The organism is Catenulispora sp. GAS73 (genome assembly GCF_041262085.1).
GTDB lineage: Bacteria > Actinomycetota > Actinomycetes > Streptomycetales > Catenulisporaceae > Catenulispora.
Window position 1 is genome coordinate 172,468 of record NZ_JBGCCM010000001.1, and the last position, 56,355, is coordinate 228,822.

Below are 56,355 nucleotides of genomic sequence, written 5' to 3' on the forward strand. Positions count from 1 at the left end.
GGTACCGCATCGGCACGGAGCCGGCGGTCTACGCGCTCGAAGGCTCCATCGCGGTCACCGGCTCCCTGGTGCAGTGGTTCCGCGACAGCCTCGGGCTGATCACGACCGCCCCGGAGATCGAGACGCTGGCCCGCACGGTCGAGGACAACGGCGGCTGCTACATCGTCCCGGCGTTCTCGGGGCTGTTCGCCCCGCACTGGAGGAGCGAGGCGCGCGGCGTCATCGTCGGCCTGACGTCGTACATCACGAAGGGCCATCTGGCGCGCGCCGTCCTGGAGGCGACCGGCTGGCAGACCCGCGAGGTCGTGGACGCGATGAACGCCGACTCCGGCCTGGCCCTGACCACGCTGAAGGTCGACGGCGGCATGACCGCGGACAACCTGCTGATGCAGTTCGTCGCCGACGTCCTGGACGCCCCGGTGGTCCGCCCGATGGTCGCCGAGACCGTGTCCCTCGGCGCCGCGTACGCAGCCGGACTCGCCGTCGGCTACTGGCCGGACCTGGAGGGCCTGCGCCGCAACTGGCACCGCGCCGCACTGTGGAACCCGTCGATGGACGCCGGCCGGCGCGAGAGCGAGTACGCGAACTGGCGGCGGGCCGTGGAGCGGACGTTCGACTGGATACAGCCGGGGGCGGAAAAGGAGAAGTAGGGGGCCGGGGACCGCCCCGTCACCCCGCCCCGAGGATCCCGCACACCTCGTCGGTATCCGTCAGAAACGCGTCGCCGGTGAACTCCAGTCCTGCGAACGCGCGCTCGGCGGCCTCCTTGTGGCCGGCGCCGCAGGCGTCGCGGACGATGATGGGGATGTAGCCGAGGTCGGTGGAGTGGCGGGCGGTGGGCTCGATGCCGACTTCGGTGGCGGCACCGACGATGAGGTAGCTGCGGATACCGCAGTCTCGCAGGACGATGTCCAGCGGAGTGCCTTCGAAGGCGGACATCGTGATCTTGTCGATGACCGGCTCGTCGGGGGTCGGGTCCAGGCCCTCGACCAGGTGGAAGCCGGGCGAACCGTGCGGGATCAGCGGCCGGGTGTCGGCGGCGGCGCTCTTGTGCTGCCAGGTCTTGGCCTGCCGCAGCTGGAAGACGCCGGCGAGCGCCGCGGGCATGAAGTAGTGCCGCAGGAAGATCGTGCGGATCCCGCGTTCGCGGGCGGCGGCGAGAACGCGCTTGACGTTCGCCAGCAGCTGGTCGCCGTCAGCGATCTGGCGCAGCACGCCGACCTGCATGTCGTAGACGATCAGGGCGGTCGTCGCGGGGTCGAGCGCTTCCGCGAGGGTTTCGGGGATTTCCAAGCCGTTGAAACGATCCACGGGCACGACGCTACAGGCAGGCCCGCGCCAACGAGGCGGCCGGGCGCCTACTGGCCGACCGGCGTGTCACGACACTGTCATCCAGATTGTCATCCAGCCGGTCTCGGCGAGCTCAGGTGGACGGCGGCAAGCGCCGCGAACTCGCTGATCAGCCGACTGCGCCGAGTCGCGTCCCAAGCCAGGGCGACGCGCGTGGGCCCCAGGTCGGCGATCGACACCGCGACCACGTCAGGACGCTGATAGAATCCGGCCGTCGAGGCCGGCAGCACGACGATGCCGCTCCCCGAGGCGACGTGTTCGAGCTTCTCCTCGACAGCCAGCGGCGCCGGACCGCCCTCGTCGCGCGGCGCGGTATCGCCGGTCAGCGCCTGCCACTCCGGAACAGCCTTGTGCGGCTGCAGCAGCGTCTCGCCGGCGAGGTCACTGAGATGAACCTCCTCCTTGCTCGCCAAACGATGCCCGCTCGGCAGCACCACGACCCGCGGCTCCTCGAACAACGTCGTCACTTTCAAGCCGCGCTGGTCGACCGGAAGCCGCACGAAGCTCACGTCGGCCCGGCCGTCCAGCAACACCTCGACCTGGTCGGCCCAGCTGGTACGCAGCACCTCGACCCGCAGCCGCGGATGCGCCGCGGTCAGTGCCCTGACCGCGCCGGTCACGATCAGCCCGGGCATGAAGCCGACGGTGAACACGTCCGTCCCGCGGCTGGCACGTCCGACCCGACGCCGCAGCGCCTCCGCCCCGGCCAACACCGGTCCGGCATCGGCGTACAGCGCCTCACCGGCCGGGGTCAGTTCGGTACGCCGCCGATCGCGTACGAACAGCTGCACGCCGAGCTCCGACTCCAGCGCCCGAATCTGGCGCGACAACACCGGCTGCGCGATGTGCAGCTCCTGCGCCGCACGTCCGAAGTTCAGCTCGTCGGCGACCGCCATGAAGTAGCGGATTTTGCGAAGGTCCAGGTCCATGCGGGCCTCCCGGCCATCTGTGATGCCTTGAAGGTATCACAGCGGACCGGACAGGTCTTGGACGCACGACCGCCCCGAGGCGGATCGTGGAGTCCGGAAGACAGACGGCACCAGCAATGGCGACGGCACCAACGAGAAGAGGAACTGCCATGGACATCACCGGACAGCGCGTCGTGTTGATCGGAGGCACGTCCGGGATCGGACTGGCCACGGCGCAGGCGGCGGCCGAGCGCGGAGCGCAGGTCGTGGTCGTCTCGGGGCGGCAGCAGAGCGTGCAGAACGCGCTGAGCGAACTGCCCTCGGGCACCACCGGCCACGCGGTCGACGTCCGCGACCCGGCCGCCCTCGACGCGCTCTTCCACCGGATCGGCGCGTTCGACCACCTGGCGTACACCTCGGGCGAACCGCTGACCCTCTCCCCCATCGCCGAACTCGACGTCGACACCGCGCGCCGCTTCTTCGAGATCAGGTACTTCGGCGTCCTGGCCGCCGTCCGCGCCGCCGCACCGCACCTGGCGCCGACCGGCTCCATCACCCTCACCGGCGGCTCGGCCGCCCCGCGCCCGGCCCCCGGCTGGGCCGTGGCGGCCAGCATCTGCGGCGCGATGGAGGCCCTGACCCGCGAACTCGCGCTCGAACTCGCCCCGGTCCGGGTCAACCTCGTCCGCCCCGGCGTCGTGGAGAGCCCCCTGTGGTCCGCGCTCCCCGAGGACCAGCGCGACGCGCTCTTCGAGGCCACGGCCAAGACGACACCGGTCGGGCACACCGGCCGCGTCGAGGAGATCGCGCGCGCCTTCGTCTACTGCATGGAGCAGACGTACGCCTCGGGCGCGATCGTCCCAGTCGACGGCGGCTCCGTGCTGGTCTGAGCCTCAGCGCGGCCATCAGGACAGCGAACACGACGATCGTGCGCAGGGCCTCCTCAACGCGCGGAAAAGAACTCCGGACCCGCATCGTCGAGGCCCAGACCGAGGTCAGCCGGTTACCCTGATCGGCATGGACGAGAATCGAGCGCGCCGCGTCGTCGACGCCCTCCGCGAACGTGGCGTGGACGCGCACGTCGCCAAGGTCAGCGTCTACCAGTTCGGCGTGCGAGTCATGCTCTCGGGCGGACGCCAGGCCGAGTGGGACACCGACGACACGGCGGGCCTGGAGGCCCAGGTGATGAAGGACGGGATGCTGGTCGGGTACGTCCCGACGATCGAGGGCTCCGAGGACTTCGACGAGCAGCAGACCATCGACGCGCTCCTGCGCACCGACTACGACCAGCCGATCGCCACGCGCCGGGCCGAGGCGCCGCCGCCCCGGCCGCCGCTGCCCCGGGAGGGCGGCGTGTTCCGCCGGTTCCTCGGCGGGTTCCGGGAGCGCTGAGACCCATCGCATGAGCACCCTCGAAGGCCTGACATACGCCGAGATCCAGGGTTTTCGGCCGCTCCTGCTGGACCTGCACCTCCCGGCGCACGCCGACGCGCAGTCGCCGGTGCCGGTCGTGGTCTGGATGCACGGCGGGGCCTTCTGGTCCGGCGATCGGCGCTACCTGCCGCCGAACCTCGCGCCGAACGCGGTGTTCGACACGCTCGTCGCGGCCGGGATGGCAGCCGCGACGATCGACTACCGGTTCTCCGGTGAGGCCAAGTTCCCGGCGCAGTTGCACGACGTGGGGGCCGCGATCAGGTACCTGCGGTCCAACGCTTCGACGTGGGGACTGGACCCGGCGCGCGTCGGGGTCTGGGGCGAGTCGTCGGGCGGGACGCTCGGCGCGCTTGCGGCGCTCTCCCCCGACGATGAAGCGGACCTCCCGATCGCCGCGGCCGCCACCTGGTGCCCCCCCACGGACCTGGTCGCGTTGCGCCACTTCAGCGCCATCGCGGGCCTGCTCGGCGACGACGGCGACGCGGACCGGCTGAAGGCCGCGGCCGCGCTGGCCAGCCCGGTCACCCACGTCCGCGCCGACGCCCCGCCGTTCCTCATCATGCACGGCGACGCCGACCGCAAAGTTCCCGTCGACCAGGCCGAACTCCTGCACAAGGCCCTGGTCGCGGCCGGGGCGCGCTCGGAGTTCGTCCCGGTCGAAGGCGCCGACCACGTCTTCGAAGGACACCCGGACGCTCAGCAGCTCGTCGAGGAGGTCGTGGCCTTCTTCGTCCGCGAACTCGCTCCGGCCGCGCCGTAGCGCCTACCCCAGCAAGCGCCGCCGCCGCAGGTCGATCCGCGACCGCGTCAGCACCGCCGCGCCGGCGGCGGCCAGCAACGGCAGCGCGACGATCACCAGGGCCAGAAACAACCACGGCACCGACAGATAGACCTGATGGCTGGACCCCATCCTCGGGGCGCCGTACGCACCACGCGCCCCGACCTCGATGATCCCGATCGCCGGCAGCAGGCCGAACGCCGCGCCGAGCAGCGCGCCGAGCCCGGCGGTGACCGCGGCCTGCGACGCCGCCAGCTTGCGCCGCACCCGGGCCCGCGCGCCGATCGCGGCCAGCGTCTCCAGGTCGGCCTGGGCGTCGGTGATGGCCAGGCCGGTCGCGACGGCCGACGCGCCGAGCATCACCACCCCGGCCACGCCGGCGAGCGCGAGCAGCCCGAGGTAGGTGTGGTCCTGGTAGCCGCGCTCGACGTAGAACGGGTAGCTGATGCCGTCCCCGGCGGCCAGATCGGAGGCTTTCTGCTCCTGTGCGGCGGTGGGCATGCGCGCGTCGTCGAACAGCAACGCCGAAGGACGGTAGTAGACACCGAGTTCGTCCAGCGGCGCCGGGGCGATGACGGCGTTTGTCCGCTGTCGCGGCGCGGAGACGTAGGCCGCGGGAAGCGTGAGCTGATTCGGCGGCTGCGTGCAGTTCATCGGGCCGTTGATGGCTGGGATGCCGCCGACGGTGTCGACTCGCGAAGCGACGCACACCTGGTCCAATCCGACGACGACCGTCGGATTCGGCCCGGAGTGCGCGGCGTCGGGACGGCCGAACACCACGACGCCGCCCCGGCTCAGGACGTTCTCCGCGACGGGGTCCTCGTACCCGAGCATGGTGCGCAGCAGCTCCGGGCCGCCGACGGTGCAACAGCCGGCGTCGCCTCGTTCGTAGTGCCTGTCCGGCACCGGCTCCCCCAGACGCGCGCCCGGAATCAGGCCGTCGCTGACCAGGGCCGGGGCCAGGATGTAGCCGTTGTCGACGCCGGGACGGTCCGTCACGCCCTGCACCACGGCGTACCGCCGGGTCGGCAACAGCCCGGCGATCTGTGCGCCCAGCCGCGCCGGATCCACGCCGGCCTGCGGGTTCAGGCTCAGCGCCGCTTCGCCGGAACGCAGCTCACTGCTGTACTCCGCGCGCGCCTTGGCACTGTCCGAGCTGATCACCATCGCGACCGTCGAAGCGCCGGCCACCGCGGCCAGAACCGCCGCGACCGCCGGGGCGGTGCGTCCGCGGTTGCGCGCGCCGTCGCGCAGGGCGAGGCGTCCGCTCAGCGGGAGCAGCCGTCCGAATCTGCCGGACCAGGTAACGAGAATCGGAGTGCAGGCCACGACTCCGAGCTCGGCGACGACCAGGCCCACGGTGACCGGGTAGCTGCTGTGGCCTTCGGCGAACGCGCCCCACAGAATCAGAGCACTGCCGATCGCCGTGCCCGCCAGACCGAGGATCGGCAGCTTCCAGTGCGGCGCGGACTGCCCGCGGCGGCCGGTGAGCGCGACGACCACGTCCTGCCGTGCGGTGCTGACGGCGGGTGCCACCGCGGCGATGACGCCGGTGACCACGCCGACCGCGAACGCCGCGAGAAGTTCGAGCGGCGCCAGCCGGAATCCGCCGGGCGCCTGGTGCGTCGCGCGATCCAGGTAGGGGAAGCCGATCGCGGCGCCGGCCAGGCCAAGCGCCAGCCCGACGAAGCCCCCGACCAGGCCGAGCACCACGCCGTCGGCCAGCACGACGCGGCGTAGTTGCCGGCCGTCCGCGCCGGCCGTGGCGAGCAGCCCGAAGTCACGCCGCCGACGCCGGGCGCCGACCGCGAACGCCGGACCGGCGAGCAGCACGACCTCCAGCAGGACGATCGTCACGCCGGTCACGGCCATCGCGAACAGGTCCGCGGCGTTGCTGCCGGAGGGGCCGGCCATCGGCAGTCCGAGCGAGTAGAACAGGACCTGCGACGGGGGCGGTGGATCGGCCAGGACCTTCTTGGACTCGGCGGTGAATCCGTGCTCGTTCAGCTGCCGGACCAGGTCCCAGGAGACCCCGCCGGGGACGCGGACGAAGTAGGAGGGGCTGCTGGACTGGTTCGCGGTGCTCGGCGTGGTCGTGGGGCTTGTCGTGGTCGTGAGGCTTGTCGTGGTCGCGGTGATCGCCGCACTCACTGAGCTGAAGACGGCGTGCGGCGCGAAGATGGTGGAATCGTAGGGCGCCGCGACGCTGTCGTAGACGCCGGTGACGTGGACGGTCATCGGCGCCGACGGCGGTGCGCTGCCGTCACCGGATTGGACGCGCACCTCGATGCTGTCACCGGCGCCCTTACCGAGATGGCGCGCCAGCGCGGAACTGATCGCGACCTGATCATCGCCGCTCGGCGCGCTGCCACTGTGCCGGGTCAGGATCCCCGCCTGCAGCGGATCGCCCGGGTCGCCCTCCTGAATCCCCGCCCACGTCCGGCCGTCGCCGAGCGTGACGAGCGCCTGGAGGCTGTAGCGCGTGTAGGGCCCTGCGACACGCGAGCCCGCCGGGAGCAGTGCGGCGAGGTCGGCGGCGCTACCGGGGCCGCCTTTTCCGCTGGCCAGCGCCGGGACCGAGTTGGCACCATCCGGGCTCTGATACAGCGCCGAACCGGACACCGCGGATATCCGCGCGTCGTACCGGCCCATGTCGCGGACCGCCTGCTCCTGCGTCGTCACCTCGGCGCTGCGCCACAGCGTGTCGGCGGCGACAGCACCGGCGACCGGCAGCGCGATCATCGCCGCCACCAGCAGCGAACGACGCTTGTTGCGCCATGCCTCACGACGAGCGATACGCAGCGGAAGCTGCCATGCGGCAATCACGGGTCTATACATACCCGGTATGCATCCGTACTCGCAAGAGACTCCCGGCCGATGCGGCAGAAGGGATGCTGTGGCCCCACGCTCCCGATGCCACCGGATACTAGATGCGTGGATCTCCGTCCAGAACTCCTACCGCCATCCGTCGACGAGGGGCGGCTCCGGCGTCTCAGCGGACGTATCGAACAGATCGCCGACCTGCTTCGTCGCGGTCTGCCCGCTGCCGATGCCGCCGTCACCGACTTCAACACGGAAACGGGGCATGCCTACACCGACTACGACTTCCTCGCCTACGACGAACATCGAAGTCTGGAGGAGTTCGCCCGCGAGGCCGCCCGGCCCGCCTGGCCGAAGGTCGCCGAAGTCAGCCGCGCGGAACTGATCGAGATCGTCAGCAGGATCCAAGCTGCGGACCCTGAAACTGACTACTATCTGTTGCTACTCCACGCCAACACGCCCCATCCCCGGGTCGGTGATCTGATTTTCCACTCACCCTCCGAACCGACTGACGGCTCCGCCGAGGCGATCGTCGACGCGGCGTTGTCATACCGGGCGATCGCACTCTGAGTGGACGCGTTCACGGTGCTGGCTTGCTGTTGCTGCCGCCGGAGGAGTCGCGCGGGTCGAACAAGCCGACCAGCGCCGCGAGCACGCCGCGCCGGCCGAATCGCCCCTCTGTCACCCCTGAACGCTATAACAACACCCGAAGTTACCCGGCCGTTCAGAATCCGCGCTCGCTCAGGGATCGGACCTCCAACTCCCCGCCGAAATCCACGGCGGAACCGCGAACCACCCGGATCTCCTTGCGCCGGCCCGAATAGTCGACCCAGACCGGGCTGCCGTCGTCCCCGTGCAGCCGATGGATCGACAGGGTGCTGAGTCGCCCGGCGCGCCACACCAGATCCACGGCCAGGCCGCCCCGGCATCGAACGCCCCGGACCGCACCATCGGGCCACTCCACCGGCAGCGCCGGCAGAACCCTGATAACCCCGCCATGGCTCTGCACCAGCATCTCCACCACGGCCGCCATCAGCCCATAGTTGCCATCCATCTGGAACGGCGGATGCGTGCTGAACAGGTTGGGCAGCAGCCCGCCCCACTCCGTCCCCTCCGGCGGCGCGCTCAGCAGCGGATCGCCCGAGAACGGCTGAACCGCCTCCAACAGCAGCTCACGCGCCACCGCAGCATCACGCAGCCGAGCCCGCAGCGTGATCTTCCACGACCACGACCACCCCATCGCGCCCGGCCCGCGCCGGTCCAGCGTCGCCAGCGCCGCCTCGGCCAGCTCCGGCGTCCGATCCGGATCGATCTGATCCAGCGGGTGCACGGCCACCAGGTGCGACATGTGCCGGTGCTGCGGGTCCTGCTCGACGTGGTCCGCGCCCCACTCCAACAGCCGGCCGTCGGCGGTCAGACCCGGCGGCCGCAATCGCGGCAACGCGGCGCTGATCTCGGCGCACACCGGATCCTCGATACCCAGCAGCTCCGCCGCCGCGAGGCACCGCGTGAACAACGCACGGATCAACGCCATGTCCATCGCCGTCGAGACCGACAGGGACTCGATCGTGCCGGCGCGCGAGACGAACAGGTTCTCCGGCGAGGTCGACGGGATCGTGTCGAGCAGACCGTCCGCGCCGTCCACCAACCAGTCCAAGCAGAACTCGGCGCACCCGCGCATCAGCGGCCAGGCCCGATCGCCGAGGAACTCAAGGTCCTGACTGAACTCGAAGTGATCCCACAGATGCTGGGTCAGCCACACGCCGCCCATCATCCACAGCGCCCACGACGGATTGCCGTGCCCCATCCCGACCGGCAGGGCCCAGCCCCACATGTCGGTGTTGTGGTGCGCCAGCCAGCCGCGCGCGCCGTAGAGCTGCCGAGCGACCGGCCCCCCGGCCTCGGAGAGCCGCTCGATCAGGCCGAACAGCGGGTCGTGGCACTCGCCGAGGCCGGCCTGTTCGGCGCCCCAGTAGTTCATCTCCGTGTTGATGTTGATCGTGTAGTTCGACGACCACGGCGGGCTCAGCTCCTGGTTCCAGATGCCCTGGAGGTTCGGCGGGGGCCCACCGCCGGGCCGCGAGGCCGAGGCCAGCAGGTACCGGCCGAGCTGGACGATCACGGTCGCCGTCAGCTGCTCGTCCTTGCCGGACAGCACGTCCGCGGCGACGTCGAAGGTCCCGGACCGGCGCGCGCCGATCGTCAGCTCCATGCCGCCGAGCAGTCCGCGCAGGTCGGCTTCGTGCTCGCGCAGCAGCTCATCCGCGCCGCGCGTGACAGCAGCCTGCGCGTTCTGCGACGCACGTCGCAGGTGTTCGTCCCGCGACGCCGGAGAGTTCCGCGACCAGAAGTCAGCGCCGCACGTCGAACTGGTCACCACGACGAGCAGCCGCGAAGCCCCAGCCACCCGCACGACCCCGTCGACCACACGCACATCGCCGTCGGTGTCGACGGCCATCGCGGCCACGCCGAACGGGTCGTACCCGTCGACCGGCCCGTCGCTGTAAAGATGCGGCGGCGCGCTCGGCTCATGCGTCGGTGCCCCGTCGATCGGCATCTCGACGGCGAGGCTCAGCCCTGTCCGCCGCACGACCCGCAGCTCAGAAGTGAGTTCGAGGTCGATGTCGACGCTGCCCTCGGCGACGTCCACCGCGACACACAACGCCCCGGCCGGCCGGCTCGCCCAGGTCCGCCGCACGATCCGGCGGCCGTCCAGCTCGATCTCCTCGGCGACGACACCGCTGTCGAGGTTGAGCGTCCGGCCCTGATAGCCGCCGTCCCCGTCGAGAGACATCCAGAGATCGACGAACGGCAGGTACTCCTGGCTGTACCGGCCTTCGAACAACATCGCCAGGCTGTCAGCCCGCCGATAGTCCTCCGCCCGGATCGCTTCGCGCAGCTCGGCAAGCCGTTCCGGACCGGCACCCGCACCGAGAACCGCGGCCAGCCCTTCAGATGGGCTCGACGGACTGCCGGACCACACGCTGGAGTCGTTGATCTGCCAACGCCCCAGCCGCACCCCGCCGAAGACCATCGCCCCGAGCCGGCCGTTCCCGACCGGCGCGGCCTCGAACCAGCTGTCCGCCGGCTGAGGCCACGCCAGCTTCAGATCGCGTGAGCTCACAGCATGATCCGGTCTATGTCGGGCGAGTAGGTGTTGGAGTCGGGACCGGTGAAGGTGATCGTGTTGGCCCCGGCCTGCAACGGCAGGGTGATCGTCAGCGTTCCGACCGTGTTCCAGCCACCGGTGCCGGGGGCCTGGATGGTGGTCTCCGGTCCGCCGTTCGCGCTGTAGGTGAGCGGACGGCCGTTGGTGTCCCCGTCGTCGTAGACCACGGTGATGGTGTGCGGGCCCGCCTTGGCTGCCTTCACCCCGGTGAACGTCAGCGCGCCCTCGTGGCCGAGGCTGCCGACCTTCTGCGATCCGGAGCAGCCGCTGCACCCGGTGACGGCCGCGCCGCCGGTCAGGATGTTGGACGGCGACTCGGCCTCGTACGAGACCAGGCTTCCGCCGCTCGGCACGATCTTCAGCAGCCGGGAGCCGTGCGCTGGCAGCGTCGCGGAGAACTGACCGGACATCGCACCGAGGCCCTGGTGCGCCCACAGGTCCCGGACCGTCGCCGAACCGCTGACGCCGAGCGAGGCGAACGGAGCGGTGACGGTCGCCGGGGCGGTGCCGAGGTTGAACAGCGCCACGGTGAGCGAGCCGTCGGGGTTCCGGCTGTACCAGACCTGCTGATCAGTGTTCTGCGTCAGGGGCCGCGCCGGACGTCCGGCCTGGTCGACCCCGATCACCTCGTCGTTGCCGAGCAGCGACAGGCCGTAGGAGTCGAGCTTCGTCAGGTCGTCGCCGGTGTACAGCGGCGCGGCCTCGATCGCCCACAGCGTCATGTAGCTCTGGCGCTCGTCATCGGTGATGCCGTCCATCGAGCCGACGCCGACGTCCAGGGAGTCCAGGTTGTTCCAGCCGCCGGGCTTGGCGTCGGCGATCCACGGGATGACGTCGGTCCAGCGCCCGACCACGGAGTTCTGCCAGGTCACCAGCGAGTTGCAGTAGCACTCGACGTCGGTGTCGATGCGCCAGCCGTTGGAGTAGCGCTGCCAGGTCGCCACGTGCGCGTGGTCCAGCGACCAGGACAGGACGAACTGGATGTCCCGGCCGGTCCGCTTCAGGGCCTGCGACCACGCGGCGACGTCCGCGGTGTTGTCGTAGTTGTTGCCGCTCTTCACCGAGCCCGGCCCGACGCCGTCCATCTTCAGGAAGTCCATGCCCCAGGAGGCGAGGCGGTTGGCTTCGGAGTCGACGAACTTCTGCGCACAGGGGTTGGAGAAGTCGATTTTGTACGCGCTGTCCCAGCCGTTGGTGGTGCGCAGGTCGGGGTAGACGATGTCATGGGTGTGACACGACGGCGCACCGGCGATCGGGAAGTTCCCGGCCTGGTAGTCGGCGATCTCCAGCCCGACCGGCAGGTACAGGCCCAGCTTGAGGCCCTCGCGGTGGACGTGGTCGGCGACCGCCTTGATGCCGTCGGGGAAGCGGGTCGGGTCGGCCTTCGGGATGCCGTTGCCGTCGTACTCCGTCTTCCACTTGTCGTCCATCCACCAGCCGGCGTCGATGTTGACGTAGGTGTAGCCGTGGGACTTCAGCTTGGCGGCCATGATGTCGGCGTTGGCGATGACCTCGGCCTCGGTGAGCGAACCGCCCTGGCCGGCGGCGTTGACGCCGGGAGCGGTGGTGGACTCCAGGCTCCAGCTGCTCCAGCCCATGTAGGGCTTGGCGGCGATGGCGGCGGTGGCGGTAGCGGCGGTGCTGCCGCCGTCGGTCGTCCCGGGAGCCCGGGCGGCGCCGGCGGCGTCGGGGAGCTGGATCAGCCCGAGCGCCGGCAGCGTGCCGAGCAGGGCGGCGAGCACGGCCGCGCGGCGCGGCCGTCTGATGCTAATACGCATGATGATTCCCTCAGGTCAGGTCTTGCTGGCCCCGATGGTCAGACCGCCCACGAAGTGGCGCTGGAGGATCAGGTAGATGGCCAGCGTGGGGATGCACGTCAGCAGTGCCCCGGCGGCGATGAGGTTGGGATTGGTGAAGTACTCGCCCGACAGTCCGGCCAACGCCGAGGTGACGGGCCGTTTGTCGCCGGTCTCCATGAGGATCAGCGACCAGAAGAAGTCGTTGTAGATCCAGATCGACTCCAGCGTGGCCAGCGCGGCGAAGGCCGGCCGGCACAGCGGCAGGATGATCTGGAAGTACTGCCGCCACACCGGGGCGCCGTCCACCAGCGCCGCCTCGCTGATCTCCCTCGGGATCGTGCGCATGTAGTTGCTGAGCACGAAGACGCAGAAGCCGCACTGGTAGGCGACGTGGATGGTGATGACACCGAACGCCGAGTCGTAGAAGTAGCCGGAGCCGCTCAGGAAGCTCGGCAGCGGCAGCTGGAGGTAGAGCTTGTACAGCGGAGTGATGATCACCTGGGCCGGCAGCAGGTTCCCGGCGGTGAACAGCATCAGCAGCGCGATGTTGAACCGGAAGTCGAACCGGGAGACGAAGAAGGCCACCGCCGAGGCGAACAGCAGCGTCAGCAGCACCGCCGGGACGGTGATCAGCAGCGAGTTCCAGAAGAAGTGCGGCATGCCGGACTGGTCGAACGCCGTGCTGAAGTTGTCGAAGCTCAGTCCGTGCGGCCAGCTCAGGTAGCCGTGCTCGGCGGTGTCCGAGTACGAGCGCAGCGACGTGAACAGCGCCCAGGCCAGCGGGATGAGCCAGCCGACCGAGACGAGGGCCAGGAACACGTGCCGGCCGAGGCCGCGCGGCTTGCGGCTCCGAGCTGGCGGACGCCCCGCCGAGGCCGCCGCCTTCGGGAGGTCGGTCGCGGTGGTCGTGGTCATGCCTGGCGCTCCTTCCGGAAGTTCTGCACGAGGAAGGTGACGATCGCGGCGAGCGACACCACCAGCAGCACGGTGGCCAGCGCCGAGCCGTACCCGGGGCGGGGCGACTCGCCGACGGTGTTGTTGGTGATCAGCAGCGACAGCAGCTCCAGGCCCTGTTTGCTGCCGTTGTTGCCGGAGAGCACGTAGACCATGTCGAAGGCGCGCAGCGACTCCATCACCGTGACCACGATGATCGTCACGTTGATCGGCTTCATCGCCGGCACGATCACCCGCAGGAAGGTCTGCCGGCCGTTGGCGCCGTCGATCGCGGCCGCTTCGCGCAACGAGGGGTCCACGCTCTTGAGCCCGGCCAAATAGAGGATCATCACGTACCCGGTGTGCCGCCACGCCGAGGCCACGAGCACCGCCCACAGGTTCAGGTGCGGGTCGCCGAGCCAGTCGATGTAGTGCTTGCCGCTGGGGTTGTTCGTCCCCAGCGCGTTGTTGAGCAGGCCGTGGTCCGGGTCGTAGACGATCTCCCAGATGAACCCGACGACCGCCGTGGACAGCACCACCGGCAGGAAGATCGCCATCTGGTAGACCCGGCTGAACCTGATCTTGCGGTCCAGCTGGTAGGCCAGGAAGATGCCGGCCGGGGTCGGCACCAGCGCGGTGAACACCATCCAGATGATGTTGTGCTCCACGGCCGGCCAGAACGGCGGGTAGTTCGTGAAGATGTTCTTGTAGTTCTGCAGGCCGACCCAGTGGATCGAGGAGAGCCCGATGCCGTCCCACTGGGTGAAGGAGATCCCCACCGAGGCCAGCGCCGGGAGCCAGACGAAGGCGAGCAGCGCGAGCAGCGGCACCCCGATCAGCACCGCGAGGAAGAGCTTGTCCCCGACGGACAGCACCCGTGTGCGGGGTCTGCGCCGTGGTGCCGCGGCCTTGGCGTTCTTGCCGGTCACGTCAGCTGTGAGGGCCATGCCACTCCCCTTCGTCCTCTTGCCGTCCGCCGCCCGCCATCAGGACGTGAAGTACTGGGAGCGCTGCGACTCGATCTTCTTCAGCGTGGACGTCCCGTCGTCGGGCGAGGCGAGCCACTGCGCGAATCCGGGTTCGACCACGGCCGAGATGAAGCCCGGGTCGCTGTCCCGGTCGCCGAACTGGGTGATGTACTTCGCCGAGGCGATCATCTGCGCCGACTTCTGCTGCAGCGCGTTGTACTTGCTGGTGTCGGCCTTGGTGCTGGCGCCGACGTTGCTCGGGTCGACGTTCGCGTAGACGGTCTCGGCGGCCGAGGTGCCGATCCATTCGAGCATCTTCTTGCCGGCGTCCACGTGCTTGGCCTTGGCGCTCAGGACGAAGCCGTCGGTCGGCGCCTCGACGGCGTCCTGGCCGTGGGTCGGGTCGATGGCCGGGAAGGCGAAGAAGTCCATATCGTCGCGCAGCGTCTCGTCGGTGATCGCCTGGCCCATGAACAGGCCGGTGACCGTCATCCCGGACTTCTTGTCGAACACCGACTGCGCCGCGTCCTGCCACTTGCGGCCCGAGGCGCCCGCCTCCAGGTACGGGGAGAGCTGCCGCCAGTGATCCATCACGGCGTTCAGCCGGGGGTCGGACCACGCGACCTTGCCGCCCATCAGCTGCATGTGGAAGTCGTAGCCGTTGATCCGGAGGTTGAGATAGTCGAAGGTCCCCAGGTTGGTCCAGGAGTCGCCGCCGCCGAAGCCGGCCGCGAGCGGGGACAGGCCGTCCTTCTTCATCTGCCCGCACAGCGCCACGAAGCTGTCCCAGTCGGCGGCCGGCTGGTAGCCCTTCGCGGCGAACACGCTCTTCCGGTAGAAGACGCCCCACGGGTAGTTGTAGAGCGGGACGAAGTAGGCCTTGCCGTCCAGGCCCAGGCTCAGCTTCTTCGCGGCGTCGGAGAAGCCGCCGCCGATCTGGGACCAGACGTCGTCAATCGGGTGCAGCAGGTTCTTCTGGGCGAAGAACTGCATGCGGTAGCCGGCGAACCAGGTGACCACGTCCTCGGGGGTGCCCTGGAGGTAGGCGGTGATCTGCTGGGCGAAGGTGTTGTGGTCCAGGGTGTTCGTGCGGACCTGCATGCCGCTGGCGGCGGTGTAGGCGCTGGTGAGCGCGCCGTAGGCCTTGCGCGGTGTCGGGTCCGAGCCGTCGGAGCCGAACGTCACCTGGCTGCCGCCTCCGCCGCTTCCGGTCGAGGCCGAGGCGCTGCTCTTGCCGCAGGCGGCGAGGGCGGGACTGGCCAGCAACAAGCCGGCGCCGCCTATCGCGCCGCGAAGCAGGGTACGACGATCGGTGATCGGTCCACGGGACATGGTCGTCCTCCTGAGTGAGGGGTGAGGGTATGGGAGATCGCCTGCGGGCGGGCAGGTCCCCGTGGTGCGTTGAAGGGTGCGTCGAACTCCGGGTCCGGCGGGTGCCGGTCCGGTCAGAGGTCGGGGGTATTCGGTGTTGTGAGGGTCGAAGCCGAAGCCCGTCAGCGGCGGGCGGGAGCGAACAGGGTCTGGATGCCGACCGAGGCCGCGCCGCGCGCCCACTCCTCGAACGGCAGCGGCCGGATGGTGAGCAGGCACCGGGCCGCCGCACCGAAGGCGTGGGTGGCGTACGCCTCCCGGATCTCGGTCTCGAACAGGTCGTAGGCGTCCAGGCCCTCCCCGGACACCACGATCCGCTCCGGGCCGATCAGGTTGACCACGGCGGTGATGCCGAGCCCGATCGCGGTGCCCGCCTCGGAGAACAGCGCGCGCACCGGGGCCGAGCCGGACCGGGCGAGCTCGGCGGCCTCGGTGAAGGTGAGGTCGTCGCGCCCGGTCAGCTGCCGGGCCCGGCCGACGATCGCCTCGGTGGCGGCGATCGCCTCGACGCAGCCCCGGGCCCCGCAGTGGCAGCGGGGTCCGGAGGCGTCGACGCAGACATGGCCGACCTCGCCGGCCACGCCGTAGGCCCCGGACAGCAGCCGGCCGCCGGTGACGATGCCGCAGCCGATGCCGGCGCCGACGGTGACCAGGGTGAAGTCGTCGGTGCCGACGCCGTCGCCGAACCAGTGCTCGGCGACGGTGAGGGCCTTGACGTCGTTCTCGACCACCACGGCCAGGCCGGTCGCGTCACCGACCGGACCGGCCAGATCGACGTTCTCCCAGCCCAGCAGCGGAGAGAGCCGGACCAGGCCGGCGGCCGGATCGACGTCGCCGGAGACGGCCAGGCCCAGCAGGCGGGTCTTGGCGCGCAGCTCCGGCTCGGCGTCGAGCAGTTCGTCGACCAGCGCGGTGAGGGTGGCCAGCACGGTCGCGGGCCCGCAGTCCGCCAGCGGCCGGTGCGCCGAGGTCCGGATCCGCGCCTTCAGATCGCAGACCACGCCGATCACCTCGTCGGCGGTCACCTTCACCCCCGCGACGAACTCCCGGTCCGGGGTGATCGCCAGCGGGCTCACCGGGCGGCCGGCGCCGGGCGCCGTCCGCTCGGAGTCGAGCTCGTGCAGATAGCCGTCGTCCAGGAAAGGCCGTGCGGCCTTGGTGACGGCGGCCGAGGAGATGCCGAGCCGCCGAGCCAGATCGACCCGGCTGAGCGGGCCCTCGGTCAGGACCATGGCCAGCACCGCGGTCGCGGCCGGGGTGGCGGCGAGCGGCTGGGGTGCTCTGTACCCCATCCAAGAGCTCGGCTTCGGAGACATGGCGGAAACCTAAGCGCAATAATTTCTTTCGTCAAGTATTGATTTCGAGCGAGGGCCCGCCCTACGCTCGCAGCTCGCGGCTCCCACCGCCCCGGACCTGTTTGGTGAGGTTGACCTGTGCGTGTTCCCCCGCAACCCGTTACCTACGACGCTGCCCGCGGCACCTGGCTGCTGACCACACCCGACACCAGATACCTAATCCGGACCGATCCGGACGGCAGCCCCCGGCACGTCGCGTGGGGGACGCCGGAGGCCGTCGCGGCCCACGCCGACGCCGGCTCCCTGACCTCCCCGGGGAACGCCAACAGCTTCGCCGGCGACGGCGTGGCCGACGAGCTCGGCATCGAGACCGGCGCCCGCTTCGGCCCGGCGGGCCTGCAGGTCCGGTTCGCCGACGGCACGCGCGGCGCGCAGTGGGGCCCGGCCGGCCACGAAGGAGAAGACGGCCACCTGGTGATCCGCCTCCAGGACCGCCGCTACCCCCTGCGAGCCGAGCTGCACTACCGGGTATATCAGGACACGGACGTCATCGAACGCTGGACAGTGCTCGCCAACGACGGCCCCGAGCCGATCGGCGTAGGCCGCCTGGACTCGGCCGCCTGGAGCCTCCCGCGCCTGACCGACTACCGGATGACCCATGTGATCGGCGGCTGGAACCACGAGTTCCAACTGCGCAGCAGCCAGGTCCCGATCGCCGAAACGGTTTTCACCAGCCGCCGCGGCCTGACCAGCCACCAGGCCAACCCTTGGCTGGCGATAGACGACGGCACCGCCGAGGAGGACCGCGGCGAGGTCTGGAGCACGGCGCTGGCCTGGAGCGGAAGCTGGCGGATGACGCTGCACCGCGACCCGGACAACCGCGTCACCTGGACCGGCGGCTTCGGCCACGAGGGCATCAGCTGGACCCTGGCCCCGGGCCAGAGCCTGGTCACCCCGGTCTTCGCCGGGCTCCACACCACCGCCGGCTTCGGCGGCGCGGCCCGCGCCTGGCACGACTACGTGCGCCGGCACGTCTCGCCGACTCCGCACGAGGACCGGCCGGTGGTCTACAACTCGTGGGAAGCGACCGGCTTCGCCGTGGACGAGGCCGGCCAGCTCCGGCTCGCCGAGGCTGCCGCCGGACTCGGGATCGAGCTGTTCGTCCTGGACGACGGCTGGTTCGGCGGCCGGCGCGACGACACCGCGGGCCTCGGCGACTGGCAGCCGTACCCGGGCGCGTTCCCCCAGGGACTCGGGCCGCTGGTGGAGAAGGTGCACCAGCTCGGCATGCGCTTCGGGCTGTGGGTCGAGCCGGAGATGGTCAACGCCGACAGCGACCTGTACCGCGCGCATCCCGACTGGGTCGTGCACACACCGAACCGCGACCCGACCGAGCTGCGCCACCAGCTGATGCTGAACTACGGCCGCGACGACGTGGCGCAGTGGGCCCACCAGTGGCTTGACCGGCTGGTGCGCGAGTACGGGATCGACTTCCTGAAGTGGGACGCGAACCGCGCGGTCACCGACGCCGGCTGGCCCGGGCACCCCGACCCCGACCGGCTGTGGATCGACCACACCAGAGCGGTCTACCGCATCATGGACCGGCTGCGCGCCGACCACCCACAGCTGCGCATCGAGGCCTGCGCCGGCGGCGGAGGTCGCGCCGACCTCGGCGTGCTGTCGCGCACAGATCAGGTCTGGACGTCGGACAACACCGACCCGGTGGACCGCCTGGCGATCCAGCACGGCTTCAGCATGGTGTTCCCCGCCGAGGTCATGGCGGCATGGGTCACCGACAGCCCGAACATCGCCACCGGCCGCGCCACACCGCTCCGGTTCCGGTTCCACGTCTCGATGGCCGGCGCGCTCGGGATCGGCGGGAAGCTGACGGAGTGGACGCCGGAGGAGCTGGAGGAGGCGGCGGGATTCGTCGCGCAGTACAAGCGGATCCGGCACGTCGTGCAGCACGGTGTGCTGTATCGGCCCTCGACGGACGGGCATTCGACGGCGGTGCACTATGCGTCGGCTGATGGCGCGGAGCATGTGGTCATCGCGTGGCGGACCGTTGCCGGGTTCGGACTGCCGCGGCCGTTGGTGCGGCTGAGCGCGCTGGATGCTGAGGCTGAGTACCACGACGTCGATCGGGATGTGCGGATCAGCGGCGCGGTGGCGCGGACCGGACTGGAGCTTGAGCTGCCGGCTGGGGACTACGGCAGTGCTCTGCTTCACCTGCGGCGGGTGTAGAAATGTTCGCCGCGCAGGTGCGGTTAGTGTCAGGCGGGTCAGGCACCACCAACACCCGCGATGATCGCGCGCGCCGTCCGGGCCGCTCGTTCCGCGGTCTCGTCCAAGGCATCCGCCTCGACGCCGAACAAGCCCTGGCGCAGGAAAACGGCCAGCCCATGCGCCGCCGACGAGATCCGCAGCAGGAGGTCGAAGGCCGCCGCCTCATCCGGGGCGACACTGACGGCGAGCGGTAGCAGCGCCGCCAGCAAGAGGTCGCCGGCTTCGGCGAGTTCGGGATGCCGCGACTTGTCGAGGCCCGCATAGAAGGTCACGTCGAAGAACGCTGGCTGCTCAGCGGCGAAGCGCACGTAGGCGGCGGCAAAGGCGGAGAGCTGATCGGCCGGATCGTCGAGCCCTGACACCGCCGCCGAGAACAGCTCGCGCTGCTGCCGGTATCCGGTGACGGCCAGCGCAGCGAGCAGGGCCTCCCGGTCGGCGAAGTGCTTGTAGGGCGCCGCGACGCTCACGCCGGCGCGGCGGCTCGCCTCGTTGAGGCTGAAGCCGTGCGGCCCCTTCTCGGCGACGAGTTCGAGGGCCGCCTTTTCCAGGGCGTTGCGCAGGTCGCCGTGGTGGTGGCCGGTCGGGCGGCGCTTGACGGGGGGCGGCATGAGGTTAAGGTTAACACTATTCACCAGGTAAATGGTGTTCACCTTGCAAGGAGAGCGAGAGCCTCATGTCCAGCTCAACCAGTTCCACAGGAGTCACAGCCGCCACGCCGGTCTTCCGCGTCCACCACATCAGCTTGTCGGTCGCCGACCTCGACATACAGGAGAGCTGGTACCGCGCCGCCTTCGGCCTCGACGAGGTCGAGGAACGCCTGGAGCTGCCAGAGGCCGGAGTGCGCACCGCCATCCTGAGCAACGGCGCAGGCCTGCGCGTGGAGTTCACCGAGCGCGCAGGCTCCACACCGATCGACACCCCGGACCCGTTCGCAGCGACCGCGCGCCAGACGTTCACACACCTGGCACTGCACGTCGCCGACCTCGACGCCGCCTTCGAGCGCCTGACCGCCGAATGCGCCGCGCACGCCGTCGTCGAACCCGGCCCCGGCGCGACCGAGGGCGTGCGGTACGCCTACGTCCACGACCCCGAGGGGAACCTCATCGAGCTGATTCAGCCCTCGGCCGGTTGAGCGAAGCCGATGGCGTCACGGCGTCAGGACGGTGCACCGCCGGCGACTTCCGCGCTGATCTGTGCGAACTGCGCGCCCATCGCCTCGGCGAGCGCCTGGGCGCCGGAGAGCGGGCGGACCATGACCATGAAGTCGTCGATCTTGCCGTCCTCGTCGAAGTGCAGGAAGTCGCAGCCGTTGACCTGCTTGCCGTGCACCGTGGCCGTGAAGACGAGGGCGTGGTCGCGGCCGTCGGCGCCGGCGATCTCGCGGACGTAGCGGAAGTCCTCGAACACCCGCAGGACGCCGCGCAGGATCGCCGCGGTGATCGGCTTGCCGGGGTAGGGCTTGAACGCGACAGGGCTGGTGAACACGACGTCATCGGCGAGCATCGCCTCGATCGCCGCCGTGTCTCGGGCCTCCACCGCCGCACGGAACGGGTGCATGGTGCTCCTGGTCGGGCAAGCTGAGCTACTGCTCAGTAACGACTGGGTCGCCCCCACAATAGCCCTCCCCGGCGCTCCCTCAACCTGTCACGGCGATGTGCCCGCCGGTCCCGAGTCCGACGGGAATCGGCCCCTGGCAGGCGTGGACCGGAGTGGCCGCCGAGTCGATGAGGCCGGAGACCCAGTTGTCGGTGCCGTTGTCGTAGACCGACCAAGCCACGCGCTTGCCGACGAGCGTGCCGTTGTCGCTGGAGGCGGTGATCTGGCCGGTCACCACCGCATCGTCGCCACCGACGTCCAGGCAGCTGATCGTGCCGCTGTAGCTCGTCGACTTGGCGAGGTCGGGCTGGTAGAGCGAGTACGTGAACGTGCCCTGAGCCGTCGTGGTCGCGGCCCCGGCGGCGACGCCCGCGTCGGCGGTCAGCGTGTAATACCCGCCGGTGGCCGGGTCGACCCCCGTGACCGTGCCGCTGAGCTGCCGGGCCGGCACCTGGCTCGGCTGGCCGCCGGTCAGGGTCCTGCCACTGGTCGGCCCAGCCTGGCCGCCGCTGTTGACAACAACCGAGCTGCTGGAGAGGGGGAAGAACGGAACCGCACCCTGCCCCTCGGCCACCGGCTGCCCCGCGAACCCCCAGACGAACCCCACACGCGTGCCGTCGGGACGATCGTCGAAGGTCATCGCGACCTTGGCCCCGACCAGGGTGAGCCCGGGATTGGCAGGATCGTCGGCGGCCGTGATCACCCCGTTCACCACGGCCATCCGCCCGGCCGCCGTCACGGAGACGACGGTTCCGGAGAACTCCGTGTACAGCGAACCGTCAGCCCGCCGATGGGTGACTTCGAAGGTCCCGGACGGATCAGGCGTCGCCTGAGCGTTGACAGTGAAGTCGATGGGGTCCCCCGCCCATTGCGGAAAGAGGTCGCCCGGCAGATTGCCGCTCCCCTGCCCGGTGACAGAGACCGCCGACACTTCCGGAGCCTCGGCGGCAGCAGTAGTGGCCGTCCCCGCCGCCACACCGACGGCGACAAGCACAACAGCGAACCGACTACGCAGTGCAAACATCATGAACTCCCCGTTCTGCATGTTGACGGCGTTAACTTGCCGCCACAGCCAGCATGCCCGGCCGATGTTAACGGCGTCAACTTCCGACCGGATCAAGGGACGTCGCACGGCACCGCTTACTCAGGACTCTGGCATCTCATCCCCGCCGGTCCGAATGGCGTAGATCACCGCCTGCACCTTCATCACGACCGGCCACAACGGATGCCCCGTCCCAGCCCTGCCCCAAAACGCCTCGGTCGGCAGATCGGCGAAGCGCCCCGCACCGGTGTTGACCACATGCACGCGCGTCGTGCCACGCGGCGGACGTCCCCCCTCGTCAGCCGACGAGAAGTACTTCAAGTAAGCCTGCGTCGTGGTGAGCAGCCTGCGCGCCGACGGCTCCGCGGCCGCCGCCTCCAGCAGCCCGACCGGCCCGCTGCCATCGACGTAGAGGTTCGCCGCACCGCCGGCGACCACCGACAGCGCGACGTAGCCGTTCTCCTGACCGACATCGACGAGGATGCCGTGCACGTCCGGGTGATCGGGGTGACGCGGGATCGGTCCACGCTGCGCCGACTCCAGTGCCATCAACCGCATAGCGCTGTAGAGATCCCTGTCGGACGGCGCGTTCTTCCCGCGATTGTTCTTGGCGAACATGCTCACCTCCGGATGACCCGAAACGGAACGTGGTGGACAACCCCGCTTCCCCGTGACTGAGCAGATCCACAGAGTAAGCGGCAGGATCAAGACGCGGTATTCCGATCGGGCAGTCGAGCCCAAACCGTGACTTCCCGACGGGGCCGACAGGGCCCGCGGAAACACCCCCGACACAAACCATTGCGTCACCGGAAACCCCGGTGCTAGCGTCACGCCACGCCACATCGAATCAGTTCGACGATCCACTGATCCACCGATCCACGATCCGCCGATCCGAAGGGAGCACGGTATGGCCGTCACGATCGCCGACGTCGCGAAGCGCGCCGGAGTCTCACGCAGCACCGTGTCCTACGTCCTCAGCGGAACCCGCTCCATCTCCGCGGAGACCCGGGCCCGGGTGGAGCAGGCGATCGACGAGCTGCAGTTCCGCCCGCACGCCGGAGCGCGCTCCATCCGCAGCGGCCGCAACGGGGTCATCGCCATGGCGCTGCCCATGGTCTACGGGCCGCACAACCAGGTGCAGATGCCCTACGTCTGGGCGTCGCTGACCGCGGCGCAGGACCTCGGGCTCAAGCTGCTGATGCTCACCGACGACGACGGGGAGACCGCGATCCGGGACACCGTGACCGGCTCCCAGGTCGACGGCGTGCTGCTGATGGAGGTCCAGCGCAACGACCCGCGCGTGGCTCTGCTCAGCACCCTGCGATGCCCCTCGGTGCTGGTCGGGACGCCGGACGACAGCGCCCGGCTGCCCTACGTCGACTTCGACGCGGCGCTGGCCGGCCGGCTGTGCGCCGAGCACCTGCTGGAGCTGGGGCACCGCCGGGTCGGCTACATCGGCCAGTCGCAGTCCACGTTCCGCCGGGACGTCGCCTACGCGATCCACGCCCGCGACGGGGCGCTGACCACGCTGCGCGCCCAGCGGGCCAAGACCGCCTGGACGCCGTGCGACGGGCAGCCGGCCGAGGTCGCGCGCGCCGTGGACGGCCTGCTGGCGAAGGTCCACGGCCTGACCGGCCTGATCGTCTACAACGAGCGCGCGCTCCCGCTGGTCCTGGACCGTCTCAGCGGTCTGGGGCTGCGGGTGCCGCAGGACGTCTCGGTGGTCGCGGTGTGCCCCGACGACGAGGCCGAGCGGCTCGCGGTGCCGGTCAGCGCCGTGTCCCTGCCGGTGGAGGAGCTGGCCCGCACCGCGGTCCGGCTGCTGGCCGGGCAGGTCAACGGGGAATCCGTACCGTCGGTGACGATCCTGGCGCCGACGCTGAAAGTCCGTGACACCACCGCGCCGGCTCCGGCCGGCGGCACCGGCCGTTCCTGAGCCGACCCCTCGCGCCTCGGCGCCGCGCCCGGAAAGGGCCGGTGCCCGCGCGCGCCCTTTGTCGAATCGATTCGAAAGGTAAAGGCCATGATATCTGGTGCTCCGGGCCGCCGGCCCGCGGCGGATCAGCCCGTGCGGAGCCGTCCGGCAGCAGGTCAGCTCGCGGCAAGCCAGCCCGCGACAGGCAGCCGGCCCATGACCGGCCGCCGCGCGACGACCGGCGTCGGCGCCCTGGCCGCCGCCTCGGCCTGCCTGCTGGCCCTGACCGCGTGCGGTTCCAGCAGCTCGTCTTCCTCGGGTTCGGGCTCGGGCTCCGGCGGCGTGCTGACGCTGAACGAGACCGACTACTACGGCTCGGCCCCGCAGAACACGCAGATCCAGGGCGTCCTCGACGAATGCGCCACGCAGGTCGGCGGCGTGAAAGTGGTGCACCACGAGCTCCCGCGCGAGCAGCTGATGCCCAAGCTGCTCCAGCAGGCGTCCTCCAAGTCACTGCCGGACCTGCTGCTCGTCGACAACCCCGACCTGCAGCAGGTCGCCTCGACCGGCGGCCTGGTCTCACTGTCGGCCGCCGGGCTGTCCACCGACGGCCTGTACCCCTCGATCGTCTCGGCCGGCGCCTACCAGGGCCAGCTCTACGGGATCGCCCCGGGCGTCAACGGCCTGGCGCTCTACTACAACAAGGATCTGTTCGCCGCCGCCGGCCTGACCCCGCCGACGACCTGGGACGAGCTGACCGCCGACGCGCAGAAGCTGACGGCCGGCGGCAAGCAGGGCATCGCGTTCTCCGCCGTCGGCAACGAGGAGGGCAGCTTCCAGTTCGAGCCCTTCTTCTGGACCGCCGGCGCCGATCTGAAGACCCTGAACTCCCCGCAGGCGGTGCAGGCGCTGACGCTGTGGAAGACCTTCGTGGACAAGGGCTGGGCCTCAAAATCGGTGGTGAACTGGACGCAGGCCGACGTCGACCAGCAGTTCGCGGCCGGCAACGTGGCGATGATGGTGAACGGCCCCTGGCAGCTGCCGGGCCTGAACGCCAAGACCGGCCTGCACTTCGGCACCGTCCCGATCCCGGTCCCCTCGGCCTCGGCCAAGCCGGTGACGCCGCTCGGCGGCGAGGTGTGGGCCGTCGGGCACAGCAACGCCGGCCGCGAGGCCAAGGCGGTCGCGGTGGTCAAGTGCCTGATGAGCCCGGACCGCGCGAGCGAGTGGTCGAAGGACGCCGGCTACATCCCGAGCAACCAGGCCGCCGCCGCGCAACTCGGCGCCTCCGACCCGCAGCTGCAGGCGTTCGTCACCGAGATCGCCACCGCGCAGGCCCGCACCGCCGAGCTCGGCACCGCCTACCCGAAGGTGAGCACGGCGCTGTCCACCGCGATCCAGGCGGCGCTGGCCGGCGGCACCTCGCCGCAGGACGCGCTGAACCAGGCGCAGAGCCAGGCCGGATCCTGACGATGGCGGCGATGATCAGCAAGTCCGCCGGGGTCCCCGTCTCCGCTGCCGCCACGGCGGCGGCGGGGGCGGGAACAGACCCGGGGCGCGCGCTGCCCGATCGCAACGGCCACAGCGGCCAGGGCGGTCAAGGCGGCCGCGGCCGGACCCGCCGAGGCACCGCCTGGCGCGTAGCCGGATTCGTCGTCCCGGTCTGGATCTACATCCTCTGCTTCTACGTCTACCCGCTGATCGCGAACGTCCGCATGGGCTTCCAGGACTACTCGGTCTCCTCCTTCTACTCCGGCTCGGCGCCCTACGTCGGCTTCGCCAACTACCGCTCGGTGTTCCACAGCCCGCAGTTCGCCGGAATCGTGACGAACACGCTGCTGTTCACCCTCGGCTCCCTGGTCTTCCAGTTCGGCATCGGCCTGGCGCTGGCAGTGTTCTTCCGCCGCAAGTTCCCGCTCAACGGCGTACTCCGCTCGCTGCTGCTGGTGCCGTGGCTGCTGCCGCTGGTGGTGTCCGGGACGGTGTGGCGCTGGATGATGTACGCCGACTCCGGCGTGCTCAACCGCATGCTGCTGAACCTGCACGTGATCAGCCATCCGGTGCCCTGGCTGGTCAGCACCACCTGGTCGCTGACCGCCGTCACGCTGGTCAACGTCTGGGTCGGGATCCCGTTCAACATGGTGATCCTGTACGGCGGGCTCCAGGGCGTCCCGGAGCAGCTCTACGAGGCCGCGGCCATCGACGGGGCGAACGCCTGGCAGCGCTTCCGGCGGATCACCTGGCCGATGCTGCGCCCGGTGACGCTGGTCGTGCTGACGCTCGGCCTGATCTACACGGTCAAGGTCTTCGACGTCATCCAGATCGTCACGCAGGGCGGTCCGGCGAACTCCTCCCAGACGCTCACCACCTATGCCTACAACCTGTCCTTCCAGCAACTGGAGTTCGGCAAAGGCGCGGCGGTCGGGAACCTGCTGATCCTGGTCGCGATCGTCTTCGCCGCCCTGTACCTGCGGTCAGTCCGGGAGCCGGAAGGGCGGAACCGATGAGCAGGCAGGGCCGCAGCGCGGCGACGACCACCGTCGGCGTGGTGATCGTGGGCATCATGCTGTTCCCGCTGTACTGGATGGTCAACGCCTCGTTGCTGAAGCCCTCCGACCTGGTCAGCCGCAGCCCGGTCTGGTTCCCGCTGCACGGGACGCTCGCCGGCTATCGCAGCGCCCTGAGTGCCGAGGGTGGACACCTGATGGTCAGCCTGGTGGTGTCGCTCGGCACCGTGGCGGTGACCCTGCTGATCGCGGCGCCCGCCGCGTACGGCCTGGCCAAACTGCGCGTGCCGGGACGCCGGGCCCTGATGTTCGCGCTGCTGGTCGCACAGATGATCCCGGGCATCGTGATGGCGAACTCGCTGTACATCGCGGCGAACAAGCTCGGCATGATCAACTCGCCGCTGGCGCTGATCCTGGCCGACTCCACGCTGTGCGTGCCGTTCGCGACGCTGATCTTGCAGTCGTTCCTGAAGGGCGTGCCCGACGAGTTGGCCGAAGCCGCGTCCCTGGACGGCGCCTCGCGGCTGCGGACGTTCGTGTCCGTGATCCTGCCGGTGGCCCGCAACGGCGTCATCACCGCGGCGCTGTTCTCGTTCCTGTTCACCTGGGCCGACTTCCTGTTCGGCGTCACGCTCACCACCGACGACAGCCGGGCGCCGATCACCGTCGGGCTCTACCGGTTCATCGGCGCCAACCTCGTCGACTGGAACGGCGTCATGGCCACCGGCGTCATCGCCTCGGTCCCGGCGGCGGTGCTGCTGGTCGCCGCGCAGCGCTACGTCGCGGCCGGCATCGGCAACGCCGCGCTCAAGGACTGAGAACTCTGAATGAGCGCCCTGACGGACCGCAGCCGGTCCCCTCGCTCCGACCGCATCCCTTCGCTACCGGGAGACTCCGTGCTCAACCCGTTCGCCATCTCCGACGAGGTCCTGACCTGGCGCGGCGGCCACCACCTGCTGACCGTCGAGCCGTGGGGCGCCGACAGCGTGCGGGTGCGCGCCGGCCTGCACCGGATCGTGCCGGACCTGCCCGGCGCCCTGGAGCCAGACCGCCCGACCACGGGCCCTGATTCGCAGATGGAGATCGCCGCCGACGGCGGGTCCGCGACGCTGGTCAACGGCCGGGTCCGGGTCCGCATCGACGCGGCGACCGGTCTGCTGACCGTCCAACACGCGCACACCGGCGCCGAAGTCCTGCGCGAGCAGCCGGCGCACTTCTGGTGGCCCGGCGCCCGGCACTTCGAGGCGGCGGGCGGCGGACTGCACCGCATCGAGCAGCGTTTCGCGGCCCATCCCAGGGAGCGAATATACGGGCTCGGACAGCACGGCCACGGCCGCCTGGACCAGAAGGGCATGGTGCTGGAGCTGGCGCAGCGCAACGGCGAGGTGTCGATCCCGTTCGCGGTGTCGAACCGCGGCTACGGCCTGCTGTGGAACAGCCCGGCGGTGGGCCGGGTCGAGTTCGCCGGGAACGGCACGCGGTGGGTGTCCGACCGGGCCCGGCAGATCGACTACTGGCTGACCGTCGGCGACACCCCGGCGCAGATCCTCACCGCCTACGCCGGGGCCACCGGCTTCCCGTCGCCGATGCCGCGCTGGGCATCAGGGTTCTGGCAGAGCAAGCTGCGCTATCGCAACCAGGAAGAGCTGCTGGAGGTGGCCCGCGAATACGCGCGCCGTGGGCTGCCGCTGTCCGTTCTCGTCATCGACTACCTGCATTGGAAGCACCTCGGCGACTGGGATTTCGACACGGCCGACTGGCCCGACGCACGCGCCATGGTCGAGGAGCTGCACGCGCTGGGCATCGAGCCGGCGGTGTCGGTGTGGCCGTCGGTCAGTCCGCTGTCCGAGAGCTACCCGACCATGCGCGAGGCCGGGATGCTGGCCACGGCCGACAACGGCGCGGCGATCACCGGGGCCTGGCCGGACGGCGAGTCGGGGGCTGAGATCGGCGTCGGCTTCTACGACGCCACCGATGCCCGGGCCCGTACCTTCCTGTGGGAGCGGCTTCAGACCAACTATTACAAGCTGGGGATCCGCGCGTTCTGGCTCGACGGATGCGAACCGGAGCTGCGGCCCGCCCCGCACACCCTCACCTACGCGGCCGGCGTCGGCAGCGAGGTGGCGAACCTGTACCCGCGCGAGCATGCCCGAGGCGTGTTCGAGCACATGCGTGCCGCCGGTGAGACCCAGGTGCTGTCCCTGGTGCGCTCGGCGTGGGCCGGGTCGCAGCGGTACGGCGTGGCCTTGTGGTCCGGCGACATCGAGCCCACCTTCGCCGCCCTGGCCGCCGCGATCCCCGCCGGGCTGAACGTCGCCATGTCCGGGCTGCCGTGGTGGAACTCCGACATCGGCGGGTTCCACGGCGGGGACCCGGACGACCCGGCGTACCGGGAGCTGGTCGTGCGCTGGTTCCAGTTCGGCGTCTTCTGTCCGCTGTTCCGGCTGCACGGCCACCGCGAGCCGCGCGTCAGCCACGGCACCGTCGGCGACGGCGGCGGCCCGAACGAGGTCTGGGCGTACGGGCCCGAGGCGTACGAGGCGATCACCGCCATGCTGCGGCTGCGGGAGCGGCTGCGTCCCTACATCCACGCGCACCTGCGCGACGGCGAGACCAGCGGCATCCCCCTGATGCGGCCGCTGCTGCTCGCCTTCCCCGACGACGAGGCGGCCTGGGAGGTCGAGGACCAGTACCTGTTCGGCCCCGACATCCTGGTCGCCCCGGTCACCGAGCTCGGCGCCCGGCAGCGCCGCGTGTACCTGCCGGCCGGTGCGGAGTGGACGCACTCCGGTTCCGGGCGCCGATATCCCGGCGGATCCCACGTCACCGTGGACGCGCCGCTGGATGCCATCCCCTTGTTCGTGCGTGACGATGCCGAGCCGCCCCTGGCACCATCCGTTTCCGAGGAGGCGCAATGAAGCGAACGACCCCGCACCGACCGCGCTACAGCCTGATCTCCCGAACCCGCCGAGCCTTCCACACCCGCCGGACCCGCCGCACCCTGACCGGCGCGCTCCTGGTCGCCGCCGTGACCACGGGCGCCGCACTGACCGGAGTACCTTCTGCTGTGGCCAACGCACCGGACACGACCGTCACGGTTGACGTCTCCCAGACCGGCAAGACGCCCACGCACGCCGGCGCCGGGTTCCTCTACGGCTTGAGCCAGGACGGAAGCGGCCCGTCCGACGCCCTCCTGCAGCCGCTGGCGCCGACTCTCTTTCGCGGCGGCGGCGCGCGCCTGGCCGGTGGCGGCTGGATCGGCGACGGGTACTCCGCCGGGAGCGGGTACCGGGTTCGCATCAATTCGGCCGTCGCCCAAGCCCGCCGAGTGACCACGGCGCCCTACAACGGTCGCTACGACTTGCTCGTCTCCGACCTGTACGGCGCCGACACGACGCAGCCTTCGAACACCGTCTATCCCTGCGACAACGGGGACTGTTCGAACTGGAAGGCCTTCATCGACCAGGTGGTCGGCGATGTCCAGGCCTCCGGGGTCAACGTCGCGTACGACATCTGGAACGAGCCTGACGGGACGGGGTTCTGGCAGCGCGGCGTGAACAGCGCGCAGTACTACCAGATGTGGGACACGGCAGTGAGGGAGATCAGGAGGCTAAGTCCGTCGGCGACGATCGTCGGGCCCTCCTATAGCGGGTACAACCACTCCTGGCTCGACGGCTTCATCGCTCAGACGAAGGCCGACAACACGCTGCCGAACGTTCTGAACTGGCACTTCGGCAACGATCCGGCCGCCGACGGCGCCGACGCGGCCTCGATCGTCGCGGCGCACGGCCTGAGCCCGATGCCGTTGTCCATCAACGAATACTTGTTCGGCAACCAGCAGACGGCCGGCTACACGGCCTGGTTCCTCGACCGGCTCGCGGTCTCGAACATCGGCGCGGCGGCGCACGCCATCTGGAGCGACTGCTGCGTGGCCGGCACGCTGGACTCGGTGCTCGGCGGGACCGGCGCCCTGGCCTCGCCGACGGGTCAGTGGTGGGCTTATCGGGCTTATGCGAGCCTGACCGGCCACCTTGTCTCGGCGACCAGCGGGAACGCGGCTGTGGCGGTGGCTGCTTCAGCTGATCAGAACGCCGGTCAGGCCGATGTGCTGATCGGCAACAACAGCGGGCAGACCGGGACCACGACGGTCACGGTTCAGGGCCTCGGGTCCACGCCGTGGCTCACGGCCGGGTCCACGGTCCACGCCACGCTGATGCGCATCCCGGACAGCACGCCACTGTCGCAGCCGATCACCGTGTCCGACGCGGATGTCGCGGTGAACAACGGGAGTATCAGCCTGCCCGCGACGTTCCAGTCGGGCACGGATGCGTTCTGGCTGGTGCTGTCGCCGCACGGCGTCGCCGTCACCGGCCCCGGCGGACCCGGCGGCGGGCAGATCTACGTCGACGGCAACGAGATCGGGACCGCGAACGACCAGTGGCAGTACGACGCGAACTGGGGCGAGACCTCGGGCGTGTCCGACATGTACGCCGGCACGGCGAACTGGAGCCACACGGCGGGCGCGACCGCGACGTTCCGGTTCACCGGGACGCAGGTGGCGCTGCACGCGGTGCGCGACGTCGATCAGGGGATCATGACGGTCTCCATCGACGGCGGCGCGCCGACCTCGATCGACGACTACGCGTCGGCGCGGAACGCGTCGGGGGTCGTGTGGACGAGCCCGACGCTCGCCGCCGGTTCGCACACGTTGACGGTCGTCAACACTGGGAACAAGAACAGCGCCAGCTCAGGGGTCAACATCGCGATCGACCGGGTTGACGTCACGACCTCGTCGGCGCCCGCGCAGACGATCGTGGACGGGAACGTCACCGGGAGCGGCGCGGACCAGTTCCAGTACGACGCGAGCTGGGGTCTGACCACCGGCGTGTCCGACATGTATCTGGGGACGGCGAACTGGAGCCACGTCGCCGGGGCCACCGCGACGTTCCGCTTCACCGGGACGCAGGTCGCACTGCACGCGGTGCACGACGTTGACCAGGGCATCATGACCGTCGCGGTTGACGGCGGCACATCGGCGACGGTCGACAACTACGCACCGGCGCGCAACGCGTCGGGGATCGTGTGGACCAGCCCGACGCTCGCGGCCGGGTCGCACACGATCACGATCGTCAACACTGGGAACAAGAACAGCGCCAGCTCAGGGGTCAACATCGCCATCGATCGGGCTGATGTCACGCCGTAGTACTAGGCCGAGCACTTGACCGAGCACTAGGCCGAGTGCGGGGCCGCAGCACACGTTGCGGCCCCGCGCCGATCAGGCCGTCGGCGCCGCCAGACCATCGAACAGCACCGGATTCAGGGGCGTGTCCGGCACCTGCCCGATCTCCGTGCCGGGCATCCAGGCGCGGTCCTTCTCCTGGTTCTCGTTGGTCGGCTCGGCCAGCCGGATATCAGCATCCATATAGATGACCGTCATCACCCGCCGCGGCGCCGTCCCGCGGTTCGGCCCGGCGTGGTGGAACGTCCAGCCGCGGTGGAAGCTGGCGTCGCCGAGGGCGAAGGGTTCGACGACGTCCTCGAACGCCTGGTCGGCGACGGCCTGCTTGAGCTGCTTCTCCGACTCGTCGGAGATGGGCAGGTCACGTCCGTAGGCGAAGTTGTGGCTGCCGCGCGCGAACGCCAGCGGGCCCATGTCCAGCGGCGTCTCCTGGAGCGGCAGCCAGATCGTCGCGCAACGGTCGGAGGACAGCGGCCAGTAGTACTGGTCCGCGTGCCAGGGCGTGATACCGCCGCCGGGCTCCTTGTACAGCGCCTGGTCGTGGTAGAGCCGCACCGCGTGGACGCCCAACAGTGCGGCGGCGATTCCGGCCAGGCAGCGGGAGAACACCAGCCGCTTGACCGTCTCGTTCTCCCGCCACATGTTCGACACCTGCAGGAACGCCCGGCCGTAGGTGTCGCGCTCGGCCAGCGGCCGGTGCTGGGTGTTCAGGCGGATCACCTCGGAGGTGATCACCGGTTCGTAGTACGCGATCGTCTCCGGAGACAGCACGCCGGCCAGGTGGACGAAGCCGTCGCGGGCGAAGTCGGCGGTGGCGGTCGGGGACAGGCGCCGGTAGGGCACGTCGAGTTCGTCGGTCGGCGCCGTCGTCGCGGTCATGTCGATGCGCTCCACAGGTGTGCGGGTGTGTCAGGGCTGGAAACCGGCCGACGAAGTGGGCGACATCTCCAGTTGCCCGGCTCCGTGCCCGGCCGCGCTTTCCAAGAATAAGGCCCCTGCTACGCTCCGCATTTCCCGGCGAGGTCGGCGGCCTTGTCGCAGAACGTCCCGCTGGCGAACGGCTCGCTGAACACGCCGTCCTGCACGCCGGCGATGCCGCCGTTGCCGATCTGCGCCTCGGGCGAGCCCGGGCTCGGCCATTGCGGGTTCTCGTTGAACATCGCCGACTTCAGCGTGACGTACAACTGGCCGTTCGCGTGTGTGCCGCTGGCGTGGTCGATGCTGAAGCGCAGCGTCCAGGCGACCGTGCAGCAGCCGTCGTACACCTGCTCGGTCGCGATGCCGTTCGCGCTGATCGTCAACTCGCGCGTGTGTCCGATCCAGGTGCCGACGAACGGTTTCAGATTGCTGGCGCCGGTCGGCGGGTTGCCGTCGTGCTCCGTGCTCGACGTCGCGGGTGCCGCGGACGACGACGTGACCGCCTCCGAATGGCTCGGCACCGCAGCCGAGGTCGAAGACACGGCCGAGGTCGAAGTCCCCGCTCCGGCCACCACGCTCCCCGAAGTACCGGAACACCCGGCCACCCCGAACACCAGACCGACGACCGTCACCGCGACCGCGATCGCCCCACCCCAGCGATTCCGCATTTGCTGATTGTGGTCGGCGCGAACGGCGGCGGCGACGGTAGTTCTCACCGCATCCGGCTCATCCGGTTCATCCAGCTCATCCAGCCGTGATCAGCCGCCGCAGATCGTCCGGCAGCAGGACCTGGTGCGTCCCGGTGCCCACCGTCCCGCAGCCGCTCATGTCGATCACCAGTTCCTGCGTCGACCCGTCCGCGTACTGAAGGATCAGCAGGTGCTCGGGGTTTCTGAGCTCCGAGGTGCAGATAGCGGAGTTGGCGTCCTTCCCGTGGGCCAGCCCGCGAGTCAGCGACGTGAGGGTAGAGCCGGTGATGGACTCCGAGCGCATCGTGGTGCTGGTCTCCGTGAACCCGTAGACGCACAGCGTCGCCGCGTCGGGCGTCCCGGTGAACAGCCGGCCGGCGGGGCCGCTGGGGCGGATGTTGCCGGGAGGCTGCGCCGGGCAGTGCGCCGGCACGATCGTATGCGCCGAGTCTGCTGCTGCCGTGTTGTTCCCCCCGGACGGCGACGGCCACGCCGCCACTCCCCCAGCCACCGCCAGCACCCCGCCGACGGCCAGCACCGCCCCGGACGCCCGGACCCGGGCCGAGCGGCGGCGCGCGCCGGCGGACACCGCCTCGAACAGCCCGGGGGCGTCGGCGGCCTGGCCGGCGAGGTCGCGCAGACCGTCGGCCAGCGGACGGGTGTCGAAATCCTGCTCCTGCTGTGACATCGGATCGGCTCCTATCGGTCTTCGGCAGGCGTGTGACGCCGGAGGGTGGCCAGGGCTTTGGCGTGCTGGCTCTTGACGGTCCCGACCGAGCACCCCATCGCCTCGGCGACCTGGGCCTCGGTGAGGTCGGCGTAGTACCGCAGCACCACCACCGCGCGCTGCCGCCGGGGCAACGCGCGCAGCAGGTCCCGCAGTACGACCCGGTCCAGCACCCCGGTCAGCGCGTTGCCCGCGGCGTTGTCCGCCATCGGCTGCGGCTGCGAAAGCGAAGACGGCAGCGAAGCGACGCCGTCGCTGGGAATCTCACGCCCGCCGTCCCGGCGCCGCCAGGACAAGAACGTGTTCAGCATCGCCTTTCGCACATACGCGTCCGGGTCGCCGGCGTCAGCGACCCGGTTCCACCGCGGCCACACCTTCACCAGCGTGGCCTGCACCAAGTCTTCCGCCCCGTGCTGCGATCCGGTGAGCACATAGCCCACCGCGAGCAGCCCCTGCCTGCGAGCGGCGACGTACTCGCGAAACCCCCGAGGCTCGCTGTCCGCCATCTGTCGTCCCCGCCTTCACCGTGGTCCGGCCGCGCGGCTCGGACGCCGCGCGGGTTGTGGACACTAACACTCCGATGGCGGGGGAAAGGTTGCCCGCGTGGCGGGCGCCGATCCAGGATGTCGCGGCCTTCCGGCCTTCGTCACTCCGGCGAGGTCAGCCGCACGTATCCGTAGGGATTGAAGAAGAAGTCGTCGCTCTCATACCGCTCGCACGCCCCGGTGCGCAGCACCCACCGCGGCGAGTCCTCTGACATCCGGAAGCCGGCGCCGTCCTCGACCTCCTTGGCGCGCGGGTCCGTGAGCAGGTAGTACGCCAGGACGTCCAGCAGCCCGGCCAGGTCCGCCACCTCGCCGCCGGCGCGTTCCTGGGCGGAGGCCTCGATCTCGACGTCAGGGGCGCCGAGCAGGTGCATGCCGCAGGTGTAGAGCACGCCGTCGTCGGCGATGGGGCGCTGGACCCACGCCTCGACGAGGGCGCCGGCCAGGACATCGAGATCCTCGGCGCCGGCGGCGCGATCGGCGAGGGCCAACCAGCGGGTGCGGCCGTGGGCGATGCCGCTGCTCTCGTTCTTGACGGCGGTCGCGCCGGCGCGCAGCAGGTCGCCGGCCGCGACCAGCAGGCCGCGCGATATGGCGAGCGCCTGCTCCCGGGGCATCGGCGGAGACAGCAGGTAGCCGACGGTGTCGTGGGACTCGACGGCCAGCTGGTCCTTCTCGTCGAACGAGACGGCGTTCATCGTGCAAGCCTGGAACGCCTGAGGCATCTGCGGATCGGGTTCGGTCTGCGAGTACTCCCAGTCGAGCGTGAACCGGTCGGCGCCGGCGATCCGCTCGATTTCCGACAGCTCCAGTCCGGAGCCGAGTACACACAACACATGCCGCGGGAGGACATCGCTCATTGCGGCACACTATCGACCGTCCCCGACGGCCCGGCGGCGAGGTCCACCCGTCGGTTGAGTCGCTAAGCGGCTCGTCGGCACCGGAGTTCAGCGCTTGCGTGAGTGCCCACGTCAGTGCTCGCGTCAGTGCTCGCGGAGGTGGTCGTGCAGCGCGCGGGCAACTTGGCCGATCAGCGCGTCCACGGCGGGCTGGGCCGCGGCCGGCACGGTCGATTCGGTCAGCGCGACGACCGGACCGCGTAGCTCTCGCCGTCTTCGTGTTCGACGACGCCTGCGTCGTGGCGCAGGTTGAGCAACGTGCCGGACTTGGAGGCCCAGCCGGTCGCATCGGAGATGAAGTCGGGACCGAGGCGGCGTTGTCGCTGATGGCGACCGCGAGGTAGACCAGGTCGTCGATCGCGATGCGTGCGGGGTGCCGGAAGCGGCCGACGCCGATCGGCGTCGGCCGCTTGTCGGGTTCGGGGGTGAGTTCGAGGGCTTGTGCACCGTCGAGCAGTTCTCTGTCACACATCGGCGTCCCCTGATTCAGCTGCGCCCCGTTCGGCAGCTCCCAGCGCGCGGGCGAGCTCGGCGCCGACGAGCGCGCTGCTGACCACGTGGCTCACCGCGAACACCACCGGCGGCCAGTACATCCGTGCCGGGGTGCCCGTCGGTGGGAAGGTCGGCGACAAGACCGGCAGCGGCGACTACGGCACGCGCAACGACATCGCCGTCGTGTGGCCGCCGCAGGGCGCACCGATCGTGATCGCAGTGATCTCCCACCGCGACGGCAGGGATGCGAACTCCGCCGACGGCCTCATCGCCGACGCCACGAAGATCGCCTTGCGGTGGCTCGGCTGAGCCCCTCCCGGCTGCGACCCGGAGTCGATCCGCACACCGGTCGATCCGCACACCGAATGAACTCAGCCGACGCCGGCGCGCGGGATCGCCGGCGAATCGGGCGCTTGGGCCATCCGGGTGACGGCCGCCGGTCGCGGGCCGGTCTGCGACGGACCGGCCCGTCGCAGACCGGCCCGTCGCAGAGCCGCCCGGCCTCAGCCGCCCAGCGCCTTCCTGATGAACGCGGCGGCGGCCACCGGCTGCGCGATGAACGCGGTGTGCGAGCCGTCGATCTCCTCGGTCGTGGCGTTCATGCGCTGGGCCATGAAGCGCTCGGCGTCCGGCGGGATGGCGTTGTCGTGCCGGGAGACCAGGTACCAGCTCGGCTTGGTCTTCCAGCCGGCGGCGGTGGCGTTCTCGGTGAGCGCGGCCAGGGACAGCGGCCGCTGCGTGGCCTGCATGACGGCCGCGACGTCGGCGGGGACGTCGGCGCAGAACGTCTCGCGGAACTGGCTGGTGATGTACAGGTCCGGGCCGTTCGGGGCGCCGGGGGCGTCGTACGGGGTCGGGGTGGAGGTCTTGGCCAGGAGCGAGGGCGGGAACGGGCCCTGCACGCTGGCGCAGCTCTCGCCGGCGTCCAGGCCGAACGCGGCCAGGAACACCAGGCCGGTGACGTTGTCCAGGTCCGCCGAGGCCTGGCCGATGACCGCGCCGCCGTAGGAGTGGCCGACCAGCACGACGGGCCCGTCGACGGCGCGTACCGCGTCGGCCACCGCGGCGGCGTCGAAGGCCAGGCTGCGCAGCGGGTTCGGCGGGGCGACGACCTCGATGCCGGCGGACTGCAGCTCCCGGATGACGCCGCCGAATCCGGACGCGTCGGCGAACGCGCCGTGCACGAGGACGACCGTGGGGGTGCTCGAACCGTTCATGATCCACATGCTCCTTGGGTCGGGCGGGCTGGATGCCCTCTCAGCATCACCCGGGGTGGAGCGTCATTCCCTCACCTGTTCAGGTGAGGAAGGCCCTGGCCCGGCCGGGTATCGTGCTGGACGGCGCGCAGCGCCGCTCCAGACCAGGCCCAGACCAGGAGGACGCACCGTGGTGGATCCCGGACCGCACCCCCACGTTCCCGGCAGCCTCCCGGCCGCACCGCTGAGCCGGGGCCAGCTCGACCGGATCAGGGCTCTGGGTTCGGTGCAGGAGGTTCGGGCCGGCAGCGTGCTGTTCGCCGCGGGCGATCCGTCCTACGACCTGTTCGTGCTGCTCGACGGGGTCGCGCAGGTCGTCGATCGCAAGCTCGGCGCCGGTGAGGTGGTGCTCGCCGCGTACGGGGCCGGGGAGTTCCTCGGCGAGATCGGGATGCTGCTGAGCGAGCCGGCGCGCTTCACCGCGGCCATGGTCACCGACGGCAGTGTGCTGCGAATCCCGCTGTCGCAGGTCCAGGCCCTGATGGCGAACGACGTCGAGCTCAGCGACGTCCTCCTGCACGCCTTCCTGCTGCGGCGGGCCGCGCTGGTGCGCCGGGGCGTCGGCGTCACGCTGGTCGGGTCCCGCTACGACGCGCGCACCCGGCTGCTCACGAAGTTCTTCGCCCGCAGCCGGACCGCGGTGAACTGGATCGACCTGGAGGTCCACCGCGAGGCCGAGGCTGTGCTGGCGCAGCTGGAGGTGCCGGTCGGCGACCTGCCGATCGTGCTGGTCCCGGGGCGTCCGATGATGCGCAACCCCTCGCGCGCCGAGCTGGCCGGGGCCCTGGGCCTGGGCACGCCGCCGGACACGCCGCGGCACAGCGTCTGCGACCTGCTGGTGATCGGCGGCGGCCCGGCCGGACTGGCCGCGGCGGTCTACGGCGCCTCCGAGGGCCTGGACACCATCCTCATCGACGCCGGCGCGTTCGGGGGCCAGGCCGGGACGTCCTCCCGGATCGAGAACTACCTCGGATTCCCCGCGGGGCTCTCCGGCGCGGAGCTGACCACGCGCGCGATGCTCCAGGCCGGCAAGTTCGGAGCGGTGCTGCGGAACAACGTGCGCGCCACCAGCCTGACCAGCCATCCGGACGTCCACGAGGTGACGTGCGACGACGGCTCGGCGATCGCCGCGGCGAACGTCATCATCGCCACCGGCGCCGACTACCGGGAGCTGCCACTGGCCGACGGGAAGCAGTGGGAGGGCTCGGGCGTCTACTACGCGGCCACGTTCGCCGAGGCCCGCTTCTGCGAGGACCAGCCGGTGGCCGTCGTCGGCGGGGCGAACTCGGCCGGGCAGGCCGCGATGTTCCTGGCGCGCACCGCCCGCGAGGTCCACCTGCTCGTGCGCGGGGACGACCTGGAGCACTCGATGTCCCGCTACCTGATCGATGCCGTCGCCTCCGAGCCGCGGATCACCGTCCACCTACGGACCGAGGCGGTCGAGGCCGCCGGCGAGGGCGCGATCTCGCAGCTGCGGATCGCCGAGCGCGACACCGGGGAACGGCGCTGGCTGCCGGTGTGCGCGGTGTTCGTGTTCATCGGCGCCGCGCCCTGCACCGACTGGCTGGACGGCCAGCTCGCCCGCGACCGGTCCGGCTTCCTGCTCACCGGCCGCGACCTGGAGCACCTGCCGGCCGAGGACCGGACCCCGTTCCCGTACGAGACCAGCCGCCCGGGCGTCTTCGCCATCGGCGACGTCCGCGGGGCGTCGGTGAAGCGGGTCGCCGCGGCGGTCGGCGAGGGGTCGGCGGCGGTGCGGATGGTGTTCGAGCAGCGGCAGGCCGATCGGGCAGAGCTGTGAGCGGCGGTAGCGCTCCGGCTCATCCGGCGCCGGCGGCCCGGAAGCAGCCCTTCACATGGTCGTTGACCGCCCCGACGTTCTGCATGAACGCGTAGACGCTGGTCGGCCCGACGAACCGGTAGCCCTGCCCCTTCAGCACCAAGGCGAACGCCTCGGAGTCCGGGGTCGACGTCGGCACGTCGGCCAGCGTCCGCGGCGGGCGGTGGCGCTGTTTGGTGTAGGTCCGCACCAGCTCGCCGAGCGTCGGCGAGGCCGAGACCAGCGCGCGGGCGTTGTCGAGCGTGGCCTGGATCTTGGCGCGGCTGCGGATGATCGAGGCATCGCCGACCAGGCGGTCCACGTCACGGGCGGTCATCTTCGCGACGGCGGCCGCGTCGAAGTCCCGGAACGCGCGCCGCAGGCCCTCGCGCTTGCCGAAGACCACCTTCCAGCTCATTCCCACTTCGAACACGCCGAGCGTCAGTGCCTCGAACAGCGCGGTGGGATCGACGGTCGGCGTGCCCCAGACCGCGTCGTGGTAGGCACTCATCGCGGTGTCGCCGTCAGCACCGCCGGCCCAGGCGCACCGGGTCACGCCGTCGGGGCCGGTGATCACGTCCTCGCTCATGGCACAAGCTTCACATTCCGGCGCGCGTCCTTGCGTCACCTGTATAGGTGAGGGCGCCGGGTTCCCGGTGCAGCACGTTGGCCAGCTGCACCCGCGACTGCACGCCGAGCTTGGCGAACGCCGAGCGCAGGTGCGTTCCGACGGTGTTCACCGAGACGCCGAGCTCGGTGGCCGCGGAGCGGTTGGAGTGGCCGGCGGCGACGAGAAGGGCCACGCGCCGCTCGGCCTCGGTCAGGGCGTCCGTACCGGTGTCGGGGCGGGGCGTGGCCGCGGACCACTTGGCGCGCCGGACTCCGGCCTCGCGCATGACCTTGCGGACGTTGTCCCGGTACACGCGGGCGTCGGCGGAGTGGTAGTCGTCCCAGGCGCGGTCGAGCAGGGCCAGGCCGGCGCTGCGGTCGCCGTCGGCGAGGAGTGCGCGCCCCAGGCAGTCGGCGCCGAAGCCGCGCAGCAGGGGACGCGGGCTGCGCGCGAGGATGTCAGCGGACTGACGCAGCAGTTCCCGGTCGCCCTTGCTGCGGGCGCGCACGTTCAGCGCCAGCCCCTCGAAGCTCGCCACGCCGGGCGTCCGCTCGGCGGCCAGCTCGGCCACGTCCACGACCGTCTGCGCGAAGGCCTGATCGTCGGCGGCCGTGCCGACCTCGTAGAACAGCCCCATCCAGCACGGCCACAGCGGCCAGTACCCGCACGACCGTGTTGCGCCCTGCGCCACCGGCGCCAGGGCCGCGGTCGCGCCTGACAGGTCGCCGCGCGCCACCGCGAGCCAGCCCCGCATGACGGTCAGGCCCGGCTGGCGCAGCGCCGCGTCGGCACCGGGCAGGTCGGCGGCGAAGTCCAGGCGGGCCGCGGCGGTGACGGCGTCGCCGCGCAGCAGCGCCACGGAGATCTGCACGATCGCCGCGTCCAGGGCGTAAACGCCGTTGCCGAGCTGCTGCCCGATCTCCAGCAGCGCCCGCGCCCCGGCTTCGGCCTCGTCGCCGCGGCCGAGGTTGAAGTCCTGCCAGATCTGCGCGCACTGCAACGCCGGCAGGATCGAGCCGACCGTGTCGCCGTGCGCGGCCCGGACCTCGTCGAGCAGCGTCTGGGCGTGGTCGTAGCGGTCCAGGAACTGCAGCGAGGTGATCTCCTCGGCCAGATGGTGGCCGGCGGAGGTGGTCCGCACCTCGCGGAACGCGCGCAGCGCCACGTGGTGCCGGCCCTCGTTGCGCGCCGCCTGGCCGACGGCGTGCAGCGCGAGCGCCACGGCCTCGGCGTCGCCGCTGGCGCGCGCCAGATCCAGCGCCGACGACGCCTCGCGGGCCGCGTCTTCGCCGGCGGCCAGCCGGGTGCGGGCCAGCGCGCGCACCGCCGACAGCCGCGCCGCCACCTCGCAGCCCGGGCCGGCGGCGTTCAGCACCCGGCCGGTGCGGGCCAGCAGCTCGTCGAGGCGGCCGGCGACCCACAGCGCCGAGGACACCTGGGCCTCGACCGCGCCGGCCTGGTCCGCGTCGTCGAGCCGGGCCAGGAGCGCGTCCGCCACGCCGATCGCCTCGTCGGCGCGCTCGGTGCGGCACAGCACCGCCAGGCACCGGCGGCCGATGGCCGGCCACTCGGGATGGTCGGGGGTGAGAGCGGCGAACGCTTCGGCGGCCAGGTCGGCGGCGTCGTCCGGGGAGGCGGCGGTCAGCTGTTCGGCGGCGGCGAGCAGGACCTCGGCGCGGGTGAGCAGCACCTCGGCGCCGGCGGCGTCGCCGGTGGGGACGGCGGTGGGGACGGCGGTGGTGATGCCGGTGGTGACGGCCGCGCGGACGTGGGCGGCTGCGGAGAAGGGGTCGCGGGCCGCGTCGAGGTAGTGCCTGGCCAGGCGCAGGTGCCAGGTGCGGATCGTGTGCTCGGGCAGGGCGGCGCAGACGGCTTCGCTGACCAGGTGGTGGGTTGGGGCCAGTGCGGAGTCGGACGGTTCCGCCGGTCCGGCCGATGCCGCTGATTCGGCCGATTCGGCTGCCTGGACGAGCCCGGAGTCCCGCGCTTGAGCCAGGACCGTCTCCCAGCCGGTATCAGGGAGCTGCGGCAGCAACGCGGTCACTACGCGCAAAGGCAGCGGCCGACCCGCGACCGCGATCAGCGCTGCCAGATCCCGTGTCGCGTCCGGCAGGTCCGCGAGCCGCTGCGCGATGACCGCCGTAAACTCCAGCGGGACGCTTCGGGCCGATGCCGCCGAACCTGCCTTCTCTGCTCGGACCACGCTGTGCAGTATCTGCACCGCTAGCAGTGGATTCCCGCCCGCCGCCCCGACGAGGTCCCGGACGTGCTCGTTCGGCGCGTGCCCGAGGCGGTCCATGGCGATCGCCGTCATGTCGGTGTCGGCCAGCGGCCCGAGCGGGACCAGCTCGACGCGGCACCGCTGCGCCCCGAGGAGCGCCAGCGCGGCCTGCTCCGCGCGCGCGGCGAACAGCCACACCACCGGGAGTCCGATGAGCCGGCCCATCAGGGTCCTGATCACGAACAGGCTGACGCGGTCGGCCTGCTGGAGGTCGTCCACGGCCACGACCAGCGGCGCGTCACCCGCGGCGGCCTCCAGCACGGCGGCGATCCGCTCGGCGAGCAGCAGCGGCTCGTCGCGGGCCTGAAGGATCTGCTCGTATTCGGCGACGCCGACCAGCGGCTCCGGGCCGGCCCGCAGCGCGGCGATCACCGGCGCACCGGGGCTGACCTGCGCGACCGGATCGCACACGGCGTGCAGGACGCGGGCGCCCATGGCGGCGGCTTCCCAGCAGGCGTGGCTCACGAGTGCCGACTTGCCGATGCCGCCGGGGCCGGACACGACCACTACGGCTGCGGCGCCACTGCGGAACGCGCCGCGTACGGTTGAGAGGACGCGGGTCATGGGGTTGCTACGTCCGCGGAGTGGGGCCGCCATCATGTCGTTACTTTATGCCGCGGGGCTGGTGGGGGCAGGGGAACGACGCGGGGTGGGGCGGGGAGGTGCGGGGAGGTGCGGGGTTGGGTGCGGGGATCGAGTGGCGGGTGCCGGTGCTGGTGCCGGGCGGCGGTGCTGGCGCGGGCGCTGGTGCTGGTGCTGGTGTCGGGTGGGGTGTCCGGTAGGTTCCGTCGTGCGGTCGGTTTGTGGGTTTACAAGCATTTTTACGGCTTCGCGCAGGGTTTGATGACCTCGCAGGGGGACGCAGTTCGGCTGAGCCCCGAACGTTGCGCTGGCGGCTGGCGGGTTTCATGTCCACGACCACGCATGAGTCCGAGTCACTGCGCACACTTTTGGTCTGGCGGCTGCCTGCCGCGTTTGGTGGGCACCTTGAGGCCTCCGGCGGGCGCTCTACAGCGAGGGGGCGACCCGCGCGTCCGGCTGTTTGGCGGCGGCCCGCGACTGGTCGGCTTCCTATCCGCTGGTGCCTGCGTTGCGCTGCTTGGTGGCGGTGTTGCTTGTGGTCACCAGGGTTCTGTGCCCCTCGCCGCGTCGTCGCCTTACGGAACCAGCCCGGTTTGGTGGCGTCAAGCCGCATCACACCTGCTGTGGTCCGGCTCCGTCCGGCTGGACACCACCAAACCGGCCAGGTTGGCTTCGCCCGCCGACGCGGCGAGGGACCCAGAACCAACACCCCGCATGGTCCGGTCGGACCCGGCGACGCGCGTGGTCGGCCCGGGCTAGCCCGTCGCCTACCGGGGCGGCGCCTGAAAAAATCTTCGATTCCGTGCAACCGGCCGGGGGCTCGAATGCGTGCAGTTCCCGAGTGGACTCTGGGAGGGGACAGGACTTGGCGACGACGAGCTTCGACGACGTCTATGCCGCCACCGCGCCGCGTTTGATCGGGCAGCTGTATCTGGTGATCGGTGATCTCGCCGAGGCTCAGGACTGCGTGCAGGAGGCGTATGCGCGGGCGTGGACGCGGTGGGAGAAACTCACCCGGGGTGGTGGGGACCCGGTTGGTTGGGTGCGCTCCACCGCGTATCGGCTGGCGGTGTCTCGGTGGCGGCATCATACGGCTGGGTTGCGGGCGTTCATGCGGCATGGTGCGCCGGGGGTCGTGGCGCCGCCGTCGGCGGATACGGTTGCCGTCCGGAATGCGCTGGCCGAGTTGCCGTTGGGGCTGCGGGCCGCGTTGGTCATGTACTACCTCGGCGGTATGCCGGTTGCTGAGGTCGCTACGGCGCTCAACCTGCCTCAGGGCACTGTCAAGGCACGGTTGTCGCGGGGGCGCACGGCGATGGCCGCGTTGCTGACCGACAACAGCGAGTTCGGCGACGGCGCCGTGGAGGTGGTCCATGCCTGAGGGGCGGATGGACGGGGGCGGGATTGCCGCCGCGGTCGACAAGACCGACTGGACCCAGTACGCGGGGCAGGCCACGTCTGTGAAGCGGCGCGGGGAGCGCCGGCGGCGTCGGCTGCAGGCGGGGACCGCGCTCGGGACGACGTTCGCCGTCGTCGGCGTCGCGGTTGCCGTGAGTGGGCTGGACCGGGGGTCGGTGACGCGGCAGGGGGCGGCATCGGTGCGTTCGTCGTCCAGCTCGGCGATGTTCCCGGGGGCCTCCAGCGCGTCGCCGTCGCAGACTTCGGCGACGGCCGCGGGCTACCCCTCGTTCCCGGCGCAGCTGCCGACGAAGCCGATCTTCATCGCGGATCCGGGCAAGGTCCTGCAGTCGGGCGTCATTGCCGCCGGTGCGGTCTCCGGCCACCAGTGGCAGCTCTCCTACCGGGTCATCCCCTCCGGATCGGCGGCGAACAGCCAGCCGGAGGTGACCCAGGTGGACGTCAGCGTCGACGGCAAGGTGGTCGGCGGCGCCGGTGGCGGGGAGGGCGCTGCGATCCAGGCCAGCGGCTACGTGGCCGTTCAGACCGACCAGGCCGCCGGAGACTCCCCGATCGTCGTCGCGACTGGCACGCCGACGCCGGGCGTGACCTCAGTCGATCTGAGGTGGAAGAACGGCACCGTGGTCCAGGTCCCGATCCGGACGGCTCTTGGGACCCGGATCGCCGCGTTCGCCTGGGACCCGGCCAATCCGCCGGAGGCGGTGGAGCAGGTCGGCCCGAACGGTGTCTCGAAGATCACGATCACCCATGACGGGACCGCCTCCTGGGTGCCCACGACGTTCCAGAAGACGCCGATCGTTCCGGCCTCCCCGCCGACCGTCAGCACGCCGAGCGGCACGCCGAACCTGTCGCAGACCCCGAAGGTGACCCCGCACGACTCCGGCCTGCTCGGCGCGGGCACGGTCGCCGGCCACCCATGGCAGATCGCTTATGAGATCATCCCCAGCGGCTCGGCGGCGAACTCCTCCGACGAGGCGTTCTGCACCGACACGACCGTCGACGGCAAGACCCGGCAGGACGGCTGCACCAGCAGCAAGCCCTTCGGCGGCGCCGGCACCGGCGGCAACCTGGGGTTCATGGAACTCGGCGGGGTGGGCCAGTTCCCGCTCGTCACCGACTTCGGCACCGGCGATCCGGGAACGACGGCGATGGGGCTGGAGTTCGCCGACGGAACGCAGACCGTGACGGCCGTGCACAACGTGGAGGGGATGCCGATGGCGGGGCTGGCCTTCGACCCGAACAACGGGCCCACGTATGTATTGGAGTTCGGCTCCTACGGCGAGTACCGGATCCCGTTGCACCACGACACGCGCTATACGTGGACGTTCAACTGGTAGCGAGCTCCTTCGGCCGGTCGCCTCCGGGTCGAGGCCCTTGGCGGCGGTGGAGTATCGCGCGCCACCTGTCAACACCGCGCTCCTTGCGTAACGGCGTCATCTGATTACCGTGTGCTCCACAGAGAACGTGGCGTGGGATGCACGGTGTGAAGACCCTAATCCGAAAGGTCACGCGAATGACTGACATCGACCAACGGTCCGACCTGCCCGAGCTGCCCGAGCTGTCCGACCTGCCGGCCTTTCCGTTCGCCAGCCATTCGTTGACCCCGCCGGCCGAATACGCCGAGCGCCGGGCGACGTGCCCGATGGGGCAGGTGCGTCTGCCCAGCGGCGATCCGGCGATCCTGTTGCTGACGTACCGGGACGTGGCCGCGGCGATGGCCGATCCGCGGCTGTCGCACGACCTGACCGGGCCGGACGCCGCGCGGATGACGAAGGAGCCCAGCTTCCTGCAGGACCCTGACGTCGTGCTCAACAAGGACGGCGAGGACCACCTGCGCATGCGTCGCATCGTCGCCGCCGCGTTCACCCCGCGGCGGGTCGAGCGCTGGCGGCCGGTGATCCAGCAGATCGCGCATGAGCTGGTCGACGACCTGGAGCGGGTCGGGCCGCCGGCCGACCTGGTCGCAGGGTACTGCTTCGCGCTGCCGGTGCGGGTCATCTGCCGGCTGCTCGGCGTGCCCGAACAGGACGCGCTGCGCTTCCGCGTCTGGTCCAACGCGTTCTCCGCCGGCGCGCAGATGCCACCCGAGCAGGCCGCGGCGGAGATCGGCGCGTTCCTCGGATACATGGCCGAGCTGATCGCGGCCAAGCGCGCCGAGCCCGGCGAGGACCTCATCGACGACCTGATCGCGGCCCGCGACGGCGCCGACAAGCTGACCGAGCACGAGCTGCTGGCCCTGGCCACGGGCCTGATCGCGGCCGGCAACGAGACCACCGCGACGGCGCTGAGCCGGGCGCTGGTGGAGCTGCTGGAGGACGACCGCCGGCTGTGGAGGCAGCTGCTCGACGATCCCGCGCTGGTGCCGGCCGCGGTCGACGAGCTGCTGCGGTTCACCGGGCTGAGCAACAGCACGCTGCTGCGCGTCGCCGTGGCGGACGTCGAGCTGCCGTCGGGGCCGGTCAGGACCGGACAGGTGATCGGGATCGCCAGCAACGGCGCGACGCGCGACCCCGAGGCGTATCCGGATCCTGACACCATCCGTTTCGACCGGGTCGCGCCGCCGACGCTGATGTTCGGCGGCGGACCGCACTACTGCCTGGGCGCGCACCTGGCGAAGGCGGAGTTGGCGATCGGGCTCGGGACGCTGCTCCAGCGGTTGCCGGGCCTGCGGATGACGGTGACGCGTGAGGAACTGACGTTCAGTGGCGGCGAGATCGTCGATTCGATGATCGCTCTGCCGGTCGCCTGGTGACGTCGGCGACCGGCACTCACACCAGACGCTTGATCTCCCCGCGCACGCGGTAGAACCCGCGGCTGGCCTCGTGGATCTCCTCGACGACGTAGCGTGCGCCGACGACGCGCATGTCGCGCGGGAACTGCACGTTCCAGCCGGTCTGGTAGCCAGTCCCGACGACGCGGACCCGGATGCGGCCGTGGTCGTCGATGCATTCCACGACGGTGCCGGTGGCGGTGGAGGTCGTGGTTGCGATGGTGGTGGTCGGGGTGGCGACCGGCAGGGCGGCGTTCGCCTTCACGTCGCGCACGGTCGGGACGACGCCGCCCTGCGCCGCGGTGATGGCCGGCTCGGTGGCGTCGACGCAGGCCAGGCTGCCATCGGTGGTGACGATGTACAGGCGCTCGTCGCGGTACTGCATGGACAGCGCCGAGCCGCAGCCGGTGCCGAGCTTCCACAGGCGCCGGCCGTCGGCGGCGAAGCAGTACACGGAGGAGGCGCTGTCGCCGGCGAAGACGTAGCGGCCGTCGGGGGCGGTCGCGCAGGAGTAGACCGCGGTGTCGCAGCGGTACTCGGCGACGGCACGGCCGTCAGCCTTGGCGATCTTGTGCACGACGTGCCGGCCGGTGCCGGCGTAGACGTGGTCGGCTTCCTGCCAGCCGAAGAGCACGACGCCGGAGGTCTTGGTGTTCCACACCTCGCGGCCGCCGTCGGCGGCGTAGGCGGTGACGCCGGCGCTGTGGCCGTGGTAGATCGCCGCGTCGTCGCCGCGCACCATCCAGGCCCCGGTGCCGGGGCTGTTGCGCGACCACTGGTGCTCCTCCTCGTGGTCGATGACGACCAGCCGCCCCCCGGCGTCCGAGACCGCCAGGACGCCCTCGTGGATGTCGAGCCAGTAGATGTCGACGTCCTCGTGGATGCGGTAGGCGGCGTGCGGGATCTTGCCGGACAGGTCGTAGACGGAGCCGTCGTCGCAGCCCGCGTAGATCCAGAAATCGTCGGCCACCAGGCACTTGACCCCGTCGGGCAGCTGGAAGCGGGAGAGCACCTGGCCGTCGTGGCCGAGGCTGTAGACGTCGCCGGACTGGTTGCCGACCCAACAGCGGTCACTGTCGATGTGGACGCCGAAGGCACTGGAGGCGGTCCGGAAGCGCCAAAGCACCGGCGCCGTGGCGCGCGCCGTCGACGGAGCCGACACCACCGCGCGCCGGGTGATGCTGCGCGCAGCCCGCGCACCCATGACCGAGGGGGCGTAGCCCTTGCGCACCTTCTCGCCGATCTTCTTGGCCGCGGCCGCCTCGGCCTTCTCGACCGTGGGGAACGTCGAGGTCTGCCGCGAGCCGTCGGTGCCTATGCGGCCGTAACGGATGTCGACGACGGTGCCGGCGACGGTCACCTCGTAGAACTTGTGCGCGCTGCCGCTGTCTTCGGACAGCTCCAGATAGGTCGTCCCCTGAGTCATGGGGAGAAACGTACAACGCGTGGCCGACAGCTTGAGGGGGTGGCGGAACGCGCTGCGGTAATGGTGTCGCGCGACGATCTGGTCGGGAGCTAGCGTGGCGCCGTGACTGCACGAGACGACCGTCAGGACGGACACGTGGAGCCGGTGATCCGACCTGAGCGGATCGAGGACCACGAAGCGGTGCGGACCGTTCACCGGCTTGCGTTCGGAGACGGTGAGCGCGTTCCGACGTTGGTCGACGCGTTGCGCGCCGCCCCGGCTGCCCTTGCGCCGACGTCGCTGGTGGCGACGGTCGACGAGCGGGTCGTCGGCCATGTGATGCTCAGCGCCTGCCGGTTGGACGCGCCGCCCCGACTGGTGGACGTGCTGTCGCTGTCGCCGTTGGGCGTGCTGCCGGAGTACCAGCGCCGGGGAATCGGCACTCGGCTCATCGCGCACGCTCTCGCGGCTGCCGACAGTCAGGGCATTCCTTTGGTGTTCTTGGAGGGCGATCCGAGCTACTACGGCAGGCACGGCTTCGCCGACGCCACGGAGCTTGGCTTCCGCCCGCCGACGCTGCGCTATCCGCCCGGCACGTTCCAGGTCACCGCGCTGTCCTCGCACGAGAAGTGGATGACGGGCACCTTTGTGTACTCCGACGTGTTCTGGGCGCAGGATTGCGTGGGGCTGCGGCCCGACGATCCTCGGGCGTAAGACCGCGATCCCGTCAGTCCCCCGCGATACGGTCGGGATCATGGCGCAGCGCAGGGGCGGAACCCCCGATCCGGAGACGACCTCGACGGTCAGCGGCGAGGACTGGTACGGCCGGCGGCTCGGCGAGGAGACGTTCGAGCGCGTCGCGTTCCTCGACGTGGACTTCACCGAGGTGGTCGGCGAGGGTGCCACGTTCAGCGAGTGCGTCTTCCGCGGCTGCCGGTTCAACGCCTCGGTGCACACCGGCTCGGCGTTCGCGAACTGCACGTTCCGCCGCAGCTCGCTGTTCGATGCCTCGTTCACCCGCGCCAAGCTGATGGGCTCGATGTTCGACAACTGCACGTTCGGCGCCCTGAAGGTCGAGGGCGGCGACTGGTCGTTCGTCGGCCTGCCCGGCGCCGACCTGCGGGGCGCGGTGTTCCGCGGGGTCCGGATGCGTGAGGCGGACTTGACCGGTGCCAAGTGCCGGGAGGCGCAGTTCCGCGATACGGATCTGTCCGGTGCCTGGGTGTTCGGTGCCTCGTTCGAGAAGAGCGATCTGCGCGGCAGCGACCTTTCCGCCTTCGACCCGGCCGAGGTCACGTTGCGGGACGCGGTCATCACCGCCGACCAGGCGGTGGTACTGGCTGTGGCGTTCGGGCTGGATGTGCGGGCGGAGTAGCCCGGACCCGGCTTCACCGCCGCGCCGGACTGGATACGCGCGGAGCCGCAGCCGCCGTCGACTTCGGACGTGCCGGCGGCAACTGCGGCAAACGAGCTGTGCGACTAGCGACCTACCACAGGTGCTTCTCGGCCCAGTGGTGGCTGGTCGGGGCGTCGACCTGGATGACCCACACCATGGCCTGCGGCGAGAACGTGGCGTTGACGTGCTTGCCGCCGTACGCCTTCTGCTCGTACGAGGCCAGCGTCATCTCGGTGTCGACGTGGTGGGGAGCGGCCGTCGGGGCCGCGCTGCAGCACCCGGGCCGCCGGCCGCACCGAGCGCATGCGGGTCGGCGCCTTGCGGCTGACCGGCGCCGGGGCAGTACGGTCGGCCCGCGGCCGTGCACGCGGCCAGGTTGGTGTCCACCGCCGGGCTCCAGTTGCCCGCTCCGTCGAGTGATCCGGGCGCTGGAGGGGCTTCGGGCGGTTACAGGGGCCTGATACTTAAGCCCGCCGCCTCATTGCCTGTCGGCGTGACGAGCCGGGCACGCGGCGAAACCTTATCCGGATATCGCGGCGCGCCGACAGCCCTTTAGCGTGAATATGGGCTCGAACTTACTCGCGGCGGACGGCGAGATGAATAGTCCGTGCTATTCATCTCGGATAGAAGGGTGAATCAGCCCGTTTCGCACCCGGCGGCGCCTTATAAGGCCACCTATATCCGGCCGTCTATATTCAGGCCTCGATAAGCGTGCCGATCCGGCGGAGCTCGTGCCGGGCCAGGGCCAGGTTGGCGCGGGAGCGGTCGAGCGCGAGGTAGAGGAACAGGGCGCCGCCGGTGCTGGGGAGCAGGCGGATCACGTGGTACTGGCCGGTGAGGGTGATGAGGATGTCCTCGACCGTCTCGTTCAGTCCGAGCCGGGCCAGCGTGCGCATCTTGGCCCGCACGACCTCGGTGTTCCCCGCCGCGGCCACCTCCAGGTCCAGGCCGGGGCCGCCGCCGAGGAAGCCCAGGGACATGCCGCTCTCGTAGTCGACCAGGGCCACACCGATGGCGCCGTCGACCGTCATCGCTTCTTTCAGCGCGGCTTCGATGTTCATGGGCGGACTTCCTCACTCCCGAATTTTTCGTGGCTGCCGATCACGGGCTCGCAGGGAATTGGATCCGAGCTCGCCGTTAGTCCAGTCGGCGACTAAAGTAACCTGACACATATCGCGACGTGAAGGGGTTCCGGTGCCCGGCTTGGAAATGTCGCTCTCCGCAGCGTTCGAATCTCCTGGAGTAATCGGAGCCGCTTTGGTGGACGGGGTCACGGGTCTGACATACCGCGCGGCGGGCGACTTTTCGGCGGTCGGTGCGGGATTCGAGATCGCGGAGCTGACCGGGCTGATCACCGGGGGTTTGCACGAGGCCGGGGCGGCGGGCGAGTTGGAGAGCGTCGTGATCACCGGCAGCCGGCTGCACGAGGTGGTGCAGGCCGTGCCGGGGCGGTCGGCGCTGAACGCGGTGATGCTGGTTCTGGTGCTGGAGCGGGAGCGTTCGAACCTGGCGTTGGCGGTGCGTGAGGCCGCCGAGCTGGCAGAGAGCGTCCTGACATGAGTGCGCCGGTGCCGCCAGTGCCGATGCCGCCGCGCAACGTGCCCGCGCTGTTGGCGCAGTTGCTGGCCGAGGACTTCACCGGAGCGGTCGAGGTGCCCGGGGCTCCGGGCGGGACGATTCATCTGCGGCGCGGGCTGGTCGTCGCGGTGGACACGCCGAACGCGCCGTCTGTCGAGACGTTGCTGATTCGGTCGGGGCGCGTCGGTGAGGACGGATGGGCTGCCGCGGTCAGCCGTCGCGCCGCGACGGTCGCCGAGGGCACGGACGGCGACGGCACCTTGAACACCGTCCTCACTGGCCTCGGCCTGGTCGGCCACGGGGAACTCGAAGCGGTCTGTATCGCAGCCGTCTACGACGCCGCTTTCGCCATGGCGCTGAACCCGGCGGAGGGCTGGACCGTGCACGAGGGGTCGGTGGCGCCCGAGCTGGCGGCGTGGCCCGGCGAGTCGCCGCGCACGCTCGCGGACGAGACCGCGCGCCGGATCGCCGCGCTGACGCGGAACTGGGGGTCGCTCGCCGAGCTGGCCGCCGCGCGGTGCCGTCCGGCGACGCGGGTGGAACCGGGCTCGTTGACCGCGCGTCAGCAGGCTGTCCTGCTCGCCGCGAACGGCCGGCGGACGCCGCGCGACATCGCGTTCTTCCTGGGCTGCGGCGTGTACCCGGCCATGCTCGACATCGCGCGCCTGCGGGCCCGGCGGCTCGTGGAGTGGGAGGCGCCGCGGGCCGTGGCGGCGCTGCCGATCACCGCGCGGCGTGCCACGCCCGCGGAAAGCCAGCCGGAGAGCAGAGGCAAGCTGCCACGGCGGGTGCCTCGTGATCCATCAGGAAGCGGAACCACACCAGGAAGGGCCAGCTTATGAATCCCACGGGCCGCGAGGCCGGAGACGACGTGCGCGCCGCCGCCGCGATGGAGCCGATGGCACCGATAGAGCCGATAGAGCCGACGGTGCCGACAGAGCCGACGGTGCAGATCGCACCGATCGCACCGATCCAGCAGATGGAGCAGGTGGCGCCGCGTGCTGATGCGCCAGCGGGCGGCGCGGGCGAATCGACGACGCAGGGCCCTGACCCGGCGTCACCCGAGGCGCGCGATCCCCAGCTGCCGCGCCGGGTGCCGCAACCGTCCCAGCTCCGAGGGCAGGCCGCGATCACCCCGGCGCAACCGGCGGAGCAGACGCTGCGCCACCTCCGCGACGTCCTCGACCGACTGCCCTGAGCCCGGAGCGCCCGACCCTCACCCGCCGACTGCCACCTCGGCCGCGCGTCGTTCGGCCGCACCGCTACACGTGCCAAGGAGCATGCTGTGAAGCCACCGACCTCGTCCACAGCCGTGGTCACCGAACTCCAAGCCCTGCGCGAGAGGATCGTGGGCGTCACCGACAGCATCATCGCCACCACCGACGGCCTCCTCGTAGCCTCCGACACCGGCTCCGCCGACCAGGAATCCCTCGCAGCCCTCTGCGCCGCCGGCATGGCCCTGGGCACCCGCACCGCCGCCCACGTAGGCCTCGGAGGCCTGCGCGATTCGGTCATCCGCGCCGCCGGCGGCCACGTGGTCTTCGCCGCCATCGGCGAGCACGCGCTCCTGGCGGTCGTCGGCGACGAGGGGCTGGATTTGGCCACGCTGCGGCGGGAGCTGCCGGGAGTGGTGGAGCTGTTCGGGAAGCTGCTGGCGGGGAACGCTTAACGGCGGAGGGAACTGCGGCGCGGCTAGTGGAAACGGGAAGTCGGCACGCTCGGTCGGGCATCCCAGTGAGCAGCACCAGTGGGCAGCACCAGTGCCGCGGTACCGATTGGCTGGCGTGACTGGCGTAACCAGTCGGTTAGCCAGCGCGGTAGGGCGATCGGTCGAGCCAGTCGGGCGGGCGATCAGTCGGCGTGGCCGGCAGCCACATCATCAGCGCGAAGCGGCCCTCACCTGCGCGCCTTGAGTAGACGCAACGTTGCGTCTACTCTAGAACCGCCGCCGCACCCCTGCCCGGCGTCGCACGGAGGGCACGCTCATGATCGACAAGTCACATCGTTCCAAGGCCCTGTTGGTCGCCGGGTGTTTCTTCATGGAGATGCTCGATGGGACCATCGTCACCACCGCCGCGCCGCAGATGGCTCGCTCACTGCACGTCAGCTCCGCGGCCATCGGGCTGATCATCACCTCGTTCCTGCTCACCTTCGCGGCGCTCATACCGCTCAGCGGATGGCTGACGCGGCGGTGGGGGACGCGGCCGGTGTTCCTCGCTGCCATCGCGGTGTTCACCCTCGCGTCGCTCGGGTGCGCGCTGAGTACGACGCTGCCGGTGCTGGTCGCGATGCGGGTGGTGCAGGGCTTCGGGGGCGCGATGATGGTGCCGGTCGGGCGGCTGATCGTGCTGGCCGGGGCCGAGAAGTCGGACCTGATGCGGCTCATGGCCTACGTGGTGTGGCCCGGTCTGATGGCGCCGGTCGTCGCGCCGCTGGCCGGCGGCCTGATCACCACGTACGCGTCCTGGCCGTGGATGTTCGGCATCAACATCCCGCTCGGCGTCGTGGCCTTCGCCGTCGCCTGGCGCGTCGTCGAGGCGACGCCGACCGAGCGGCCGCCGCGTCTGGACCGGCTCGGCGTCGTCCTCACCTGCGCGGGACTCGGCGGCCTCACCTACGCCGGCCACTTGTTCTCCGAACAGAACATCTCCTGGGCCGCCGCGATCACCACCGCCCTGGTCTCGCTCGCGCTGCTCACGGCGGCCGTGCGCCATCTGCTGCGCGCCGAGGCACCGCTGGTGAACCTTCGGGTGCTGCGGATCCCGACGCTGCGCGCCTCGGTCAGCGGCGGCTCGCTGTTCTGGATCGTCGTCGGCGCGGGCCCGTTCCTGATGCCGCTGCTGTTCCAGAACGTCTTCGGCTGGAGCTCCGTCAAGTCCGGGGCGGTCGTCCTGTTCATCTTCGTGGGCAACATCGGCATCAAGCCGGCCACCACGCCGCTGCTCAACCGTTTCGGCTTCCGGCCGGTCCTGATCGCCGCCACGCTGGCGATGGCGGCGGCGATGGCCACCGCCGGCCTGCTCACCGCCGCCACCCCGATCATCCTGACCTGCGCCGTCGTCCTGATCAGCGGCATCGCCCGCTCGGTGGCGATGACCGCGTTCAGCACGGTCTCGTTCAGCGACGTGGCCCCGGAGCAGATGCCCGACGCCAACTCCATCGCCGCCACCGCCTTCCAGATGTCCGCCGGCCTGGCGATCGCGGTGTCCACCATCGCCCTGCGCGCCGGCGGCCCGCTCGGACACCTGCTGCCGGGCACCCCGGACGCGCGGACCGCCTACACCGTCGCGTTCCTCATCCTGACGTTGTTCTCGCTGTGCGTGACCGGCACGGCCCTGCGCATGCACCCCGACGCCGGAGCACGCGTGCGCCGCATACGGACAGCCGCTCCGGCCGCTCCAGCCAACGAGGCCTCGTAGCCTCAGCCGGCGGCGAGGAGTTCCAGCGTGTCGACCACGCGGTTGGAGAAGCCCCACTCGTTGTCGTACCAGGCGACCACCTTGACGTGCCGACCCTCGACCCGCGTGAGCGCCGAGTCGAAGATCGCCGACGCGGAGCACCCCACGATGTCGGACGACACGAGCGCGTCCTCGGAGTACTCCAGGATGCCGGCGAGCGGGCCCTGAGCGGCGTCGCGGTACGCGGCCAGCACGTCCTCGCGCGTGACGTCGCGCGCCACGGTGGTGTTCAGCTCGACGATCGAACCGACCGGCACCGGCACCCGGATCGAGTCGCCCGACAGCTTGCCGTCCAGGTTGGGCAGGACGTGCCCGATGGCCTTGGCGGCGCCGGTCGTGGTCGGGACGATGTTGACGCCGGCGGCGCGGGCGCGCCGCGGGTCCCGGTGCGGGCCGTCCTGCAGGTTCTGCTCCTGCGTGTAGGCGTGGACCGTGGTCATGAAGCCGTGCTCGATCCCGGCGAGGTCGTCGAGCACTGCCGCCAGCGGCGCCAGCGCGTTGGTCGTGCACGAGGCGTTGGAGACGATCGTGTGCCGCGCCGGGTCGTAGACCTCTGTGTTGACCCCGTAGGCGAGCGTGACGTCCGCGCCGTCCGACGGCGCGCTGACCAGGACCTTCCTCGCCCCCGCGGTCAGGTGGGCGCCGGCGGCCTTGGCGGACGTGAAGCGGCCGGTCGACTCCAGCACGATGTCGACCCCGAGGTCCGCCCACGGCAGCTGGTCCGGCTCCCGCTCGGCGAGCACGGTGATCCGCCGGTTGTCGACGACCAGGACGTTTCCGTCCACGCTCACCGGGCGGCCGAGCCGTCCGGCGGTGGTGTCGAAGGCGAGGAGCCGCGCCAGGGCGGCCGGATCGGTGAGGTCGTTGACGGCGACGATCTCCAGGCCGCTGCCGCGCTCCAGCATGGCACGCAGAACATTGCGTCCGATGCGGCCGAATCCGTTGATGGCGATGCGAGTCATGGTTGTTTCCTTTCAGTCACCATGAGTTTCGCGTGAGCCGGTCGGGCCCGGCAGTGGCGTGGGCGCCATGGTTCGAAAGGATCGCGCCACACACGCCGCGTGACGGTTGCCGGCCTCACTCGCCGCGCGTGAAGGTGCGCCGGTACTCACTCGGAGTCGTGCCGAGAATGCGCTGGAAGTGCGTCCGCAGATTCGCACCGGTGCCCAGGCCCACGTCGCGCGCGATCTGCTCGATGCCCCGCTGCGACCGCTCCAGCAGCTCCCGGGCCAGGTCGATGCGGGCCCGCATGACCCACTGCATCGGTGTGTAGCCGGTGTCCTCGACGAAGCGGCGGGAGAACGTGCGCGCCGAGACGGCCGCGTGCTCGGCGAGGGATTCCAGGCTGAGCGGTTGATCGAGCCGGTGCAGGGCCCACTCCCGCGTGGCGGCGAACCGCTCCCCCAGCGGCTCGGGCACGCTGCGCGGCACGTACTGCGCCTGCCCGCCGCTGCGATACGGCGCCGCGACCAGGCGCCGGGCCGCGTGGTTCGCCGCGGCCACGCCGAGGTCGCCGCGCAGGATGTGCAGGCACAGGTCGATGCCGGAGGCGGCGCCGGCCGAGGTCAGGACACTGCCTTCGTCGACGAACAGCACGTTCTCGTCGACGAGGACGCGCGGGTGCTTCCGCGCGAGGGCGCGCGTGTAGTGCCAGTGCGTCGTGGCGCGCTTGCCGTCGAGCAGGCCGGTGGCGGCGAGCGCGAAGGCGCCGGTGGAGATCGCGGCGAGCCGCGCGCCCCGGTCGTGCGCCGCGATCAGCGCCTCGACGACGGCCGGCGGCGGGTCGTCGCGGTCCGGGACCCGGTAGCCGGGGATGAAGACGATGTCGGCCCAGGCCACCGCCTCCAGGCCGTGGGCGACGTGGTACGCGAGGCCGTCGCCGCCGGTCACCAGGCCGGGCGCGGCCCCGCAGACGCGCACTTCGTAGGGCATGCTCGCGCGGGTCGTGAACACCTGCGCGGGGATGCCGACGTCGAGCGGCTTCGCGCCTTCGAGGACCAGGACGGCGATGCGGCGCAGGCCGGGGGACGGCGCGGAGGCGTGGTCGGAGGTCATGGCTGCGCGCTCCGGATGGCCATGGCGGGACTCTATCGAAGATCCC

Annotated in this window: 51 protein-coding genes and 2 pseudogenes (1 of these 53 only partly in view); 25 read left to right on the forward strand and 28 right to left on the reverse strand. The window is 70.8% G+C overall.

What is annotated here, in order from left to right; genetic code table 11:
- Window positions 1-650, forward strand: partial view of a glycerol kinase GlpK gene (glpK, locus tag ABH935_RS00685; RefSeq protein WP_370375764.1) — the 3' portion only. The gene continues 871 nt to the left of window position 1, outside the view; 650 of the gene's 1,521 nt are visible here — the last part of the coding sequence; its start codon lies off the left edge, out of view; its stop codon occupies window positions 648-650.
- 19 nt (window positions 651-669) lie between these two features.
- Here the strand turns inward: glpK and ABH935_RS00690 are convergent, their stop codons facing one another.
- Both ABH935_RS00690 and ABH935_RS00695 read right to left on the reverse strand, forming a co-directional pair.
- Window positions 670-1,311, reverse strand: a complete 642-nt coding sequence (locus tag ABH935_RS00690) for a cysteine hydrolase (RefSeq protein ID WP_370375765.1) — start codon at window positions 1,309-1,311, stop codon at window positions 670-672.
- Between the two features lie 89 nt (window positions 1,312-1,400).
- Window positions 1,401-2,279: a LysR family transcriptional regulator gene (locus ABH935_RS00695; RefSeq protein ID WP_370375766.1), complete on the reverse strand. Its 879-nt coding sequence runs from the start codon at window positions 2,277-2,279 to the stop codon at window positions 1,401-1,403.
- A gap of 149 nt (window positions 2,280-2,428) precedes the next feature.
- Here ABH935_RS00695 and ABH935_RS00700 point away from each other — a divergent pair, with 149 nt between their 5' ends.
- The 3 genes from ABH935_RS00700 to ABH935_RS00710 all read left to right on the forward strand — a co-directional run bounded on the left by ABH935_RS00700 (window position 2,429) and on the right by ABH935_RS00710 (window position 4,452).
- Entirely contained in the window at window positions 2,429-3,148 is a 720-nt protein-coding gene (locus ABH935_RS00700; RefSeq protein WP_370375767.1) for an SDR family oxidoreductase, read from the forward strand.
- Window positions 3,149-3,275: 127 nt separating this feature from the next.
- Complete coding sequence (locus ABH935_RS00705; protein WP_370375768.1) at window positions 3,276-3,650, forward strand: hypothetical protein; 375 nt, start codon at window positions 3,276-3,278, stop codon at window positions 3,648-3,650.
- A 10-nt stretch (window positions 3,651-3,660) separates the two neighbouring features.
- Complete coding sequence (locus tag ABH935_RS00710) at window positions 3,661-4,452, forward strand: alpha/beta hydrolase fold domain-containing protein (protein ID WP_370375769.1); 792 nt, start codon at window positions 3,661-3,663, stop codon at window positions 4,450-4,452.
- Between the two features lie 3 nt (window positions 4,453-4,455).
- Here the strand turns inward: ABH935_RS00710 and ABH935_RS00715 are convergent, their stop codons facing one another.
- Window positions 4,456-7,296, reverse strand: coding sequence for an ABC transporter permease (locus tag ABH935_RS00715; protein ID WP_370375770.1), 2,841 nt, complete (start codon window positions 7,294-7,296; stop codon window positions 4,456-4,458).
- A gap of 108 nt (window positions 7,297-7,404) precedes the next feature.
- Here ABH935_RS00715 and ABH935_RS00720 point away from each other — a divergent pair, with 108 nt between their 5' ends.
- Complete coding sequence (locus ABH935_RS00720; RefSeq protein WP_370375771.1) at window positions 7,405-7,860, forward strand: hypothetical protein; 456 nt, start codon at window positions 7,405-7,407, stop codon at window positions 7,858-7,860.
- A 154-nt stretch (window positions 7,861-8,014) separates the two neighbouring features.
- Here ABH935_RS00720 and ABH935_RS00725 read toward each other — a convergent pair whose 3' ends face one another.
- The 6 genes from ABH935_RS00725 to ABH935_RS00750 all read right to left on the reverse strand — a co-directional run bounded on the left by ABH935_RS00725 (window position 8,015) and on the right by ABH935_RS00750 (window position 16,846).
- Window positions 8,015-10,414, reverse strand: coding sequence for a glycoside hydrolase N-terminal domain-containing protein (locus ABH935_RS00725; RefSeq protein ID WP_370375772.1), 2,400 nt, complete (start codon window positions 10,412-10,414; stop codon window positions 8,015-8,017).
- A complete protein-coding gene (locus tag ABH935_RS00730; protein ID WP_370375773.1) occupies window positions 10,411-12,237 on the reverse strand; it encodes a carbohydrate-binding protein in 1,827 nt (608 codons plus the stop codon). The genes ABH935_RS00725 and ABH935_RS00730 overlap by 4 nt, the downstream gene beginning before the upstream one ends.
- Window positions 12,238-12,252: 15 nt before the next feature.
- Window positions 12,253-13,173 (reverse strand): carbohydrate ABC transporter permease, encoded by a 921-nt coding sequence (locus ABH935_RS00735; RefSeq protein ID WP_370375774.1) that lies wholly within the window; start codon window positions 13,171-13,173, stop codon window positions 12,253-12,255.
- Window positions 13,170-14,138, reverse strand: a complete 969-nt coding sequence (locus ABH935_RS00740) for a carbohydrate ABC transporter permease (RefSeq protein ID WP_370375775.1) — start codon at window positions 14,136-14,138, stop codon at window positions 13,170-13,172. Before ABH935_RS00740 ends, ABH935_RS00735 begins: the two co-directional genes overlap by 4 nt.
- Window positions 14,139-14,177: 39 nt before the next feature.
- A complete protein-coding gene (locus ABH935_RS00745) occupies window positions 14,178-15,491 on the reverse strand; it encodes an ABC transporter substrate-binding protein (protein ID WP_370375776.1) in 1,314 nt (437 codons plus the stop codon).
- 161 nt (window positions 15,492-15,652) lie between these two features.
- Complete coding sequence (locus tag ABH935_RS00750; protein ID WP_370375777.1) at window positions 15,653-16,846, reverse strand: ROK family protein; 1,194 nt, start codon at window positions 16,844-16,846, stop codon at window positions 15,653-15,655.
- 117 nt (window positions 16,847-16,963) lie between these two features.
- Here ABH935_RS00750 and ABH935_RS00755 point away from each other — a divergent pair, with 117 nt between their 5' ends.
- Window positions 16,964-19,069 carry an alpha-galactosidase gene (locus ABH935_RS00755; protein ID WP_370375778.1) on the forward strand — a complete coding sequence of 702 codons (2,106 nt, stop codon included), beginning with the start codon at window positions 16,964-16,966 and terminating at the stop codon, window positions 19,067-19,069.
- A 38-nt stretch (window positions 19,070-19,107) separates the two neighbouring features.
- On the opposite strand, the gene ABH935_RS00760 is transcribed toward ABH935_RS00755, so the two are convergent.
- Entirely contained in the window at window positions 19,108-19,761 is a 654-nt protein-coding gene (locus ABH935_RS00760; RefSeq protein ID WP_370375779.1) for a TetR/AcrR family transcriptional regulator, read from the reverse strand.
- A 23-nt stretch (window positions 19,762-19,784) separates the two neighbouring features.
- On the opposite strand from ABH935_RS00760, the gene ABH935_RS00765 reads away from it, so the two are divergent.
- Window positions 19,785-20,243: a VOC family protein gene (locus ABH935_RS00765; protein WP_370375780.1), complete on the forward strand. Its 459-nt coding sequence runs from the start codon at window positions 19,785-19,787 to the stop codon at window positions 20,241-20,243.
- Between the two features lie 23 nt (window positions 20,244-20,266).
- On the opposite strand, the gene ABH935_RS00770 is transcribed toward ABH935_RS00765, so the two are convergent.
- The 3 genes from ABH935_RS00770 to ABH935_RS00780 all read right to left on the reverse strand — a co-directional run bounded on the left by ABH935_RS00770 (window position 20,267) and on the right by ABH935_RS00780 (window position 22,367).
- The gene (locus ABH935_RS00770; protein WP_370375781.1) at window positions 20,267-20,668 is read right to left on the reverse strand and encodes a nuclear transport factor 2 family protein; all 402 of its coding nucleotides are present in this window, start codon (window positions 20,666-20,668) and stop codon (window positions 20,267-20,269) included.
- 79 nt (window positions 20,669-20,747) lie between these two features.
- Window positions 20,748-21,638, reverse strand: a complete 891-nt coding sequence (locus ABH935_RS00775; protein ID WP_370375782.1) for a hypothetical protein — start codon at window positions 21,636-21,638, stop codon at window positions 20,748-20,750.
- Between the two features lie 213 nt (window positions 21,639-21,851).
- Window positions 21,852-22,367 (reverse strand): hypothetical protein, encoded by a 516-nt coding sequence (locus ABH935_RS00780; protein ID WP_370375783.1) that lies wholly within the window; start codon window positions 22,365-22,367, stop codon window positions 21,852-21,854.
- A gap of 289 nt (window positions 22,368-22,656) precedes the next feature.
- On the opposite strand from ABH935_RS00780, the gene ABH935_RS00785 reads away from it, so the two are divergent.
- From ABH935_RS00785 to ABH935_RS00810, 6 genes are all read left to right on the forward strand, one after another.
- Window positions 22,657-23,685, forward strand: a complete 1,029-nt coding sequence (locus tag ABH935_RS00785) for a LacI family DNA-binding transcriptional regulator (RefSeq protein ID WP_370375784.1) — start codon at window positions 22,657-22,659, stop codon at window positions 23,683-23,685.
- A gap of 195 nt (window positions 23,686-23,880) precedes the next feature.
- Complete coding sequence (locus tag ABH935_RS00790; RefSeq protein ID WP_370375785.1) at window positions 23,881-25,134, forward strand: extracellular solute-binding protein; 1,254 nt, start codon at window positions 23,881-23,883, stop codon at window positions 25,132-25,134.
- An 11-nt stretch (window positions 25,135-25,145) separates the two neighbouring features.
- A complete protein-coding gene (locus ABH935_RS00795) occupies window positions 25,146-26,171 on the forward strand; it encodes a carbohydrate ABC transporter permease (protein WP_370375786.1) in 1,026 nt (341 codons plus the stop codon).
- Window positions 26,168-26,989: a carbohydrate ABC transporter permease gene (locus tag ABH935_RS00800; protein WP_370375787.1), complete on the forward strand. Its 822-nt coding sequence runs from the start codon at window positions 26,168-26,170 to the stop codon at window positions 26,987-26,989. Before ABH935_RS00795 ends, ABH935_RS00800 begins: the two co-directional genes overlap by 4 nt.
- Before the next feature lie 78 nt (window positions 26,990-27,067).
- Window positions 27,068-29,089 carry a TIM-barrel domain-containing protein gene (locus tag ABH935_RS00805; RefSeq protein ID WP_370375788.1) on the forward strand — a complete coding sequence of 674 codons (2,022 nt, stop codon included), beginning with the start codon at window positions 27,068-27,070 and terminating at the stop codon, window positions 29,087-29,089.
- The gene (locus ABH935_RS00810; protein ID WP_370375789.1) at window positions 29,086-31,374 is read left to right on the forward strand and encodes a hypothetical protein; all 2,289 of its coding nucleotides are present in this window, start codon (window positions 29,086-29,088) and stop codon (window positions 31,372-31,374) included. The genes ABH935_RS00805 and ABH935_RS00810 overlap by 4 nt, the downstream gene beginning before the upstream one ends.
- A 72-nt stretch (window positions 31,375-31,446) precedes the next feature.
- Here the strand turns inward: ABH935_RS00810 and ABH935_RS00815 are convergent, their stop codons facing one another.
- The 7 genes and pseudogenes from ABH935_RS00815 to ABH935_RS00845 all read right to left on the reverse strand — a co-directional run bounded on the left by ABH935_RS00815 (window position 31,447) and on the right by ABH935_RS00845 (window position 35,781).
- A complete protein-coding gene (locus ABH935_RS00815) occupies window positions 31,447-32,289 on the reverse strand; it encodes a phytanoyl-CoA dioxygenase family protein (protein WP_370375790.1) in 843 nt (280 codons plus the stop codon).
- 119 nt (window positions 32,290-32,408) lie between these two features.
- Window positions 32,409-32,996, reverse strand: a complete 588-nt coding sequence (locus ABH935_RS00820; RefSeq protein ID WP_370375791.1) for a hypothetical protein — start codon at window positions 32,994-32,996, stop codon at window positions 32,409-32,411.
- A 76-nt stretch (window positions 32,997-33,072) separates the two neighbouring features.
- Entirely contained in the window at window positions 33,073-33,705 is a 633-nt protein-coding gene (locus tag ABH935_RS00825) for a hypothetical protein (RefSeq protein WP_370375792.1), read from the reverse strand.
- 11 nt (window positions 33,706-33,716) lie between these two features.
- A complete protein-coding gene (locus ABH935_RS00830) occupies window positions 33,717-34,250 on the reverse strand; it encodes a SigE family RNA polymerase sigma factor (protein ID WP_370375793.1) in 534 nt (177 codons plus the stop codon).
- Between the two features lie 140 nt (window positions 34,251-34,390).
- Window positions 34,391-35,149 (reverse strand): hypothetical protein, encoded by a 759-nt coding sequence (locus tag ABH935_RS00835; RefSeq protein WP_370375794.1) that lies wholly within the window; start codon window positions 35,147-35,149, stop codon window positions 34,391-34,393.
- Between the two features lie 123 nt (window positions 35,150-35,272).
- Window positions 35,273-35,508, reverse strand: a pseudogene (locus ABH935_RS00840) (serine hydrolase); the annotation flags it as partial.
- 144 nt (window positions 35,509-35,652) lie between these two features.
- A complete protein-coding gene (locus ABH935_RS00845) occupies window positions 35,653-35,781 on the reverse strand; it encodes a hypothetical protein (RefSeq protein WP_370376116.1) in 129 nt (42 codons plus the stop codon).
- Between ABH935_RS00845 and ABH935_RS00850 the strand changes: the two are divergent.
- Window positions 35,738-35,989, forward strand: a pseudogene (locus ABH935_RS00850) (serine hydrolase); the annotation flags it as partial. The gene ABH935_RS00845 and the pseudogene ABH935_RS00850 overlap by 44 nt on opposite strands.
- Before the next feature lie 194 nt (window positions 35,990-36,183).
- On the opposite strand, the gene ABH935_RS00855 reads toward ABH935_RS00850, so the two are convergent.
- Complete coding sequence (locus ABH935_RS00855) at window positions 36,184-36,897, reverse strand: alpha/beta fold hydrolase (RefSeq protein WP_370375795.1); 714 nt, start codon at window positions 36,895-36,897, stop codon at window positions 36,184-36,186.
- Between the two features lie 169 nt (window positions 36,898-37,066).
- Between ABH935_RS00855 and ABH935_RS00860 the strand changes: the two genes are divergently transcribed.
- Entirely contained in the window at window positions 37,067-38,737 is a 1,671-nt protein-coding gene (locus ABH935_RS00860; RefSeq protein ID WP_370375796.1) for an FAD-dependent oxidoreductase, read from the forward strand.
- Window positions 38,738-38,756: 19 nt separating this feature from the next.
- Here ABH935_RS00860 and ABH935_RS00865 read toward each other — a convergent pair whose 3' ends face one another.
- Both ABH935_RS00865 and ABH935_RS00870 read right to left on the reverse strand, forming a co-directional pair.
- Entirely contained in the window at window positions 38,757-39,344 is a 588-nt protein-coding gene (locus ABH935_RS00865) for a DNA-3-methyladenine glycosylase I (protein WP_370375797.1), read from the reverse strand.
- A gap of 10 nt (window positions 39,345-39,354) precedes the next feature.
- Window positions 39,355-42,246: an AAA family ATPase gene (locus ABH935_RS00870; protein ID WP_370375798.1), complete on the reverse strand. Its 2,892-nt coding sequence runs from the start codon at window positions 42,244-42,246 to the stop codon at window positions 39,355-39,357.
- An 847-nt stretch (window positions 42,247-43,093) separates the two neighbouring features.
- Between ABH935_RS00870 and ABH935_RS00875 the strand changes: the two genes are divergently transcribed.
- From ABH935_RS00875 to ABH935_RS00885, 3 genes are all read left to right on the forward strand, one after another.
- Window positions 43,094-43,609 carry an RNA polymerase sigma factor gene (locus ABH935_RS00875; protein ID WP_370375799.1) on the forward strand — a complete coding sequence of 172 codons (516 nt, stop codon included), beginning with the start codon at window positions 43,094-43,096 and terminating at the stop codon, window positions 43,607-43,609.
- Window positions 43,602-44,984, forward strand: coding sequence for a hypothetical protein (locus tag ABH935_RS00880; RefSeq protein WP_370375800.1), 1,383 nt, complete (start codon window positions 43,602-43,604; stop codon window positions 44,982-44,984). Before ABH935_RS00875 ends, ABH935_RS00880 begins: the two co-directional genes overlap by 8 nt.
- Window positions 44,985-45,160: 176 nt before the next feature.
- Entirely contained in the window at window positions 45,161-46,399 is a 1,239-nt protein-coding gene (locus ABH935_RS00885) for a cytochrome P450 (RefSeq protein ID WP_370375801.1), read from the forward strand.
- 16 nt (window positions 46,400-46,415) lie between these two features.
- Here ABH935_RS00885 and ABH935_RS00890 read toward each other — a convergent pair whose 3' ends face one another.
- Complete coding sequence (locus tag ABH935_RS00890; RefSeq protein ID WP_370375802.1) at window positions 46,416-47,843, reverse strand: WGR domain-containing protein; 1,428 nt, start codon at window positions 47,841-47,843, stop codon at window positions 46,416-46,418.
- Between the two features lie 144 nt (window positions 47,844-47,987).
- Here ABH935_RS00890 and ABH935_RS00895 point away from each other — a divergent pair, with 144 nt between their 5' ends.
- Together ABH935_RS00895 and ABH935_RS00900 are read left to right on the forward strand one after the other, a co-directional pair.
- Window positions 47,988-48,536: a GNAT family N-acetyltransferase gene (locus ABH935_RS00895; RefSeq protein ID WP_370376104.1), complete on the forward strand. Its 549-nt coding sequence runs from the start codon at window positions 47,988-47,990 to the stop codon at window positions 48,534-48,536.
- 40 nt (window positions 48,537-48,576) lie between these two features.
- Window positions 48,577-49,197 (forward strand): pentapeptide repeat-containing protein, encoded by a 621-nt coding sequence (locus ABH935_RS00900; RefSeq protein WP_370375803.1) that lies wholly within the window; start codon window positions 48,577-48,579, stop codon window positions 49,195-49,197.
- A gap of 112 nt (window positions 49,198-49,309) precedes the next feature.
- Here the strand turns inward: ABH935_RS00900 and ABH935_RS00905 are convergent, their stop codons facing one another.
- Both ABH935_RS00905 and ABH935_RS00910 read right to left on the reverse strand, forming a co-directional pair.
- Window positions 49,310-49,447, reverse strand: coding sequence for a hypothetical protein (locus ABH935_RS00905; RefSeq protein ID WP_370375804.1), 138 nt, complete (start codon window positions 49,445-49,447; stop codon window positions 49,310-49,312).
- 466 nt (window positions 49,448-49,913) lie between these two features.
- Window positions 49,914-50,279: a hypothetical protein gene (locus ABH935_RS00910; protein WP_370375805.1), complete on the reverse strand. Its 366-nt coding sequence runs from the start codon at window positions 50,277-50,279 to the stop codon at window positions 49,914-49,916.
- A gap of 199 nt (window positions 50,280-50,478) precedes the next feature.
- Between ABH935_RS00910 and ABH935_RS00915 the strand changes: the two genes are divergently transcribed.
- The 5 genes from ABH935_RS00915 (at window position 50,479) to ABH935_RS00935 (ending at window position 54,215) form a co-directional block, all read left to right on the forward strand.
- Window positions 50,479-50,778 carry a hypothetical protein gene (locus ABH935_RS00915; protein WP_370375806.1) on the forward strand — a complete coding sequence of 100 codons (300 nt, stop codon included), beginning with the start codon at window positions 50,479-50,481 and terminating at the stop codon, window positions 50,776-50,778.
- Window positions 50,775-51,638, forward strand: a complete 864-nt coding sequence (locus ABH935_RS00920) for a hypothetical protein (RefSeq protein ID WP_370375807.1) — start codon at window positions 50,775-50,777, stop codon at window positions 51,636-51,638. Before ABH935_RS00915 ends, ABH935_RS00920 begins: the two co-directional genes overlap by 4 nt.
- On the forward strand, window positions 51,635-51,994 hold the full coding sequence (locus tag ABH935_RS00925) for a hypothetical protein (protein ID WP_370375808.1): 360 nt from the start codon (window positions 51,635-51,637) through the stop codon (window positions 51,992-51,994). Before ABH935_RS00920 ends, ABH935_RS00925 begins: the two co-directional genes overlap by 4 nt.
- 87 nt (window positions 51,995-52,081) lie before the next feature.
- Window positions 52,082-52,465 (forward strand): roadblock/LC7 domain-containing protein, encoded by a 384-nt coding sequence (locus ABH935_RS00930; protein WP_370375809.1) that lies wholly within the window; start codon window positions 52,082-52,084, stop codon window positions 52,463-52,465.
- 316 nt (window positions 52,466-52,781) lie between these two features.
- Window positions 52,782-54,215: an MFS transporter gene (locus ABH935_RS00935; RefSeq protein ID WP_370375810.1), complete on the forward strand. Its 1,434-nt coding sequence runs from the start codon at window positions 52,782-52,784 to the stop codon at window positions 54,213-54,215.
- Between the two features lie 2 nt (window positions 54,216-54,217).
- On the opposite strand, the gene gap is transcribed toward ABH935_RS00935, so the two are convergent.
- Both gap and ABH935_RS00945 read right to left on the reverse strand, forming a co-directional pair.
- Window positions 54,218-55,216 carry a type I glyceraldehyde-3-phosphate dehydrogenase gene (gene gap / locus ABH935_RS00940; protein WP_370375811.1) on the reverse strand — a complete coding sequence of 333 codons (999 nt, stop codon included), beginning with the start codon at window positions 55,214-55,216 and terminating at the stop codon, window positions 54,218-54,220.
- Between the two features lie 115 nt (window positions 55,217-55,331).
- Window positions 55,332-56,309, reverse strand: coding sequence for a GlxA family transcriptional regulator (locus ABH935_RS00945; RefSeq protein ID WP_370375812.1), 978 nt, complete (start codon window positions 56,307-56,309; stop codon window positions 55,332-55,334).
- Window positions 56,310-56,355 lie beyond the last annotated feature (46 nt).

Excerpts from the sequence above, each read along its gene's own strand:
- ABH935_RS00695 (WP_370375766.1), bottom strand. The coding sequence starts at position 2,279 with ATGGACCTGGACCTTCGCAAAATCCGCTACTTCATGGCGGTCGCCGAC.
- ABH935_RS00700 (WP_370375767.1), top strand. The coding sequence starts at position 2,429 with ATGGACATCACCGGACAGCGCGTCGTGTTGATCGGAGGCACGTCCGGG.
- ABH935_RS00705 (WP_370375768.1), top strand. The coding sequence starts at position 3,276 with ATGGACGAGAATCGAGCGCGCCGCGTCGTCGACGCCCTCCGCGAACGT.
- ABH935_RS00710 (WP_370375769.1), top strand. The coding sequence starts at position 3,661 with ATGAGCACCCTCGAAGGCCTGACATACGCCGAGATCCAGGGTTTTCGG.
- ABH935_RS00730 (WP_370375773.1), bottom strand. The coding sequence starts at position 12,237 with ATGCGTATTAGCATCAGACGGCCGCGCCGCGCGGCCGTGCTCGCCGCC.
- ABH935_RS00735 (WP_370375774.1), bottom strand. The coding sequence starts at position 13,173 with ATGACCACGACCACCGCGACCGACCTCCCGAAGGCGGCGGCCTCGGCG.
- ABH935_RS00740 (WP_370375775.1), bottom strand. The coding sequence starts at position 14,138 with ATGGCCCTCACAGCTGACGTGACCGGCAAGAACGCCAAGGCCGCGGCA.
- ABH935_RS00745 (WP_370375776.1), bottom strand. The coding sequence starts at position 15,491 with ATGTCCCGTGGACCGATCACCGATCGTCGTACCCTGCTTCGCGGCGCG.
- ABH935_RS00750 (WP_370375777.1), bottom strand. The coding sequence starts at position 16,846 with ATGTCTCCGAAGCCGAGCTCTTGGATGGGGTACAGAGCACCCCAGCCG.
- ABH935_RS00765 (WP_370375780.1), top strand. The coding sequence starts at position 19,785 with ATGTCCAGCTCAACCAGTTCCACAGGAGTCACAGCCGCCACGCCGGTC.
- ABH935_RS00770 (WP_370375781.1), bottom strand. The coding sequence starts at position 20,668 with ATGCACCCGTTCCGTGCGGCGGTGGAGGCCCGAGACACGGCGGCGATC.
- ABH935_RS00780 (WP_370375783.1), bottom strand. The coding sequence starts at position 22,367 with ATGTTCGCCAAGAACAATCGCGGGAAGAACGCGCCGTCCGACAGGGAT.
- ABH935_RS00785 (WP_370375784.1), top strand. The coding sequence starts at position 22,657 with ATGGCCGTCACGATCGCCGACGTCGCGAAGCGCGCCGGAGTCTCACGC.
- ABH935_RS00790 (WP_370375785.1), top strand. The coding sequence starts at position 23,881 with ATGACCGGCCGCCGCGCGACGACCGGCGTCGGCGCCCTGGCCGCCGCC.
- ABH935_RS00795 (WP_370375786.1), top strand. The coding sequence starts at position 25,146 with ATGATCAGCAAGTCCGCCGGGGTCCCCGTCTCCGCTGCCGCCACGGCG.
- ABH935_RS00800 (WP_370375787.1), top strand. The coding sequence starts at position 26,168 with ATGAGCAGGCAGGGCCGCAGCGCGGCGACGACCACCGTCGGCGTGGTG.
- ABH935_RS00810 (WP_370375789.1), top strand. The coding sequence starts at position 29,086 with ATGAAGCGAACGACCCCGCACCGACCGCGCTACAGCCTGATCTCCCGA.
- ABH935_RS00815 (WP_370375790.1), bottom strand. The coding sequence starts at position 32,289 with ATGACCGCGACGACGGCGCCGACCGACGAACTCGACGTGCCCTACCGG.
- ABH935_RS00820 (WP_370375791.1), bottom strand. The coding sequence starts at position 32,996 with ATGCGGAATCGCTGGGGTGGGGCGATCGCGGTCGCGGTGACGGTCGTC.
- ABH935_RS00825 (WP_370375792.1), bottom strand. The coding sequence starts at position 33,705 with ATGTCACAGCAGGAGCAGGATTTCGACACCCGTCCGCTGGCCGACGGT.
- ABH935_RS00830 (WP_370375793.1), bottom strand. The coding sequence starts at position 34,250 with ATGGCGGACAGCGAGCCTCGGGGGTTTCGCGAGTACGTCGCCGCTCGC.
- ABH935_RS00835 (WP_370375794.1), bottom strand. The coding sequence starts at position 35,149 with ATGAGCGATGTCCTCCCGCGGCATGTGTTGTGTGTACTCGGCTCCGGA.
- ABH935_RS00845 (WP_370376116.1), bottom strand. The coding sequence starts at position 35,781 with ATGTACTGGCCGCCGGTGGTGTTCGCGGTGAGCCACGTGGTCAGCAGC.
- ABH935_RS00855 (WP_370375795.1), bottom strand. The coding sequence starts at position 36,897 with ATGAACGGTTCGAGCACCCCCACGGTCGTCCTCGTGCACGGCGCGTTC.
- ABH935_RS00865 (WP_370375797.1), bottom strand. The coding sequence starts at position 39,344 with ATGAGCGAGGACGTGATCACCGGCCCCGACGGCGTGACCCGGTGCGCC.
- ABH935_RS00870 (WP_370375798.1), bottom strand. The coding sequence starts at position 42,246 with ATGATGGCGGCCCCACTCCGCGGACGTAGCAACCCCATGACCCGCGTC.
- ABH935_RS00880 (WP_370375800.1), top strand. The coding sequence starts at position 43,602 with ATGCCTGAGGGGCGGATGGACGGGGGCGGGATTGCCGCCGCGGTCGAC.
- ABH935_RS00885 (WP_370375801.1), top strand. The coding sequence starts at position 45,161 with ATGACTGACATCGACCAACGGTCCGACCTGCCCGAGCTGCCCGAGCTG.
- ABH935_RS00890 (WP_370375802.1), bottom strand. The coding sequence starts at position 47,843 with ATGACTCAGGGGACGACCTATCTGGAGCTGTCCGAAGACAGCGGCAGC.
- ABH935_RS00900 (WP_370375803.1), top strand. The coding sequence starts at position 48,577 with ATGGCGCAGCGCAGGGGCGGAACCCCCGATCCGGAGACGACCTCGACG.
- ABH935_RS00905 (WP_370375804.1), bottom strand. The coding sequence starts at position 49,447 with ATGACGCTGGCCTCGTACGAGCAGAAGGCGTACGGCGGCAAGCACGTC.
- ABH935_RS00910 (WP_370375805.1), bottom strand. The coding sequence starts at position 50,279 with ATGAACATCGAAGCCGCGCTGAAAGAAGCGATGACGGTCGACGGCGCC.
- ABH935_RS00920 (WP_370375807.1), top strand. The coding sequence starts at position 50,775 with ATGAGTGCGCCGGTGCCGCCAGTGCCGATGCCGCCGCGCAACGTGCCC.
- ABH935_RS00925 (WP_370375808.1), top strand. The coding sequence starts at position 51,635 with ATGAATCCCACGGGCCGCGAGGCCGGAGACGACGTGCGCGCCGCCGCC.
- ABH935_RS00935 (WP_370375810.1), top strand. The coding sequence starts at position 52,782 with ATGATCGACAAGTCACATCGTTCCAAGGCCCTGTTGGTCGCCGGGTGT.
- gap (WP_370375811.1), bottom strand. The coding sequence starts at position 55,216 with ATGACTCGCATCGCCATCAACGGATTCGGCCGCATCGGACGCAATGTT.
- ABH935_RS00945 (WP_370375812.1), bottom strand. The coding sequence starts at position 56,309 with ATGACCTCCGACCACGCCTCCGCGCCGTCCCCCGGCCTGCGCCGCATC.